Origin of the sequence: Rouxiella aceris, from assembly GCF_012933545.1 — a bacterium.
Classification (GTDB): Bacteria; Pseudomonadota; Gammaproteobacteria; order Enterobacterales; family Enterobacteriaceae; genus Rouxiella; species Rouxiella aceris.
Genome location: NZ_JAADJU010000011.1, coordinates 1 through 57,671, shown reverse-complemented (window position 1 = coordinate 57,671; position 57,671 = coordinate 1). Strand labels below are relative to the sequence as shown.

The following is a 57,671-nucleotide window of genomic DNA, read 5'->3' as shown; positions in this document are numbered from 1 at the left end:
AATTGAACAGCAGGCTGATAAAATGCCGAGTGGTGGTCTGCAATCGTAACAGATGACGCTGAATATCCTCTTCGCCATTAGCCAGTTTACGCTCTAGCACCATACAGATGTTTTGCCCGGCATCAAACTGCGTGAGGGCAAAATTCCCTTTCAGTCGATGGATCCTGCTTTTTAGCTCTGTCCAATCCTCGTCGGCAAAGGCTTTTTCAATCAATGCCATATCCTGGGTACTGCTGTTTTGCAGTTCGCCGAGCAGGGTGGCGATAACCGTTGTCTGACCGGCTGACAAGGCCATCACTTCACTGAGATCGAGTTTCCTGTTTTGCAAAAATTGCTGTAAACAGTGCTGCAGATCTGCCTGGGTAATGGGTTTGGTCAAATGGCTGTCCATCCCGGCGTGTAAACATTTCGACTCTTCATCAGAGAAGGCATTGGCAGTACAGCCAACGATCAACTGATGACGGGGCGTTTCTCCTTCCAGGCGGCGCAGTTCGGCTGCGAACGCGTAGCCGGTCATACCGGGCATCTGGCAATCGGTCAGGATCATATCCACCTGCGGTGCGGGGGTCTCTTGCAGACGGGCCAGGGCCTGCGTGGCATTATCAAAGGTGGTGACTTCATGCCCCAAGGCGGAAAGCTGCATTTTCATCACGATCAGATTGGCGGGTAAATCGTCTATCACCCACAGCCGATAGCCTGTTTCGCCTGGCACGTCCGGGATTGCCTGCGGAACTTTATCTGCCGCCACCCGTTTTACCTGTAAAGTGACGCTAAAGGTCGAGCCACTGTCTGGGCGGGAGCGAATATCAAGCTGGCCGCCCATCAGTGTAACCAACTGCTGACAAATAGCCAGACCCAGTCCGGTACTGTCGGGCGCAATGGCGGACGCTTGCTGGTAGGGTTGGATAATTTCAGACAGTTGATCGGCTGCAATACCCACGCCGCTGTCACTGACCTCAATGCGCAAGCGATCGTTGTCCTGGCCGAGGGGGGTTACTTGCGCCGTTAGCGCAATATGGCCTTCCTCGGTATATTTCACCGCGTTACTCAGCAGATTATTCAGGATCTGCACCATCTTCCCTTCATCCAGCAGGTAATAGTTGCCGTAGCAAGATTCGACATCGGTATCCAGCCGCAGCCCTTTGCGCTCTGCCAGTATGCCATAGCTTTCTGCCGCTTTTTCCAGCAGTGCATAGAGTGAGACCGGTGCCGGTTTCAGGGGCATTTCACCGGCTTCAATTTTGGAAAGATCGAGAATATTGCCAATGATTTGCAATAAACCGCGTGAAGCACGATAAGCCACGGCAAGCGGGGACTGCGGGTTATCAATCCGCTGATTTTCCATTTCCAGTACGCCCATAATCACATTCATTGGCGAGCGAATTTCGTGGCTCATGCGCGCCAGAAATTCGCTTTTTTCATGGCTGAAGGCATTGGCCTCGCTAAGGGCCTGCGCCAACTGTTCTTCAAGACGAATGCGTTCACTAATATCATACCAGCCAATCACCAGCCCCTGCGGTACCATATGGGTGTTGCTATAGGGGGTGATCCAGCCGACCACGCTATGCGGGCTATCTTGCAGTGAATACTGGCCGTCGAAAAACTGCGGTGCCGTACCGGTCAGCGCCTGCACCAATCCGGGAGTATCCAGCGACCGCGAGGCAAAATAGCGCTGATTAAGATGCTCAACCGGGTGGCCTATAACCTGCTGCGGACTGACCATCAGACTCTGGCATAACGCCTGGTTGACGTGGCTAATCGTCCCGGCGGCATTACAGACCAGTACCGGGGTTGGCAAACTTTGCAGTAAAGTTTCCCAGAATTTGACCGTATCGCGCAGGCGGTGCTCTGCCTGACGACGGCGCAGGATCTGGCTAATCAGAAAACTGATCAAAAATAGGGAAACAATCCCGACAATTACCGCCGCAGTGTCAAAGTTGCGATGGCTTTCAACCAGTTGCGGTACGGTATTCATCAGCGTATTCACCGACACGTTGCGGCTGATAATCGCTTGTATCGTCACCGTCGGCAATTGGGCAATAGCCTGGTTTAGCGTTGCCAACTGTGCGGCCTGGTCAGCATGCAGCCGTAGGCGGGCATGGGTCACCAGATGATCAATCTCATGTACCGTGAACTGTCCGGGGAAAATATTTTCACTTAATACTTCGGCGGCGCGTTGCTGACACACCACACCGTCTACTGCTCCCGCTCTCAGCAGAGTGATCGCGTCCCCCAACGAGGCACTGGGGGTAAGCACAATATGCGGGTAACGTTGCTGTAAGGCATGCACCGCGCTGGTATTCACCACCACCAGTCGTTTGAAATTCAAATTATTCTGACTGCTGTCGGGACCCGAACGCCGATTCTGTAGAGTGAGGATACGCCATTGCGTGGTAAACAGCGGTTGGGTTTCCAGCACAAGAGGGGTCAATAATGGGTCGCTGTCCTGTACGAAAATAGCGTCCACGCGATGATCTGCCAGACTGGCCGCCTTGTCGGCGCTGTCTCGGGTGGGGACCGCCTGCAGAGAGAGGCCGCTGGCGGAAGGCATTGTCAGTAGCTGGTTTTGCAGCAGGGTGATCAACGCCGTCTCGGTATCGTCATTTTGTATCGAGTTATTGATGCCATCAAAGCTGACGCTGATGTTATCTATGCCGACTCGCAGCATGGCAGCCTGCACGCTTGGCGCACAACCCAACAACGTCAATACCAGCAGCAGGGCGCGGCGCATTACAGTCCGGTCTTCAGTAAATATTCAAACAGTTCGGCATCCGTCGTCAGCCCCAGCTTGGCCATGGCACTTTTCTTTTGACCGCTGATGGTTTGCTTGGAACGATGCAGCATTTGTGCAATCTGATTGACGGTTTGTCCCTGCTTCATCAGCCGTAGCACTTCGGTCTCTTTGGGGCTGATCTGCCAGGTTGACGAGAACGATCCGACGGGCACTGGTTTTTCAGTTTGCCCTTTGCCTTTGCTGGTCAGACTCTGGTTTTGCGCCAGCGATTTCAGACAGGCATGCAATTCCGTGCTGAGACTTTGTTTGTTGATCACGGCCGTTACTCCGGATTTCAGCATCACATTGGCGATCCCCTGATTGGAGAGCACGGTGATAACCACAATCGGCAGCGCGGGGTAGGTGCGACGTAAATACTGGATCAGATGCAAGCCATCGGACTGCTGCGTACCCGGCATGGTAAAATCGGTTAACAGCAGGTCTGGTTGCTCGAGTTTAAGCGCGGCAATCAATTCATCCACATTACTGACCATACTTATAATGCTGAACTCCTTGGCGAACTGAGTCTCCAGCAATGTCTTCAGCCCCAGCAGATAGACCGGATGATCGTCGGCAATCAGAACTTTTTTCATTTTATCGATCCTGTCAGCAAAGGTTGAGTTGATCCTGATAAACAATCAATAACCCATTTAAGTATAAGTTGGCCGTATTGTCATGGTCGCTAAACAAGGCAATTTGCCCGTCGCAAAAAGTCACCCCGGTTAAAATAAGTCTCACCGGATGGGTGTAGGGGCTGGCGGTGGTTTGCTGCTCACCGTTGAACCAGGGGAGAAAAAACTCGCGATCTTCAGCATGCATGCGGCCTAACAGTAACGCCGGTGTGGCAACAAAGCGCTCCGGTAAATTAAGCAGTTTGTCGATGGGGTCACGCCAGATGACTTTTTGCTGGTTAATATTAATTTGAAACTGAAAATGACTTTGGCCGGGTGTAACCGCCTGGGCCAGACGGTATTGCTGCTCACTGTGCTTTTTGGCAAATAAAACATCGGTGACTCGGCTGCGTACCAGCATGCCGAAAATAAATAGTGCCAACAGATAAAGCTGCGAAGCGGTAATGCCGCTGTTACCCGGATAAATGGCGATAGAGTAGGGGCCACGATTATAAAGGGTGGCAATGCTGACAATCAGCGCCTGGGTTACATACAGCAGCGAAAGCTGCCGTTCTTTTATAAATAATGAAGAAAGTAATGTTAAGCCAAACAATAAATATAATAAGAAATCCATTACCGGCAGATCGGTGAGATAAATGCCGTCTTGTAAAAACAGCGCCGCGCTAAGGGCGATAATGGCGGCAATCTGTAAATAATGGTTCCAGCCTGTACGGTTATTGATTGACTGTTGAATAAGTTGGTTAACGACAAAAAGCGGCGTTATGGCCAGACAGCCGGTGGCATTGGAAATACTCCAGCTAAGAAAATGTGATAAAACAGCCGGATAGCCCAGCATATGCAGAGAATAAAAGGTGGTCATGCCCCCCAGCGCACTGGCCGCCAGCACAATAATGATAAACCCGCCCATGGCCAGCATATTGCTGAACTGCGCGCTGCTGTTTCTCACGCTTTGCCAAATATAGGCGCTCAGACAGAGGATCACCAGATCGTTCAAGGCGAAGACCAAGGCAATATCCAGCGGACGTTGATGGAGAAGACTGGCCAATATATGCAGCATACCGGCACTGAGGACCCAAATTGGCCATTGTAACAGAGGGGTCGAGCAGAGGATGCCCAAGGTCAGCCCGGCGGGTAACCAGATGGTTGACGAGAGGCTGCCGTTATCACGCGTTTCCAGACAAAGAAAGGCCAGGGATAAGTAGCTTATTGAAAACAAAAACCATTTTAGTGGGAACGTCCATTTGGGCATCAGATTATCTCTATAATAACGTGGAGATCGATCAGCGATGATTAGCGAAGGTTATAGCTACAGTATACAAAGTTCTTTCACGGATGCGTAACTGCCAAATATTCGTCAAGATGGTCGCTGCTGATTGTTAAGCTTGAGCGCAAGCACCCTTGCCCGGGAATTTATAACGCTGGGCAAGGGGGAACAGCAGACTCAAATGCATGGTGATGGCCGCCATTATCGATAGAGCGATTTGGTAAACAGCGTAATGCTGGTGATAAGACCGCTAAAAACTGTGGTCAATTTAAAGGGCTTTTTGGCCTGCTCAGTTAGGCTGACGATTTCCTCTGCCGGGACTGGATCATTGTCTGTGGCCAACAGTGAGAGATCGAGTATCGCTCCGTGGCGAGGGATGGTGCGCAGCATGGCTTTTGGCAATTGATTGTCAGACAACAAATTGCGAAATTTATGAATCAGCTGATGGTAGTTATTATCACTGACCATGCCACCTTGTTCATACCAGACGACATTAATGATATCGTTTTTTTGTGTAATACCATTTAATAAACAAATTACTAAACGTTTATGTTTTTCGGTGACTTCAAAAGTCTTATTGTTAATGCTCATTTGATTACCTTTACAATTTATCAGGGCACAGTTGGCAAAGGGATCATTAAGCAATACAGACGGCGTCATGGTTTTTGGATTCACGTTATCACCCTATTGAATATAATTGAGTATTCGTTTAAATAAAATAAGCGAAGGTAATAAATGGTGCGCCAGCCTTATATATTATTTAAATAAGGATTTTAAGATAACCTTCGGTTGTTGGACGAGGCGTATTAAATATCAACGTAACATTAATTTCAATTACTTCATTATAAATAAGAGGCTTTCCGTACTCGTCCTAATCATTTATGGCGGAATAATAAACTAATTTGAATTTAAAGGCCGCGTGATGACGAAAAATAGTGATAATAATCAGTGTGTTTTTTATACAGTAGCAACCAGAAGTGAGGAGGGGGGATCAACCGCCGGCAGATTGATCGGCCACTGCCGGCTAAAGTCGTATCCGCGAGCTCAGACATTAATCTGCTGACGGAGTCTGAGGTTATCCTTAATCGGGCATCAGGTCGTTGAAGTCCTGTTCATACAACGCCTTGCATTCAGCCATAAATTCCGGATAGCCAAGCTCTGAGGTTTGTACGTCACGCCCGAGTCGCCGCTCAAGATCGGCATAAAACCATTCAAATTCACCGTGCAAAATACCGGTAAAGCCAGTGAGAATGATGCACTGCTGCTGCGTTAATTTGCTCACGATAGCGCCTGTAGCCAAGAAGAAAGTGCGATCATTTTGCACTGCCGGAGGCAGCAACCACAACCTTTGTTGCAGATTTTTGGCCGTCTGACGGTTGCCGACGCTTTAGAAGCGTCTCGATATAGCAAAGTGTGCGCAAGGCATAACTGTGAGATTGATCACATTTAAACTATTTGTTATTACTATCTCACGCTATTAAAAAAGATGAATTACCCCTTCTTCTGCGCAGAAGTTATCTTGTCGCGGATGATCAGGTGGCGAATGATTTATTTCATTTATTTTAGACAGTTAGCTGATGGTCTTCTTTATCGCCCGGGCTGATCGCCAGGCATGGCGGGGGATACTGAACAGCGGGTTTATGATGCGGGAGTCCAAAGCTTAACAAGCAGGATTGATCCCGCCTCTTTTATAGTGATCTGATGAGGTTTGTATGCTGAAGTTAGTCATTTTTTCCAGTCTGGCCGTACTGCTGGCCAATTTGGTGATTGACCTGCCTTACGTGCTGGAGTCAAGCGGGTACTAACCACTGTTGCCCGCATTGACAGTAGGCGCTCAGAACAGCAGTTCCCAGGCGATAATGACAAAGATCGCCAGCAGGGAAACGGCGACTTCAATATCCTGGATGCAGATTTTATTGTCGGTGATGATCATAGCAATCCCTCCATTTGTTAGACAAATATTGCGACGATCCTCGATAAAAAGCTGTGACTGCGCTTACGATTTAACAAGATTTTCACTAAAAACGCGGCATCTTTAAGCAATCGCCGCGTAAGTGTTAAAAAAATAAGTCTTGCATAAAATTTTGCTACATGCGTTAATGCACTCCTGGTTTGAAGTACAGACCTTATGAAAGCAATTTTAGTAAAGTAGTTCACTGTATTAGCGCTATCGTCATTAGATACCTCTTCACCGCGAATTTCCTTCTTTAGTGCCCCATAAGTATGACAACTAGAAAAACAGAACTCCCTCGCCTTATGGCGGCTTAAATTTAAAGGAAATAAAAATGTCTAATAAAATGACTGGTTTGGTAAAATGGTTTGACGCTGGTAAAGGTTTTGGTTTTATCTCTCCTGCTGACGGCAGCAAAGACGTGTTCGTTCACTTCTCTGCCATCCAGAGCAGCGATTTCAAAACTCTTGATGAAGGTCAGAACGTCGAATTCTCTATCGAGAATGGCGCTAAAGGCCCATCAGCAGTTAACGTTGTTGCACTGTAATTAGTGAAACAGCGAGGCATACTTACAATAGCGATGAAGGTGTAAACCTGAGCAGTTAAGTAAGCCCAAACAAAAAACCCGCCTCTGTGCGGGTTTTTGCATTTCTGGAAAAGCAAAAACCAGGACGTCATTTTTTTGTAATGATTGCGTCATGTTGATGTGGGAGCCCGGCTCATAGAGTGGTCTGACGATGCAAGAGCATCGGCAACCTCCCTCATCATTAAGGACAAATCATGAAAATTTCATTGAAAAGAAGCATTATTATCTCCTCTGTCTCTGCGCTGCTGTTAGCCGGTGTCGCTACCCCTGCCTTGGCCGCTCCGGTCAAAAATATTGTACTGGTCCATGGTGCTTTTGTCGGCGGTGCCGGCTGGCGTCCGGTGTATGACATTTTGGTAAAAGATGGCTATCAGGTGACTTTGGTTCAGGAACCGCTGACCTCTTTTAATGATGATGTTATCGCCACCCGCCGTGTACTCGATCAGCAAACCGGGGCGGCTATCCTGGTGGGCCACAGCTATGGCGGTGCAATTATTAGCGAAGCCGGTAATGATGCTCACGTTGCCGGTCTGGTTTATATCGCCGCTCACGCCTTGGATGCGGGTGAAACCGAAGCCAGCAACGGCAAAAAATTTCCTAATACCGCCCACCCCTTTGCCCGCTCGGCCGATGGTTATCTGACGATTAAACCCGAAAACTTCGCCAGCGATTTTGCTGCCGACCTGTCGCCAAAAGAAGCGGAATTTGAAGCTCATGCCCAAATGCCTACCAATGCCAGCGTTTTTACCGCCAATATTCCCGACCCGGCGTGGAAGGTGAAACCTAGTTGGTATATGGTGGCTGAAGCGGACAAAATTATTAATCCCGACCTGGAACGTATGTATGCGGCACGTGCTCACAGTCATAAGGTCGAGATCCCGGGGGCCAGCCATTCGGTTTACGAATCACATCCTGAAGAGGTCGCAGCACTGATTGAGCAGGCTGCTGAGCACGCCTTGCGCTAATGACCATCGCAGGTGAGGAGCGGGCGTAGTTGCGCCCGTTATCTTTATTTATGCGAAAAAGGAGATCAACGTGAGAATTCTGGTCATTGAAGATGAATCCAAAGCGGGAGAGTACCTGCGTAGCGGTTTGACCGAGGCGGGTTATGTTGTCGATGTCGCCAGCAATGGTGCCGATGGCGTGCATTTGGCCGAAGAGTTTGTTTATGATCTTATCCTGCTTGATGTGATGATGCCTGAAATGGATGGCTGGGAAGTGATGAAAAGGCTCGATAAGCAGGTGAAAACGCCGGTACTGTTTCTGACGGCCAAAGGCACCCTGGAAGAGCGTCTCAAGGGACTGGAATTAGGTGCCGATGACTATCTGGTCAAGCCATTTTCTTTTGCTGAACTGCTGGCACGCATTCGCGTGGCGCTGCGCCGTGGAGCACAGGTCAAGCAGGAAGAGATCCTTGAGCTGGCCGATCTGCAAATTGATATTCCCAAACGGCGGGTGATACGCGCCGGAAATCGCATTAGCTTGACCAACAAGGAATTTAATCTGCTGCAGCTGTTTATGTTGCACCCAGGGCAGGTACTCTCCCGCTCGGTGATCGCCTCGCGAGTCTGGGATATGAATTTTGACAGCGATACCAATGTAGTAGACGTCGCCGTTCGCCGACTTCGCCAGAAAATTGACGATCCTTTCGCCAACAAGCTGATCCACACCGTACATGGTGTTGGTTACCGCTGCGAAGATGAATAATGAAATTCGCCCCTTTCCCCGGTCTTTTACCACTGCCGCGTCCTTTATCACTCACCACGCGTCTGTCGCTGATTTTTGCGCTGCTGTCATTTATGGTGATTACCCTCGGGGGATTTACACTCTACCGCACGCTGGAAACCCAACTGAGCATCCGCGATGACGGTGCGTTGCTGACTCGTGTTGAGCAAATCAGAACGCTGCTGCGCGACGAAGATGTGATTAACCTTATCCATGATAAACCCGAGCTGTTTGCCAATATGCTCGGTAATCATGAAGCGCTGTTGGTGCTGCGTTTTCACGGTCAGTCGCCACTGATTGAGGTGAATCCCGGCAATTCGCCGGTGCCGGATATTACCCCGGTACCGGCAGATCAGGATCTGACGCTGGCGGCGGTGCAGCATCGCGATGCGCGCGACGATACGCCGTTTATCTTCGTTTCTGCGGCGGCAAAAACGTCTAATCCGCCCCATGAGCTGGAAATAATCAGTGGGCGACTGATGACCGAACGCACGCGAATTCTCGAAGTTTATCGCGCGCAAATAATTTTGCTGGCCTTGGCGGCAGCGTTATTCACCGCGCTTTTCGCCTATCTGATCGCCCGCAAGGGATTGGATCCGCTACAGCGGCTGGCCGGGCAAACGGCAGCCATTGGTATTCAAAACCTGTCGGTGCGGATCACGCGTGATCAGGCACCGCCCGAGTTGTTAACGCTGATCGATGCGTTTAATCAGATGCTTGATCGGTTGGAAATCAGTTTTACCCAACTTAGCCAAGTCTCCGCTGATATGGCCCATGATTTACGCACGCCGATTGGTATTTTGCTTGGGCAGACCGAGGTGGCACTGAGTCAGCGTCGTCAGGTCGATTATTATGAGCAATTACTGGGGTCAAATTTTGAAGAGTTGCAGCGCTTGTCTAATATGACCGACAATATGCTGTTTTTGGCTCGCGCCGAACATGCCAATCATGCCATTGAACGTCGTAGCCTGGATCTGGCCGAGGAGTTTCAGCGCATTGCGGAATATTTTGAAGGCCCTGCCGATGAGCGAACGCTGCGGTTAACCGTGCAGGGCGCTGGCACTCTCAGCGCTGATGCCAATTTACTGCGTCGCGCATTGGCCAATTTGCTGGCGAATGCCATACGTTACGCCGATGAGGGCAGCGAAATTTTACTTCTCGCCGAACAGCAAGCCGATGGTGTTAATATCAGCGTGATAAATCATGGGCCGACTATCGATAGGGCGCATCTTGCTCGTCTGTTTGATCGTTTCTATCGCGCTGACCCTTCGCGTAATAACGCTCATCATGCCAGCGGGTTGGGGCTGTCGATTGTTCGCAGCATCATGAATTTGCATCAGGGACAGTGGCAAGTCAGCAGCGTCGAGGGGGTAACCCGTTTCACGCTGTTTTTTCCTGCTGAATAACCGGGTAATAATCAAACAAGGACCCGCATGACGGAGAACCAAACCTACTGCGATCAAACGATGGATGAACTTGACTTGCGCGATGCGCATTTTCATCGCTGCCGTTTTATCCGCTGCGATTTTACCGGTGTCGATCTCTCGGAGACGCAGTTTACAGATTGCAGTTTTTACGATGACAGCCAGCAACAGGGGTGCTGTTTCCAACGGGCAACCCTGCGTGAGAGCCGCTTTTTACGCTGCGATCTCACCATGGCGGATTTTAAGCATATTGAAGCCATGGGCTGTGAAATACGCGAGTGCAAAGCCTCCGGGGCAGATTTTCGCGGTGCCAGCTTTATGAATATGATCACCAGCCGCAGCTATTTTTGCCGTGCTTATCTGAGCAAAAATAATTTCAGCTACGCCAATTTTCAAAATGTCGTGCTGGAGAAGTGTGAACTTGCGGAGAACCGCTGGACCGGTGCCAGCCTGTTGGGGGCCAATTTCAGTGGTTCCGATCTCTCCGGCGGCGAGTTTCAGCAAATCGACTGGCGGACCTGCAATGTGACCCATTGCGATCTGACCAATGCCGAGCTGGGTGATCTGAATATTCGCCAGGTCGATCTGCTGGGCGTGAAAATTGATGTCTGGCAGCAGGCGCAATTATTGCAGCGTATCGGCCTGATCGTGGTTGGTGCGGTGTAAATTCGGGCTGCTTGCTTCCCCGGGGAGGCAATAAACGCTTTGTCGTTATCGCCAAATCTGTGACTATTCACCCTGACTTATTACTATTGTTACTTAGGGAAAAGATGACGCTTAACGCCACCTTGGGTTTATCCATACCTTCCGCTGCCTTTTTGCGCGCAGGGAGTTTTTTGCTGATATTGCTGCTGGCGGGTTGTAGCAGCCAATTGGCCACGCAGGGAGGAACACCTTCCAGACAAGCTGCCGATATTGCCAGTCTGCTGCCGGCCAGTGTGGCGGATAAGCCTGGTTGGGCAAAAGATATCAACACGGCGTTTCGCGTACAAAAAATTGATCCTTCGCTGGAAAATATCTGTTCGGTGCTGGCAGTTACTGAGCAGGAGTCGAATTTTAATGTCAATGCGCCGGTGCCCGGACTGGGCAAAATTGCCTGGAAAGAGATAGATCGCCGCGCCGGTGAGATGCATGTTCCGCTTTTTCTGGTGCATACGGCCTTTAAAATCAACTCGCCTGATGGCAAAAGCTACAGTGAACGCCTGGATAAGGTCCGCAGCGAAAAAGAGCTAAGCGCTATCTTTGATGATTTTATCGGTATGGTGCCGATGGGACAAAAACTGTTTGGCAATCTTAACCCGGTGCATACCGGTGGGCCGATGCAGGTTAGTATCGCGTTTGCGCAATCTCGGGCCAGCGGTTACCCCTATTCCATTGATGGGACGATACGGCGGGAAGTGTTCAGCCGTCGTGGCGGCATGTATTTCGGCATTGCCCATTTGCTGGGCTATCCCACCCATTACAGCGCGATGCTCTATCGTTTTGCCGATTATAATGCCGGTTTTTACGCCAGTCGCAATGCCGCTTTTCAACATGCGGTCAGTCAGCTTAGCGGCGTGACGCTGGCGCTGGATGGTGATGTGGTCAGTTACAGCAATACTGTGAGTAACACTGAAATGGCCGTGCGCAAACTTGGCAAGCGGCTGGCGCTGAGTCAGGCCGATATCGCCCGCGATTTGCAGCTTGGGGAAACGCTGGATTTTGAAACTACCGCCACCTGGCAGCTGGTTTTTGCGCTGGCAGATAAAACCGCAGGCAAACGGGTAGCACGAGAAATGTTACCGGGCATTGCGCTTAACAGCCCAAAAATCACCCGGAAACTGACCACTGCCTGGTTTGCCCAACGGGTGGACGAACGCAGGCAGCGCTGCATGGCTAAAGCCGCAGGGTAATTACGCTATGGTCGGGAGCAGTGATGACACACAGTCGAGTACGTCATGACGGAATTTCTTCGCTGCTTCTTCCATCTCGGCGGCGTTGAGTGCTTCTTTTTCACGCGCTACCGTGGCTTTAACGCCCTGAGTGAAGCTGTTTTCAAATTGGGCGTTCATCGTATTACCGACGTTGCCAAATAAAAGGCGCATTGCCGATACCTGCACCAGCAGTTCACGGTTAACACGTTCGAGTTGATCAACTCTTTTGGATAAATTTTCGTCGCTCATTACAGCCTCCTGTTTAAAACAGGCAAACCCTACCCCAATTTCACATAATAAGAAATGAGTCCTCGCTTTTTCCCGTCGTTTGTCTGAAAAATAACGCTTATTATTGGGGATACCCGTGCGTGAAATGAAGACCACCGCCCAAATACGCCCTGGCCGGTTACCCTTTGTATTTTGAGATCATGATGAAGATTATAAAAATTCTAAATAATAATGCGGTCATTGCTGTTGATGAGGGGTTGCATGAACAGGTCATGATGGGGCGCGGGTTGGCATTTCAGAAAAAGGTTGGTGAGCAGATTGACCTCGCTCAGGTTGAAAAGATTTTTTCTTTGCAGGGCAACGCACTGAATGCCCGCTTAAGTGAACTGCTGGCCGAAATTCCGCTGGAAGTGTTAACCACCACGGAAAAAATCATCGAGCTTGCCCAGTCACGTCTGGGGGATGTGCTCAGTGATAATTTGTTTATCCCGCTCAGTGACCATTGTCACTTTGCCGTAACGCGCTTCCAGCAGGGGATCACCTTGCCCAATGCCTTACTTTGGGACATTAAAAGGCTTTATCCCCGCGAGTATGCGGTGAGTCTGGAGGCGCTGGATATTATTGAACAACGTCTCGGGGTACGCTTGCCGGAAGACGAGGCTGGTTATATTGCCCAGCACCTGGTGAAAGGTCAGCTTAAAGGCGAAATGTCGGAAGTGGTGCAGGTGACCGGGGTGATGCAGGAGATCCTGCAGATTGTCAAATACCAGCTCAGGCTGGATTATCGTGAGGATACCCTGAGTTATCATCGTTTTACCACTCATCTTAAATTCTTTGCCCAGCGCATGCTCAGCCGGGATTTGGTACACAGTGAAGATGAGTCACTGCATGATGAGGTGAAAAATCTTTACCCTCAGGCCTGGCAATGTGTGCTCAAAGTGGAGCAGCATATTCAGCAGCAACATGCTTATGCACTGAGCAAAGAAGAAAAAATGTTTCTCGCCATCCATATTGAGCGGGTGCGCAAAGAAACGCGTCACCCATAGCGGTGCCTGCCAGACGATATCCGCGATCCTGTTCACAGAATCGGACTCGCGATAGCGAACAGGCTTGAGTAAAGCCAGCTCGCAGAGCATGCTGCTTTACGTGCATTAGGATTGTTACTGTAAAGCAGGCAAAACCTAAACCCATTTCTTGTTATCGCCCCTCAGGCCGATGACAGGAAAAGGGTTTAGGTTTTTTTTTGGTCTGAATTCAAAGTGGTGCAGGCAACTGCGCAACATGCCGAGACAGGGAAAAAGGGAAATGTTATGCAATACAATGAATTGTCAGTAGAAATTCTGGACAAGGTCGGCGGGGCGAGTAATGTCGTCAGTCTGGTTCATTGTGCCACCCGCTTGCGATTCAAGCTCCACGATCGCAGCAAAGCGCAGACGGCAGCATTAAAAAATACCGCAGGCATCATTATGGTGGTGGAAAGCGGTGGGCAGTATCAGGTGGTGATCGGTAACGATGTCAGCCAGGTTTATCAACTTATAATGCCGCTACTGGAAGCCAGCGGTGGCGCTGTGACGGCAGATGCACCACAAGCCAAAGAAGGCCTGTTTGCGCGCTTTATTGATACCATTTCCGGTATTTTTACCCCTTTTATCAGCTTGCTGATTGCCGGTGGCATCCTTAAAGGGCTGCTCTCGCTGGCGCAGGCTATGGGTTGGCTAACGGCACACAATGGCACCTATCAAATCCTGTTCGCCACCAGCGATGCCATGTTCTACTTTCTACCCATTTTTCTTGGCTACACCGCCTGTAAAAAATTCAAGGGTAATCCCTTTATCGGTATGGCCATTGGCGGCGCCTTGACCCATCCGATGATGGTGGCGGCATTTAGCGCCTCGCAGCTTGCCAGCGCGCAGCCGCTGCATTTTCTTGGCTTGCCGGTGATTATGATTAACTACAGCTCCTCGGTGATCCCGATCGTTTTTGCCTGCTGGTTATCTTCGCGCCTTGAAGGGCTGATCCATTTGCGCCTGCCTGCGGCGGTGCGCAATTTTATCACGCCGCTGATCTGTGTGGCGGTGGTGGTGCCGGTAACCTTTTTGCTGATTGGACCGGTGGCTACCTGGCTAAGCCAGATGCTGGCCAGTGGCTACGAGCTGCTATATAGCATCAACTCGACCCTTGCCGGGATGTTTGTCGGTGCCTTGTGGCAGGTTTGTGTGATCTTCGGCATTCACTGGGGCATGGTGCCGGTGATGATTAATAATTTCAGTGTCAGCGGTCAAGATACCCTGTTACCGCTGTTGATCCCGGCAGTGTTTGGCCAGGTAGGGGCGACACTCGGTATTTTCTTGCGCAGCAACAATGCGCAGGTGAAAGGCAGCTCCGCCTCGGCGCTGGCAGCGGGGGTTTGCGGTATTACCGAGCCGGCAGTCTATGGCCTCACCTTACCCAACCGCCGTGCGTTTATCTTTGGTTGCATTGGTGGTGCGCTCGGCGCGGGCGTTGTTGGCTATTTCCATACCACTGCCTACTCCTTTGGTTTTGCCAGCATTTTTACTCTGACACAGTTGATCCCGGTCTCCGGGTTTGATTTTAGCGTGGTGGCGGCGGTGATAGGCATGGTTGTCTCGCTGTCGGTAGCCTGTGCTTTGACCTGTCTTTTTGGTCGGGTGAATGCCGTTCAGTCCGCTATTGCGGTGGAAACTAAGCCGGTAGACAGCGAGGTGGCGAGCGGCAAGGTTGCTCAACAGGGGTTTATCGGCAGCCCGATGAACGGCAAGCTGATGCCGCTGGCACAAATCAACGACCCTATTTTTGCCGGTGGGCTGTTGGGCAAGGGTGTGGTGATCACACCGACCGGTGGCCGGGTGGTGGCACCAATCGATGGTCACGTCGCCTCGCTGTTTCAAACCCATCATGCCATTGGGTTGCTGTCGCCGCAGGGCGCCGAGCTGTTGATCCACGTCGGGATTGATACCGTCAAACTCGATGGCCAGCATTTTACCCCGCACGTCAGCGAAGGTGATGAAGTGGTGCGCGGGCAGTTGTTGCTGGAATTCGACGCCGAGGCGATCCTCGCTGCGGGTTACAGTCTCGACACCCCTGTTTTGATCACCAACAGCGATGATTTTAGTGATGTCATTATTTCTGACGTCTGTGACACCGAAGAAAACACCCTTTTACTGACTTTGGTCCGTTAATACAGGAGAGAGACAATGAGCCAACAATTTCCCGATGATTTTTTATGGGGCGGCGCGGTTGCTGCCAATCAGGTTGAAGGTGCCTATCTGACCGACGGCAAGGGACTTTCAACCTCCGATATTCAGCCCCATGGGATTTTTGGCGGCGTGGTTGAACGCCACCCCGGCGACTCGGGTATTAAAGATGTAGCGATTGATTTTTATCATCGCTTCCCGGAAGACATCAAACTCTTTGCGGAAATGGGATTTCGCTGCCTGCGGACTTCTATTGCCTGGACCAGGATCTTCCCGCAGGGGGATGAGTCAGAGCCTAACGAAGCAGGGCTGGCATTTTATGACCGACTGTTTGACGAGATGGCCAATTACGGCATTACGCCGCTTATCACCCTGTCACACTATGAAATGCCCTATGGCCTGGTAAAAAATTACGGCGGCTGGGGCAATCGTCAAACCATTGCCTTTTTTGAACGTTATGCGCGTACGGTGTTTCAGCGCTATCAGCATAAAGTAAAATACTGGCTGACCTTTAACGAAATCAATATGTCACTGCATGCGCCTCTCACCGGTGTTGGTCTGCCGGAGGGCAGCAGCAAGCAGGCGGTATATCAGGCGATCCATCATCAGTTGGTTGCCAGCGCCAAAGCGGTAAAAGCCTGTCATGAGATTATTCCCGACGCGAAAATCGGCAATATGCTGCTGGGCGGCTTGCTCTATCCGCTTAGCAGCAAACCGCAGGATGTGATGGAAACCCTGCAGCAAAACCGCGAGTGGCTATTCTTTGGTGACGTTCAGGTCCGTGGCCATTATCCGGCCTATATGCAGCGCTTCTTTGCCGACCGTGGCATTGCGATTGATATCACTGCCGAAGATCGTGCCGCGCTGCAATCCACCGTCGATTTTATCTCCTTTAGCTACTATATGACCGGTTGTGTCACCACCGATGAGGCGCTAAACCAGAAGGCTCGTGGCAATATTCTTGATATGGTGCCCAATCCTCATCTCGAAAGCTCCGACTGGGGTTGGCAGATCGATCCACAGGGGATCCGTATTCTGATGAACGAGCTGTATGATCGTTATCAAAAGCCGCTATTTATTGTTGAAAATGGCTTGGGTGCTGTTGATAAACCTGAGGCTGACGGCAGCATTAACGATGATTACCGTATTACCTATTTAAACGACCATCTGGTGCAGGTGCGTGAAGCTATCGCTGACGGTGTCGAAGTGCTGGGTTATACCAGTTGGGGACCGATCGATCTGGTCAGTGCTTCCAAAGCCGAGTTCTCCAAGCGCTACGGTTTTATCTATGTCGACCGTGACGATCAGGGCAATGGCTCGCTGGAGCGTCGTCGCAAGAAGAGTTTCTTCTGGTATCGCGAGGTGATTGCTAGTAATGGGGCGTCGCTGAAAGGTTAATTTTTCACGGTCAGGCCCTGCGGTGATTCGACGCCTTCTCGCAAAATCGCACGCCGCAGGGTTTTCTGTATCACTAGACACTGCTGCACCGGCATTCAGCCTTTGCACCAACAAGTCGCTAATCGCATGGTTTTGCAAGGCGACTTTTTTTTATTTCGCCTCTTTTCCCTGATAATTCAACAGGCAATCCTTATGGGCAACACTATGGCGTGTATCCTGCATAGTCTTGATAATTGAGATAGCAACTTCATTTATTGAGACTTGATATGAGTATTTTGATCACTACTGCCAATATTTTACGCCTGATGAGCCAACTTGAACGCGGCGTGACGGTGAAAGATCTTACCGAGCATCTGGCAATGCCAAAAAGTACCGCCGCCAGGGTGTTAAAGCAGCTCAAGGATAGCGGTTTTGTTGATAAAAATCGCCAGTCACAGCAGTACGAACCGGGTCTGATGTTTCTCGATGCCTCTTATCTGGTGCGACGTCACTCGTCGTTAATCGATGTAACAGAAAAAGCGTTGCGGGAACTGTGTCAGCAAACTGGCCATACCGGCTATGTCTCTATTATGGATAAAAACGATGTGCTGGCGCTGCGGGTGATCCCTGGCTCCCATCCGTTGCAGGTGGTCACTCATCCGGGAAAACGCTCATCGGTATGGGGAACCTCCACCGGTCGTGCCATTTTGTCGCGTATGACCGACGCGCAAATTGCCGCGCAACTGCGTGAGACGCTGGAGGATCCGGCTTTTGGCAGTACGCTGGATTTTGCGCAGTTGATGCAGCGGATCAATCAGGTACGCGATCGCCACTGGTCCGCAGCCATTAATGAGCTGGTCAGCGGTGTTGCCTCGGTAAGCTGCTCGGTGAAAGATCCAGGCAATGGCGAGTGTCTGGCATTTTGTTTATCTTTTCCTGCCGCCATGGCGGATGACGCGGAGATTGACCGTCTGTCGACGCTGGTCTGTAGCGCCGCCAAAAAAATTGCGCAAATTGTCGGTGATCGCTACTGGTCCTGCTAAAAGCCATTCCTTTTTATCATCAACCGCAAGGGGGGAATTGCCGCCATGATATTTATAGCGAGGCAGGAAAGGCGGCGATTATCGATGCGGTATTAGCCGTCGGTCTGGCGATTGGCAGGCTGCTGCATCCGTAAGTAAAGGGCCGCCATCGGCCCTTTGCCCTCAGGGGATCACTGACGTTTTTGCAGATGGGCCAGCGAACCATAGAGCTTCAGCAAGTGCTGATACTCTTGCGCATCAAAGAACTCACAGTCATTGCGGGTGAACTCTTTGGCCACTTCTACCGCAAATTTGCAGGTAGCGGCAATATCCACTTCATGACTGGCACCAGTACCACAACCGGGCACTACGCTTTCACTGCAAATCGCCACGCCGACCACCGGCATCGCCGTGGCAATAGAAGGCTGCATAATGCTGTTGAGATGAAATACCCCGTTGCCATAAGGCGTAATATCCTGAGTGGTGATGGGAAAGGTCACCGCCGGGCGACCGCTGGTCATTTCCATAATGCGCAGTAAATCTTCTGACACCCGCAGGATATACCCCTCCTTTACCGTGGGTGAAATGGCATAGCCTTTATGATTGAGCAGACGGTTGCCTTTGGTGGTGTCAATAGACAGCACTGCATCCATATTGGGGTCGATCTCATAGTGGTTGATATCTTCGGTGGTGACCGGCGAATCCATAAAGTCGACCGGTTCATGGGGCCGGGTTGGCGCATCCGGACAGATATGGGTGGTGACGATCACATCTCCTGGCAGAGTGTCTCCTTGCGTTTGCATATGGGCCAGTTTTAGTGCTGCCGCCACCGCGGCAATAGCGCCGTCGGCATCAGACACCAGGCCAATGCGCGCAGGACGAGCGCCAATACCGCCCAGACGACCAATAATGCCCAGACTTCTGGTCGCGCCGCCGCGATGTTTACCCGCGCTGCCGGGAATTAAAATTTTCACAAAATCGGTCTGTCCCTTTTCGCCGCGGATCACCGTTACCGTAACTTCCACCTGCGGATAACCACGGAACATCTCCACCAGGGTTTGACCGCTGGCATAGGCACTGTCGAGAGCCTCAAATACCTGTAAAGTTTGCGCTAAACTCATAATGACATCCTGAAATAAAGTGACAACCGGCAGGCCGGTCAAAAATCCTCTCCACGGCGGTTTATTTTCCTTTGCCGGAGAGCACAGAGCTAAAGAAGCCAAACAGGGCATCGCCCGCGATCACGCCAGCGGCAAAGACTTCCATCTTGTTACGGGCTTTTTCTCCCCCGACTTTAAGAATGATATTGCGCAGCACCAGCCCGAGCATTACCGCCCAACCCGCCAACGGACTGGCGATCAACAGACCGGTAGCCAGCAGTACCCCCATCTGCCGCTGCGGTCCTCCCAACCACTGAATAACTGCACCGGGGATCGCCCAGATCATCAGCGATTTGGCAACGTCAAATGACACGCCGGCATTAATGGTGGCGACATACACTCGGGCTACCGGCGGTATCAGACCTTTTTCGAAATAACCCATATGAATAAAGAACACCACCGGAATGGCGATAACAAAGCCGATCATTGCGGCAAACAGCTGTTGACGGCGGCCTTCGATTTCAAATGCCAGATCCCGTCCATTTTTACGCAAGATATAGCCGGCTTTCAGGTCATAGCCCATATCGGCAAAGGCCGGACCGGTAGCAGCGGCAAAACCGCACAGCAGCGCCAGCACCATCGGCGGGAAGCCAATCATCATGCCGATAATCAGCGTGATCAGCGCCACGGCAAACGCCGGGAACCAGCCGGAGTGCATAGCCGCCAGTCCGACGATCATTTCATGAATAAAAGCAGCGAAGGCGGCGTAAGCCACAAAGGCAATCAGCATGGCGATCGACAACTGACCCACCAGACCGCCGCCAAGAGCAATTAGCGCGGCGATAAGGATGTAACCGGCAGAGCCCTGTTTCAGTGCGCCGAGAATACGCTTACGGTCAAAATCGGCAGAACCTTCATAGATCTCTGGGCTGCTGGCGGCGGCTTGTGTCGGTTTTTTATCGCGGATCAGCACCATCACCTGGATCAAGGCCACCAGACCGGCACCGATCATAATGCCGTGCGGGATATAGAGCTTACTGATGTCGACGCCAAACAGCGGCTGCGTATAACCGCGCAGCAGGAAGCCGAGGCCAAGCATAAACAGCGCCCACATATTGCCAATAAATGCGGTGCCAAAGGCGGACATGGGCAGCTTATACCAGCCGCCCACAGCGCCTAACAAAATACCGGCACCAAGCACCTGTGCCTGTTTGCCGCCTTCATCGCCGGCCTTGATTGACTCTGCTGCTGCTACGCCGGGTGGCCAGGTACCTTTCGCCGGGAAAATCTTGGTGTTGAACAGTCGATACAGCAAATAACCGTCAAGCAGCATGGCCAGTGCCGAACCAATAAACATCGGCAGGATCAGGTCCGGGCGACCAAATACGTAGGGAATGCCGATCGGCAGCAGCAGGCTGTTGGCTGCCCCGAAGGTGGCTGAGGAGATGGCGCTTTGTGCCAGATTTTGCAAATGGATCGAACGAAAACGGGCGCAGATTTGCATCGGCACGCGGGCGAGGATCATCGCCACCATCGCACCAATAATCGAGGTGTTAGGCGTAACGCCGAGAGTGGTGATCAACTGCACGCCGATCACCGAACCCAAAATGCTTAACGCCACTAAAAACAATAAGGTTCCCGGTTGGAAGCTTGACGGATGGATCTGCGACTTTCCGCTGTCTGTTGCTGCTCCTGCAATATCTTGCCTATCAATGGACATGGACACCCCTGAAGGAAATAGTCAATTTGCTGTTTAATCGCCGCCTGATCGTCACCGCAGCAACCAGGCAAAGGGCGATGCGGCAAGGGCAGATACTGGCAAGGCTGAATCAATCAACCCCCGGCGAGTGGCGTATTTATTGCGTTGTTTTTTTGTCTCATAAAATGAGACATGTGTTTCACCAAATGAGATATTGCATACTTTGTGCCACAGCGGGCCACGATGTCGTTTCTCTATGAAAATTAAGATAAATAAATCATGGTTGGAGGTATTTCGACCCAGCGTGGCGTTGCTAAAGGGGATTTTTTTGCCGTCTTGCACCAGCGATGCACAAGAAGGCACCAGCGTGTATCAGCCACGTTGTTTTTGGCCAGGCAGCAGAAAAAAATGCGCAGCTGGCGTTAAATCATTCGCTTTTTTTGATGCTCGATGCTTACACTGCAGGCCGTTATTTGCGCAAAATACTGTCGTTAGCGAGGAACTTATTAATGAACAACACGTCTTTTCCGCGCCTGGGTGTCATCACCATTGGGCAGTCGCCGCGTGCGGATTTGACCGCCGATCTGCCGGTTATGCTCGGTGAGCGGGTAACCATTATTGAGCGGGGGATCCTCGATGCATTTACGCTGGAGGAGGTAAATCGCCGCTATCCGGTAGGCGAACAACGTCCTTTTCTGGTTTCCAGAATGCGCAATGGCGATCAGGTAGAAATTGCCGAACAGGATGCCGAACCCTTGCTTGATGCCTGTATCAACACCATGGCTGAGCAGGATAACGTCGATGTTATTCTGGTGCTGTGCACCGGCGATTTGCCGCAATATCCGCATTTGCGCTGTCAGGTACTGTCACCCAAACATATTGTTCGCCATTTTTTTGCCGGTATTAATCCGCCGGGCAAACTGATTGTTATGAGTCCTTCAGCCGGGCAAATAGCCAATACTCGTGAGCGCTGGGCGCAAGCGGGGCGTGAGATTGACTCCCTGTCTGCTTCACCGTATCAGGATCAGGCGGCGCTGGTTGCTGCGGGTAAACAGGCGGTTTCGCTGGCTGGCTCGCTGATATATCTCGATTGTATGGGGTACACTCTCGCTCATCGGCAGGCGATTGCCGAGGCTTCCGGCAAGCGGGTAATTGCCGCGCGTCAGGTGGTATTCAGTGCGGCACGCCTGCTGCTGGGTAGCTAGAATAGCTTTGACCGCCCCTCGGTTGTGTCGAGTTAAGCCCGGGGCTTGCGGCTGTAGGGAATGGCTGTCGGGTTAATCTGATTTAACCACTGTTTGGCAAATTCGGACATGGGTTGTGGTCGGCCAAACAGATAACCTTGCAAGTAGTCGAGCTTAAAAGCACGCAGATATTCTGCCTGTTTTCTGGTTTCTATCCCCTCGGCGACAATATTCAGATTCAGGCGTTTAGCCAGGTCGATGACATTATCCACTATATGCGCCGATAGGGCGTCAGTGCCTATTTTGGCAATAAAACTTTGGTCAATTTTCAAGGCATCAATTTCAAACTGCTGCACATAGCTCAGGCTTGAGTGACCGGTGCCAAAGTCATCTATTGCCAGCAAGACCCCCAGCTTGTGCAACTCACGGAACAGCCGGGTGGTGATCTCGTTAGGGCAGATCAGTTCGCGCTCGGTCAATTCAAGCACCAACAGCACCGGATGATCGAAAAAAGCGGCCAAAAAGGCCTTACAGTCTTCCAGTAGGCCCATATCGGTACAGTGGCTGGCGCTGATATTAAAACTAAAATGGAAGCCGATTGGCAGTTGGCTGGCCCGGGGAGCAAAGTAGTTACTGACCTGTTTCATCATCATTTGCGTCATTGGCACAATCAGCCCACTCTGCTCGGCCAGCGGGATAAACTGATCCGGCGGGATCATGCCGACTTTCGGATGTTGCCAACGCATCAGGGCTTCTGCACCAATCACCGCATAATTATCCCCTTCAACCAAAGGTTGCAGATAGGGGATAAATTGATGGTTGAGCAGCGCTGATTTCATTTGCGCCAGCGGGGAACCCATACGGCCGAGCAACAGCCAGGTGGTTATGCCCGCCAACACCCCCAGAAAAGGGAAGATAATCACGCTGACCAGTGAATACTCGAGAATAAAGCGCCAATGAGCATGAGGGGCGATAAAGGTACTGATTTGATAAGCATAGGGGGTATTAATGCTGTCGACTTTCAGACCGGGGACGGTGATCTCTCCTTCGCTGACCTCTCCTTGATCGTCCAGCCAGCTGCTGCCGATTTTCAGGTAAAGTCGCGTATGGGTACCCAGTAGATCGAGGATATTTTGCAGAAAATAGCTGTCAATGCCTACTACGACGCTTTTATCGCCTTTAAATAGCCGATAGGCAATCAATGCATGGCCGGGCGTTACCGGATTTCCGGGCATTAAATCCAGCTGGCCCTGGCTATAGTCACTCAGATCCAGGCTGGCATTGCGCGCGCCAAACAGTGAGGTGCAATAGATATTGTCACCTTTGGCGAGATTGACGGTACGGACATTCGGTACCACGGCCACCTGCTGGCGGAGTTTTTGCACCAATGCATCGTCACACTCATCGCCTACATAAGCGAGAACACTGCTGGCGGCGCGTTTGCCGTTATCGAGCGTCAGATTAACCTGTCGCTGCGCCAGCATCAGGCGCTGACGCGCTTCATGGTTAAATCCTTCGGCAGTTTGCCAGGAAATGGCATAAAAGCCGACAATCAGGACCAGCAGGCATACGATCAAAGAGATAAAAAACCTGAAAAAAGGTTGATGAAAGCGTGAATAATTTACCGGCATGCCTGTCCGCCTGAAATCTGACTAAGAAAGTAAATATAAAATACCCTGAGGAAAATCGCTTAGCTATCGCGACCAGCAAAAGGAGTTCCGCCTGGGGGCATGACCCGTCACGGACAAGGCTAAAACAGGTAGCCTGAAACCTCAGAATAACGATCTAAATAATAGCGTAGTTTTTAGCCGAAGAGGGCAAAATAAGCAATACATGCTGGTAACTATTAGCGGAGCAAGAATTGCTAAAGTTCATTTCAGCAAAAGGGTATTATCAATGACATCCCCTTACAGAGCTAACACCGTTTTTAACGAGTGCCGGAGATAAGCGCCGGGAAGGGGAGAAAACCCATATCCTGCTCAATGAAGCAGGTTTTTTTTTGCCTGTTGTTGGCAAGACCAAGGCGAGGGAGATAATGCCAGGCGCGGTGGGTAAAAAAAGACAAAAAAAAGCCCGCTGGGAAGCGGGCAAATAACAGGGGTATTACAGGGTTTCTACACAACAAGGTTCTACAGATTTACACAGGGACATCACACAATCTCTCGATGGACATAAGATACCAAACCCAATGTATGGTTTTGTCATCCGCTGGTAAGTTTTAGAATCGATATGTAAACCCTTGCACTTCATTGTCATACCCGTTCAGTATTGGTTTCACGCCCTGCACTTAACTACAGGGAACAATTTTGATGGCCAGCCCGCCGCGCGATGTTTCACGGTATTTGGCATTCATATCCTTGCCGGTCTCGTACATGGTATCAATCACCTGATCGAGACCCACCTGCGGTTTACAGGTACGGCGCAGCGCCATGCGCGAGGCATTGACCGCTTTTACCGATGAAATGGCATTACGTTCAATGCACGGCACCTGCACTTGTCCGGCCACCGGGTCACAGGTCAGCCCGAGATGATGTTCCATGGCGATCTCGGCAGCGATAAATACCTGAGTGGTACTGCCGCCCAACAGCTCGGTTAGTCCCGCCGCCGCCATCGAACAGGCGACACCGACTTCGCCCTGACAGCCTACTTCGGCACCAGAGATCGAGGCATTCATTTTAAATAAACTGCCAACGGCACTGGCGGCCAACAAAAAACGTGCACAGGCATCGGCACTGAGCGGACGGATAAACTGATCGTAATAGGTCATCACCGCCGGAATAATGCCGCATGCGCCATTGGTTGGCGCAGTGACCACCCGGCCGCCAGCGGCATTTTCTTCATTCACCGCCATGGCATACAGATTGATCCAATCCACCACTTCCATCGGATCGACGCTGTTTTTACTTTGCGAGACCAGCAGGTTGCGCAAGGCAGCGGCGCGACGTCTGACTTTCATCGGACCTGGCAGCATGCCCTCGGTATGGATCCCCCGTTCGATGCCCTGGCTCATCACCTGCCAGACGGCCGCCAGATGTGCATCGATGGCCGATTTTTCATTGAGGGCCAGTTCATTGCGCATCATCACTCCGGAGAGGGACAGACCTGACTGATCGCAATGGCGCTGCAGATCTGCCGCCGAGGCAAAGGCATAAGGCACGTTAACTGGCTGACGATCATGGTGATCAAACTGCGCCTCGGTAACGATAAATCCGCCCCCGATGGAGTAGTACGTCTGGCTAAACAGCAATTTCTCGGCAGCATAGGCACTGACGGTCATGCCATTTTCATGGCGCGGTAAATTGTCGTTATGAAAACGCAGACTGTCTGGCAGGGCAAAATCGACCACTTTACCGGCAATGGCCAGCGGTAACCGGCCTTGCTGTTGTACCTGGGCGATAAAAGGCGCAATGCCGTCAATATCCACGCTATCTGGCATATTACCTGCCAGCCCCATAATGATGGCGATATCAGTATGGTGCCCTTTGCCGGTCAGTGACAGCGAGCCGTAGACGTCGACCTGTAGCCGCGTAGTCTCGGTGAACATGCCATTGCTGACCAGCTCATCAATAAATGCCTTGCCGGCTTTCATTGGCCCCACCGTGTGGGAACTGGAAGGGCCGATGCCGATTTTAAAAATGTCGAAAATACTAATCATCATTACTTTCCTGATTATTCGGTGTTGCCAATAGGCTGGCGTTATTCACCAAATAGTTTGTACACAATCCCGGAGATGGCGATCAGGCCCATGATGACCACAAAAACGTTACTAAGCTGTCCGCTGTACTTTTTCATTGCCGGCACTTTACGGATGGCATACATCGGCATCAGGAACAGCAGCATGGCAATAATCGGACCACCCAGTGTTTCAATCATGCCCAGAATACTTGGGTTGAGCGTGGCTACAAGCCAGGTGCTCAGCAGCATAAATAGCGCCGTGATGCGGTTCATTTGCTTGAGTTCGATGCTTTTGCCGCGGCTACGCAGAGATTTGATCACGATGCCGTTAAAGCCTTCTCGCGCGCCGAGGTAGTGACCAAGGAAAGATTTGGTAATGGCAATAAAAGCAATCACCGGGGCGATATAGGCAATCAGCGGCGTTTCGAAATGGTTGGCCAGATAGGACAGAATGGAGATGTTTTGCCGTTTGGCTTCCATCAGGTCAGCAGGGGATAGGCTTAACGCGCAGCTGAACACAAAGAACATCACAGTAAGGACCATCATCAAGGTACTGAAGGTGAGGATTTTGGCGCATTTTCTCTCGGCAGTTTCACCGTATTCCTGGCGTTTGGCGACGGCAAAAGAAGAAATAATCGGTGAATGATTAAACGAAAAAACCATCACCGGGATCACCAGCCACAGAGTCATCCACATACCGTTCCCGGCACCGCTGGTAGACAGAGAGGCATGTTCAAATATCGAGGTATTCCAGTGGGGAATAAGATAAAGCGCCAGGGCGATCAGGATACATACAAAGGGATAAACCAGAATGCTCATCGCCTTGACAATAAGGTGTTCGCCAAAGTGAACCAGCAGCATCAGGCCGAGGATTAATACCAGTGATAATAGTATCCTTGGCGGCGCAGTCAGATGCATTTGGTGGGTGATGAAACTTTCGACAGTATTGGTAATAGCCACGCTATAGACCAGTAATATGGGGTAAATAGCAAAAAAATAGAGCAGGGTGATAAGTTTTCCTGCTGTGATACCAAAATGTTCTTCTACTACCTCGGTGATATCCTGACCGGCATTTTTGCCCGAGAGCACAAAGCGGGTTAAGCCACGGTGGGCGAGGAAGGTCATGGGGAATGCCAGGATGGCCATGATAATCAACGGGATTAATCCGCCGATTCCGGCATTGATTGGCAAAAACAACACGCCCGCACCAATCGCCGTGCCGTAGAGTCCCAGCATCCACATGGTATCTGATTTACGCCAGTCACTGGCTGCAGGCGTATCTTTGGCGGTAAGAATATCGATTTGCGAATTACTCATAAAACCTCGGGTGAACGAATTTAAGTCATCTCATAACGAGAGACCAAGCCACAATATAAAAGCTGCCAATTAAGAAAATGCGACAGATTTTGGATGGCGTGGACTATACTCATTGGAAGCAGTTGTATCCGTGATTTAGATCACCTCTAGATTATTATGCGGATTTTTACCGGCAAGTGGCGATAAATGCACTGTTTAACCTGATTAAGTAAGGGTAGTCTAATTAATAGCCAACGCCGTGCCGAGAATATAGATGAAAATAGATTAACTCGATCCTTATTTTCCTTAAATTAAGCGATTTTTACTCTTAATGTTTACCGAGATAATAATAAAGACCGGTAACATATTCGGGAGAATCGAGGATATCGGCGAGGCCACTGAATGGCGCAGCGAGAGTCGGAATATGGCGATAAATACGTTGAATAACGGCCAGCAATTAAGCGCCGCGAGACAGATATAACTACCCCCAGCACAGTCAGGAACAGCGTCTGGGGGCGGTCGGATGACAATGGGAGAACTTGCGAGCTTATCTAAACAGGTCGTTATTACCGAACAGTTTATTGTTGTTGCTGGTCTGGATGCTGGTCAGGCAATGCGTCGACGCCTGATGACTGGCATCTTCAGGTGCGGTGATCAAATTCTGTGCATCAGTGTTGTTATTGAAGGCGGCATGTTCAGCACAAGCCTGATGGGCGGTATTACCCAATGGCATCTCTGCGGCCTGCAGGCCGATGCTGATGCCTGACAACAGCAGGGTGGTGATAAAAACGATAGGGCGGGTCATTATAATGTGTCCGAAAATCTTTATATAAAACAAACATTTTTCGCCAGGTTAACAGCGAACAGTCTGGTAGTGGTTGCCCCGCTGATCCTGGTGGCGAGAACGCCAGGTATCGGGTGGCAGGAGTGCGGCAGTAGACTGCGGACCATAGAAAACGGGAGCCGTGGCTCCCGTTGGTTATTCAATAAAGGTTCAGAATAACTGCCTACACATGTTGCAGCGTATTGTGCGCCTGCTGTTCTTTATTCGGTAGGCGAATCGTGGCAGAAATCGAAAGTGAGATAATTAATAGCACGGTAATGAGGCTAAAGGTCACCACAAAGCCACCAAACAATGAGGCAATCAGCGAACCCAAGATACTGCCAATACCAAAGCCCAGATAAATCACCCCGTAGTTTTTGGTCAAATTGTTCAGACCAAAGAAATCGCTGACCAGTGAAGGATAAACCGTAATGGTACCGCCAAAGCTGAAGGCGACGCAGGCCAGTGAGCCAAAGAACATGGCTTCATTCATATGGGTAAACAGCAGAATGCTCATGCCGACCAGCGAGATAACCTGAGCGATGGAAACCACGCGGATACGGGCCATTTTATCGGACAGCACGCCCAGCACCAGTCGACCACTGAGGTTGGCAATTGCAATCACTGTCACCGCGTTGGCCGCAGTCAGCGCACTCAGATGTACCATGCCTTGGCCAATGTCTTTGGCCACACCGATAACATACAAGCCACTCATACAGGCAGTCAGGAACATCAGCGCCAGCATCCAGTATTGTGGCATACGCATGGCTTCTGCCAGACTGAAATCGCGCGGTTGTTCACGATGGTTGTTAACGGTTTTGACTTCCTGTTTCGGTGCGTCTTTCATCATCAGGCCGCCAACGATAATCATCGCCATGGCTAACAGTCCCCAGATAATAAAAGTATGTTCCAGCGTGCTGATACTGAGCAGATAACCACAGATAAACTTAAAGCCGAGACTACCAAGGCCATATGCGCCAATGGCACAGGCGGACACTACGCCTTTACGTTCCGGGAACCATTTTACGCAGTTTGACAGCGACATCAGGTAACCGGCACCATCCGCCAGACCGACCAGCACCCCGGCACTCAGGTAGAGCATAAACAGGTTATTGGCGTGGGCCGTCAGGAAGAAGCCGACCGCCATCAGCACACCGGCGGCGATAGTGACGTTACGCACCCCAAAGCGTTCCTGTAGTTTGCCCGCGACAGAAGAGGCGACGGCCAGACCCAGGCTTAACAAACCAAAGGAGAACGCCACGCGGCTGATTGGCTGATCCAGCTTGGTAGACAGTTGCCCGTTAAACAAGCTCCAGGTGTAAACCGAACCCAGGGCAAATTGGGTGATGATGGTGCCGATCAAGGTCAACCAGCGTGTGCGGTTTAGATTGGACACCGCGTTGGTACGCATGGCACCTGCATTAATAAGGCCTGATTTATCACTCATAGTAAATCTCCCGAGCGAGATGGATTCATGTGGATTGACGTTATGATAAGTCTTAACCCGCAGAGTGAATCGAATCCGGCATGAAATGCACGAGCGCAGGAATGAAGTGCATTTATACGGGTATGAACGGCCTTAATTTGCCTTTAAAGGCACGAAAAACGGGGTGAAGAGCCGGTTTTTGGCGGTCTGGAGGGTGGGTTTTTATTGATCCATATCACAAGTGCTGCAAGTAGTTTTTCGTGGCGGTGCCAGTGACCTGGTTTTGTGCAGTCAACGCCGTGTTGCGGCATTGACTGCGAGAGAGAGGACGGCGTATATAGCACGCCCTCAATAAGCAGTATCGACGGGTTTATAGGCTGGGGACGCTCAGTTTGTCGTAACCTTTACGTCGATAGTTCAGCACCGACAATCCCCAAAACAGAATAAATACCGCCACGGTGCCATAGCCCACCAGGCCCATATTTTCATTCAGGCTGGCGACCCCTTGCCAAAAGCTGCCCGGCAAATCCATTTTATCGGCGATCAACCCCAGGCCTTCCAGTCCACCAATAAACAGCGCCACAAAAACGCTGGTGGCCGTGATAGTCATATTGTAATACAGCTTACGTACCGGTTTATTAAATGCCCAACCGTAGGCCCCGACCATCACAAAGTTATCCAGCGAGTCAACCAGTGCCATGCCGCTGGCAAACAGTACCGGGAAGATCATAATGCTCCATACTGACATCCCCGATGCTGCACCGGCAGCGGAAATGCCCAACAGGCCGATTTCGGTAGCGGTATCAAAGCCAAGGCCAAACAGAAAGCCCACCAGATACATCTGCCAGCTGTGATTGACCAGGTTAAAGGAAAAACGAAACAGACGGGTCATGATCCCGCCGGCGGTGTGTTCCAGCGGCGATGATTCGTCGTTGTGTTCCGCGTGACCTTGTTTCACCTGCTGAAAACGGCAATAGACATCGCGCAGGATCAAGGTATTAAGCAGCGCCATCAGCAGCAAAAACAGCGAAGAAATCAGCGTGCCCAATGTGCTGCCATATTGATGCAGCCAACTCATCTTGTCGCCAAAGACCAGTGAGGTCGCGGCAATGGCGGCGCAAGCCAACAATACGATGCTGGAGTGACCCAGCGAGAAGAAAGCGCCGACCATCAGCGGTTTTTTACCCTGCTGCATTAACTTGCGGGTGACGTTATCAATGGCGGCAATATGGTCGGCATCCACGGCGTGGCGCAGGCCGTAGCCGTAGGCCAGCAGGGCCGCAGCGACCAGTCCCGGATGATGACGGAATATCGCCAGTGCCCATATCCAGCTCAGCAGATTGACGCCAACCAGCGATAACAACAGCCAGAAGGCACGACGATGAGTATTGAATAATGCGATTTTAATCATGATGGGATCCAGTTTCTGGGGATGAGTCAACGGAACGCCGGGCGCAGGCAATCAGCGCCTGTCCCAGCGCCAGCCCGCCGTCTCCGGCGGGAAATTGCTGCGGCGTAAATACCGTCAGGGGTGATAAGTAATGATGTAGACGTTCGCGTAACAACGCGTTATGCATGACGCCGCCGCCAAGTGCTACCTGGTGGATCTGCTGGTGACGCGCGTGATAATGCACCATGTCTGCCAGCCCTTGCGCCAGCGCATCGTGAAATGCCCAGGCGCGTTCGCAGTCGGGAGCCTGCCAGTCCAGCCATTGCTGCCAAAAAACGCGCATATTCAGCTTACTGCCCGAGGTTCCGGCGATTAACGGCAGGGTCACCGGATGAACTTTTTGGCGGGCACGCTGGGCTAGCGCCTCGAGCCGACAGGCCGCCTGGCCTTCCCAACTGGTCGTTTGTGTGGCACAGCCGAGTGCGCAGGCAACGGCGTCAAACAGCCGTCCGCACGACGAAGCCAGCGGGGCATTTATCCCGCCACGTATGGCATTGGCCAGCGGTTGCCAGTTTTGTGTCTGCAGTATTGCGGCTTCCGGACGTTGCTGCCAGTCGGGACAAAAAGCCTGCCACTGGGCCAGCAGATTGCGCCACGGCTGCGTTGCCGCCAAATCGCCACCCGGCAGTGCCACGGCAGGCAGACCACCGAGATGGCGGCAGTCACGATAATCTGCCAGTAAACATTCGCCACCCCACAGGGCGCCATCGGGGCCGTAGCCGATACCATCGAGCACCAGGCCGATAACCGGCCCCTGGTCTTTCGGCCACTGATGTTCTGCCAGTACCGCCGCCAGATGGGCATGATGATGCAATACATCGATCACCGGCAGACCGCTGTCGGCGGCCCACTGGTGAGTGTAATAACCCGGGTGGGCGTCGCGCACTACCGCTTCCGGTTGGCAGTCAAATAGCGTCAGGCAGTGTTGCAGGTTTTGCTGCCACTGTTGCTGCACGTCCAGGCCATGCAGCGAGCCAAAATGCTGACTGACCATAGCGCTGTGCTGATCAAGCAGGCAAAAGGTGTTTTTTAGATCGCCGCCAAGCGCCAGCAGCGACATCCGTTGGTTAAAGCCGGGCGGCAGTGGCAAGACGTCGGGTACATAACCTCGGGCACGGCGCAGGGTTTCCGTACCGCGAGCAGTGAGTCGCAATAGCGAGTCATCCACCCGTTGCACGATATCGCGGTTATGCAGTAGCCAAAGATCGGCGATAGTCGCCAACTGGCTCAAAGCGTGTTGATTGGCCAGCGCCGGGGCGTGGTTGGCGGCATTGCCGGAGGTCATCACCAGTGGCCGCTGTATGGCGTCCAATAACAGATGCTGCAGCGGATTGGCGGGCAGCATCAGCCCGATCTCGTCAAGATGCGGGGCGATCAGCGGACTAAGAGGCGACTTGTCGGATTGCGGCACCAGGACAATCGGTGCCTGCGCGGAACTCAGCAGTGCGGTCAGGTTGGCGATATCCTGATAGCGGGTGTACTGGCTGAGATCACTGCTGGCAGGCAGCATCACCGCCAGCGGTTTGTCCGGGCGGTTTTTTCGCTGACGCAGGCGCGCGACGGCTTCGCTGTTGCTGGCGTCGCACACCAGATGAAAGCCGCCAATACTTTTCAGCGCCACAATTTTGCCATCGCCCAGCGCGGTGACCGCCTGTTGCAGGGCGGCGTCGCCCACTGCCTGCGGTTGACCGTCTTGCAGACAGCTAAACAGCTCGGGGCCGCAGTGCGGGCAGCAGACCGGCTGCGCATGAAAGCGCCGGTCAACGGGGGACTGATACTCTTTTTCACATGCCGGACAGAGCGCAAAGGCCGACATGGCGGTGTTTTTTCTGTCATAAGGCAGACGTTGCAGCAGACTGTAACGGGGTCCGCAGTGTGTACAATTAATAAAGGGAGAACGAGCGTGGCGATCCTGTGGGTTGCGCATTTCCGCCAGACAGTGCGGGCAGGTGGCGGCATCGGGGACAACCCGCGTGCTGATTTCCCCCTGCTGACTGTTGATAATCGCAAAGCCCTGCGGTTTTTCCAGCCATGAAAACTCGCGCTGGGTGATAGCCTCAATTTGCGCCAGCGGAGGACATTCCTGCCTGATCGCGTCAATCAACGCCTGGACAGCCACCGGCTTCAGCAGTTTGATTTCTACGCCGCTACCGTCGTTAAGTACATTACCACTCAGTTGCATGCGTTTGGCCAGTTGCCACACTAACGGGCGGAATCCTACGCCTTGCACTTTGCCGCTGATATGCAGTAACAGTCCTGCCAACATCGTTCTCTCCTGCTCCCTTTGTGCTGTAGGGTGCGTCCCCTACAGCACATCGGGTTATTGCTGCGTAATGGCCAAGGTACTTAGAGTGAAACCACCGGGATATTCAGTGGCATGACGTCTTCATTGGCACGACGCAGACGTGCTTTCATGTCGCTATAGGCTTTTTGCGCGTAATTTTCGGCTTCTGCCTGATTGGCAATCGGCTCGACTTTTACCGCACAATACTTGGTTTCTGGCGTTTTGGAGATCGGGTCGAGATTTTCCTGCGTCAGTTCATTACAGGCACCAATCCACCACTGGTAAGTCATATAGACTGCACCGAGATTGATACGCTCGTTCAAATTGGCGCGGGTGATCACTTTGCCACGACGTGAGCTGACCCACACCAGTTGCTGATCGCGAATACCCAGCGTTTTGGCATCTTCCGGATTGATTTGCACAAAGCCGGGTTCATCGGCCAGCGTCTGCAACGCGGCACAGTTACCGGTCATGGAGCGACAGCTGTAGTGGCCGACTTCACGCACGGTACATAGCACCAGCGGGTAAGAGGCATCAGGGATCTCTGCCGGTGCGCGCCATGGTGCGGCAAACAGGAGACCCTTGGTGCTTGGCGTGGTGAACTTATTATCCTGGTACAGGTACGGGGTACCCGGATGATCCAGCGTCGGGCATGGCCACTGAACATGGCCGAGGGCACCCATTTTTTCGTAGGTTGCGCCAAAGAACAGTGGGCAAAGTTCGCGAACCTCATCCCAGATCTCTTCATTGCTGTTGTAATGCATCGGGTAGCCTAACTCAGTGGCCAGCAGGCTGATGATTTCCCAGTCGCGTTTGACGTTATATTGTGGCTCGATGGCTTTCTCAAAGCGTTGGAAACCACGGTCAGCACAGGAGAAGACGCCGCCGTGCTCGCCCCAGGAGGTAGAAGGCAGGATCACGTCCGCCTGTTCTGCCGTTTTGGTCATAAAGATGTCCTGGACGACAATAAATTCCAGTTCTTTAAAGGCGGCACGAACCAGGCCGAGATCGGCTTCGGTTTGCAGCGGATCTTCACCCATAATGTAGTAGGCTTTGACTTTACCTTCATGCACCAGATGTGGGACTTCGGTGATGCGATAACCGACGTCCGGGTCCATGGTGCTGGCGTCAATGCCCCAGGCATTGGCGAATTTTTCGCGAACTTTAGGATCGGTAACGGACTGATAACCCGGGAATTCGTTAGGGATAACGCCCATATCACAGGCACCCTGCACGTTATTCTGGCCACGAACCGGACCGACACCGACATTTGGACGACCCAGGTTGCCGGTCAGCAATGCCAGGCTGGAGAGGCCTTTGACCACGTCCACTGCCTGACCAAACTGGGTAACCCCCATGCCCCACATAATGGTGGCGCTTGGCGCGGCGGCATAAGTGCGCATTGCCTGGCGGATCTGCTGAGCGCTGACGCCGGTCATGGCTGCGACTTTTTCTGGTGCGTAGTCGGCTACCTGTGCGCGGTACTCTTCAAAGCCTTCGGTATACTTGGCAACATAATCCTGATCGTAAAGATTCTCTTCAATCAGCACATAACCAAAGGCGTTGACCAGTGCCATATTGCAGCCGTTTTTGATCTGCAAATGTTGGTCGGCGATCAGTGCAGTTTCAATACGACGCGGGTCACAGACGATAATTTTAGCGCCATTTTCTTTGGCCTTGATCACGCGACGGGCGACGATGGGGTGGGAGTCGGCGCAGTTATAGCCAATCACCAGCAGACATTTTGAATTTTCAATGTCACTGATCGAGTTACTCATCGCGCCATTGCCGAGGGTGGTCTGCAAACCGGCCACTGATGGACCATGGCAGACGCGAGCACAACAGTCGACGCTGTTGGTGCCGATCACCGCACGGGCAAATTTCTGCATCACAAAGTTGGTTTCGTTACCGGTACCACGGGATGAACCCGTGTGCATAATGGCGCGCGGGCCATGTTTTTCCTTGATCTCTTTCAGGCGGCTGGCGGTATAGCTGATCGCCTCTTCCCAGCTAACGGCTTCAAAACGACCGCCTCTTTCGCGACGGATCAACGGCTGAGTCAGACGCGGAGTCAGCAGCTTGGTATCGTTGAGGAAGTCCCAGCCATAATAACCTTTCAGGCAGAGTTCGCCCTGGTTGGTCACGCCATTGGCCCCTTCGGCACGGATAATCTTGCCGTTATCAACCACCAGGTTTAATTTGCAACCCGCGCCGCAATATGGACAAACTGTAGTAACTTTTTTCATGGTTATTTCCTTAAATCGGGCGTTAGAAAAGCAGAGGTGAGGTGTTGTCGAGTGCGGCGCGACGGCGTTTTTCGGCACTCATTTCCTGCAACATTTCACGGTCAACGCAATGCAGAGCGTTGGTCGGGCACACTTCCATACAGGCCGGACCGTTTTCACGCTCAGAACAGAGGTCGCATTTGTGTGCTTCTGCTTTTTCGGACGTTGTTTTCAACATGGCGCCGTTTTGACGGAACACCGGCTTGGTCACCACTTCCATGGCACCGTAAGGGCAGGCGACAACACAGGTTTTGCAACCGATGCAGCGTTCTTGCAGCACCTGAACGCGGTCGTCAAGGCGGCTGATGGCACCGTTGGGACAGACATTGGCGCAGGGAGCATCCTCACATTGGCGACACAGCACCGGCGTCGTCAGATTCATGCCGCGGATCACATGCAGGCGTGGGACGAAATTTGCCGCGGTAAAAGTGGCGATTTCCTGTGATTCGGCGTGTGCCATCACGCAGGCGATTTCGCAGGTTCGGCAGCCAATGCACTTTTTCGGATCGGCAATGATGAACTTATTCATCACAAACTCCTGTTGGTTGAATATTAGGTAGATAAGGGGCGATGCAGCGGGCGATATCATCAGCGGCCAGCAGGGCGTAGAGCTGGTGGATTGCCTGCTCTACCGCTTCGCTCATTGGGTAATAGAACGCCACCACTTCGGGTTGAATACCGATAAAGGTGATCTCATCGATATCGTCTTCCAGCTGCTGCATCAAAAAAGTCAGCGGCATCGAGTGGGTGGTGACAAAGAACATCTCGGCGATATCTTTTTCGTCGACGATGCGCAGTTCACCCGGTGCCAGGCCCATATCGGTGGCATCAACAATCACCAGCCGACGCGGACGATGTTCGCGAATGGCATAAATATCGTTTTCGGGGGAGACGCCGCCGTCAATCACCGTCCAGTGCGCCAGTGGCTGCTGTAGACAGATTTCTGCCAGACGCGGACCCGCGCCGTCATCACCCATCAGACAATTGCCAACGCAGAGCAGCACCTGATCGGCCTGCGGACGGTTACCAGTCATCGTGTCTCCTCACCAGCAGATAAATCGCCGGTTCATTTTCCATGCGCTGCAATAGGGCGATCAGTTCCCGGCTCCATTGCTGCTGCTGTTCGGTCATCTGCGGCAAGCTGTGGTGCAGCGCCACCGCCAGTAAATGGGTGTGGGTACCGTCGATATTGATCTCGCCAAAGCGCTTGACCCCTTCCAGCTTGCGGCGCGCCTCGCCATCGATCGGCAACTGCGCTATCCAGGCGTCATACTCGGCGACCTTGCAGGTGATCTGCGGTTTCAGACAGTCAATCACCCCAAGGTGGTGGCCAATTGCCAGGCTGTAATAAATCACTTCCTGAGCTTTGGGCGGGGTATTTTCCCGGTCCTTTTTTTCCTGAATAAATTTGCTGCCCAGCGCATAAAACACCACGTTTCCCCCGGCAAAGCGCTGTGAAGCGGGATGCTGTTGATGCTGGGCAAAACGTTGGGTATTCACAGGGTGATCTCCCCGCTCAGGGCCTGGCGATAGATCACCTGCAGATTGCCGATAATCTCGTTAAGACGCGGATCGCCCTGTTCCAGCAGATGGGCAGCAACACGCTGTTCGGCATCGACCGGGGACTGATTGGCGATCAGGTTCATATAGCTGTCGGCGATCTGGCGACCGTAGCGATAACCGGCCATACGGCGGGCTTCGCGGTCGAGCAACACGCGCAGCGGCTGAGGAAATTCCGGGTGCAGCAGCGGTGCGGCCGGAGAATGGGTCTGATCGTATTGCTGGCCTTTGATTTTCTGGTCCAGCAGACCCAGCGCCATGGCAAAACCGTAAATGGTCGCCGCCGGTGTTGGCGGACAGCCCGGAATATAGACATCCACCGGCACTATGGTGTCGGTACCGCCCCAGACGCAGTAGAGATCGTGGAAAATGCCGCCGCTGTTGCCGCAGGCACCGTAAGAAATACAGATTTTAGGGTCCGGGGACGACTCCCAGGCGCGCAGTGCCGGGACGCGCATCGCACGGGTTACCGCACCGGTAAACAGCAGGATATCGGCATGGCGCGGTGAAGGTACCACTTTGATACCAAAGCGTTCGGCATCAAACAGCGGTGAAATAGCAGCGAAAATCTCGATTTCACAGCCGTTGCAACCGCCGCAGTCCACGCGATAGACATAGGCTGAACGGCGAATATCTTTCAGCAGCGTGCTTTTTAGTTTGGCGATACTTTCGTCAAGGGTGATGGGAACGGGCAGGCCGTTTTCATCGCGTGGGCCAATCAGCGTCTGGCTCATGAATTTACCTCCTGGGACAGATGGCGACCTACGTCTATCTGATCGGCGTAGACCCGCTGTGCCTGTTGTTTACAGGCCGGACAAGTTTCGAACCGGTCGCGCATGGCTTCAATCTGCTGCGCGCTCAAGCCGTTATTCTCTTCCAGCAGTGCCATGGCGTAGTCGATCTCTTTCTGTGGCGCATAGGGTTTGGCGCACTTGCGGCAGTGACAGATGCTAAAGTCCGCGCGCTCAAACAGATCTTCTTTGCGCCATACCGCCAACTCGAAGTCCTGCGACAGTCGAATGGCGGCCGTTGGGCAGACTTCCTCACAGCGGGCGCAGAAAATGCAACGCCCAAGAAACAGTGACCAACTGATTTGTCCGCTCTCGACATCGGTCGTCATGCTTAGCGCATTGGAGGGACAGGCGTTGGCGCAGGCGCCGCAGGCGATGCATTGCTGCGCATCGTACTGTGGCTTGCCGCGAAAGTTTGGCGCGAGATCCAGCGGTGCTGCGGGATAGGCCACCGTCGCCGGGCCTTGCTTCAAGACTTTCTTGATCAGTTTCAACATGCTTTTGCTCCGCTTATAGCCCGCAATATTCACGCGACAGACGCGGGAAATTGCGGGCTATACAGCCTTACTGTTTTAAAATTTGATCGGTGAATTTTTCCGCTCAATGCCGTAGCGCTCGATCTCTTTGTAAGACACCACTGTCGATTTACGCTTTCTGACATCGACAATGGTCATGCGGTCGGTGCAGGAGTAGCAGGGATCGAGGCTGCCGATAATCAGCGGTGCGTCAGAGACGGTATTGCCGCGCAGCATGTAACGCAGCGTTGGCCAGTTGGCATAGGTGGCCGCCCGGCAGCGCCAGCGGAATAATTTCTGGTTATCGCCGGTCATGCTCCAGTGAATATCATCGCCGCGCGGCGCTTCGGCAAAGCCGAGGGCAAAACGGTGCGGGATATAGTTGAAGCCTTCGACGGACAGCGGGCCGCCCGGCAGGGATTGCAGACCAAATTCAATCATATTCAGCGAGTTAAAGACTTCGTGAATGCGTACTTTCAGGCGTGAGAACACGTCATTGCCGCTTTCGCTGCACAGCTCAAAAGGCAGCTTGGCGTAACCGGCGTAAGGGTGATCCTGACGCATATCGCGGCGATGACCGCTGCCGCGCACCATCGGACCGACGTTACTGAAGTCGCGGGCGACCTGCGGATCGAGCTGGCCGATACCACGGCTGCGTTGCTCGGTATTGGCGGTGTTGAGCAGAATATCCACCAGGTCCGTGAGGTCACGACGCATCTCACCGGCCAGACGGATGGTTTGCAGCATATCTTCTTTCAGAATGTCGCGACGAATGCCGCCAATCAGGTTCATGCCGTAGGTTTTGCGCGCGCCGGTAAGGATCTCTGCCATTTTCATCGACAGTTCACGTACGCGGAAAAACTGCATAAAACCGGAGTCAAAGCCGACAAAGTGGCAGGCCAGACCGAGGTTCAGCAGGTGGCTGTGCAGACGTTCCACTTCCAGCAAAATGGAGCGGATCATCTGTGCCCGTTCCGGCACCACAATGCCCATGGCATTTTCTACCGATGAGGTGTAGGCGACGCTGTGGGTAAAGCCGCAGATACCACAGACGCGGTCGGACAAAAAGGTGACTTCGTTGTAGCCCATACGGGTTTCCGCCAGTTTTTCCATGCCACGATGCACGTAAAACAGACGGTAATCGGCGTCAATAATATCTTCGCCGTCGACAAACAGACGGAAGTGACCCGGTTCATCGGAGGTGATGTGCAGCGGACCTATGGGTACTACGGTGCTATCAACGCCTGCTTCGCTAAGAAACGGATAGGTTTCGCGATCGGTGGTCGGGGCCGGGCGCTGGCGGTAGTCCATCGAGTCTTTACGCAGTGGATAGAGATCGTCTGGCCAGTCGTCGGGCAGCACCAGACGGCGTTCGTCAGGCAGGCCAACCGGACGCAGACCATACATATCACGGACTTCGCGTTCACCCCAGACGGCGGCCGGTACTCGTGGCGTCACGGAAGGGAACTCCAGTGAGATCGGATCCACTTCGGTGCGGATGGTGATCCAGCATTTCTCGCCCTGTTCCATCGACAGCACATAATAGAGTGCGTAATTGCCGCACAGCGTGCGTTCATCGTTACCAAAGAGTACGGATAACCAGCCTCCCTGTTGGTAATAAAGATACTCGACCACCTCCGGCAGTGCGTTGAGTTTCACGGTCACGGTAATTTGCGTATCGGTCTGCCAACTGGTATCCAGCACGGCAGAAGGGAATGCCTGACTGAGTGCCAACAGATACTGCTGGCCGACCGGATTACTTTTCAGGTTACTCATTGCTACAGCCTCTTCCCGCTTGGCGGGATAATCATTAATGTCGGAAATCAGCCTGCTACCAGCCAGGAAACCAGTGCCAGAAATGCCAGCCCAAAGCCTGCCCAGGTCGTCTGCGAGGTTTTCAAGAAGCGTAAACGCGCTACGCTGTTTTCAACCATGGCTACCAGGAAAACGGCCACTGCCAGTTTGAGCAGGGCGATCACAGTGGCGATCGCCAGGCCTTCGGCGCTGAAGGTGGTCAGTTGACCCAGCGGAATAAACACCCCGAGAAACAGTTGCAGGACCACCAGTTGTTTCAGGCTGATCCCCAGTTTCAGTACGCCCAAACCGGCACCGGAGTATTCGGTCAAAGGACCTTCCTGTAGCTCTTGTTCGGCTTCGGCCATATCGAAAGGCAATTTGCCCATTTCGATATAGGTGGCGAAACCGCAGGCCAGCAGGGCCAGGCCCAAAGGTAACGGCGAAGCAAGGGACGTCCAGTGGGTTACCTGAGTGGCAATAGCCCCCAGCTGTGTCGAACCGGCGGTGAGGGCGGCAATCCATAAGCCCAGTAACAGAATCGGCTCGACCAACACCCCGAGCACCGCTTCACGGCTGGCCCCGATGCCGGTAAAGGCGCTACCGGTGTCCAATCCGGCAATCACAAACACAAAGCGCACCACGGCAAACAGATAGATCACGGTGATCAGATCGCCGAGTGCACCAAAAGGCGAAGCGAGGGTGACTATCGGCAGCGCGGTGGCGATCACCAGCAGAGCGCCGGTGAGCAGATAAGGCATGCTGCGAAATACCGGGCCGGCACCGTCAGGCGCCAGACTCTGGCGCTTAAGCAGCTTGGCGATATCGCGATATTCCTGCAGTACACCCGGTCCGCGTCTGCTGTGCATTCTGGCGCGCAATACCCGGCTAAAGCCGGCAAACAGCGGGGCCAGTGCCAGCAGCACCAGCGCCTGGATCAGCGCCAGCGGCCACAGCGGCGAAATCAAAAGATCAAAAGAAGTCATGATGTAAATCCTCAGGCGATGGCCACAACCAGCAAAATAGCCAATTCAACAATGGCCAGACGTCGACAAAAGGCCGCCAGACAATCACGATGGATAAGGCTTACCAGCCCGTCAGGCATAAAGATTTTCCGCAGCCGATAAATCGGTGCAAACATCACCCGCAGTGGCTGAGCAAAACCGCTGGCGGTCACCGCCATCTCACTGGAATAGCCATAACCGCAGGACCAGGCCTCGCCGCGTGTGCGATTGGGCAGCCGTCCGGCACGCAGACAGACACTGATCAACAACGGCAGCAGCGGCAGGGAAAGCAGCAACAGTGCCATCAGCGGTGGTGATACCCAGGTTTTGCTACCGGCACCTGGATAGAGGCTGGCCTGGGCGGCAATGTCCATTTGCGGAGCATTAAGAAAGGCCGCACAGATACGCGCCAGCACAGGCAGTAACCACGGAGAGGCAATACCCGACAGCAGACAAAGCAGCGCCAGCATGGCAGTGCTAAAGGTCATCAGGCGTGGTGCGCGGGTGGCCTGTTCCGCCAACGGGCTGCGTGCTTTGCCAAGGAAGCTGACACCAAATACTTTGGCTACACACATCACCGCCAGTGCGCCGGTGATCGCCAGTCCTACCGCCAGCAATGGACCCAGCAGACGGGTAATAAACAGCCCCTGGCCGCTGAGGTTAAACAGCGACTGATAGATAAACCATTCACTGACAAAACCGTTAAGCGGTGGTAATGCCGACATCGACATCAAGGCAATAAGCATTGCCACGGCGGTGCAAGGCATGATCCGGGCCAGCCCCCCCATTTTTTCGATATCTTTAATACCGAGCTGCTGTTCGATTTCGCCTGCGCCGAGGAACAGCGCACTTTTAAACAGCCCGTGATTGAACAGATGAAACAGACCGCCCATCAGCGCCAGCATGGCCAGGGTGGGCTGGTGCAGCGCAGATCCGACCATGGCACCACCGATGCCGAGCAGGATAATGCCGATGTTTTCCAGCGAGTGGTAAGCCAGCAAGCGCTTGATATCGTGTTCCATCAGCGCATAGAGGCCGCCGACAAAGGCAGTGAGCACCGCCAGCAGCAACACCACAATGCCCCACCACAGCGGCGGCACACCCAGCAGATCCAGGCCGATTTTGACGATGCCCAGCACGCCCAGTTTCATCAGGCCGCTGGAGAACAATGCGCTGATATGCGCCGGTGCCGAGCTATGCGCCTGCGGCACCCAACCGTGCAAGGGGATCACCCCGGCAAGCATGGCAAACCCGAGAAACGCCAGTACAAAAACGCCGGAAGCCAGCAGCGGCGACAGGACGCTGGCGCGCGCAACGCTAAAATGGGTGCTGCCCGTTGCGTGATAGAGCAGGGCGAAAGCGATCACCAACAGCAGCGTGCCTGCACGACCAAAAAGAAACTGATTTAAACCGGCGCGGCGACTTTTCTGACAGCCGGGCTGGATAATCATGAAATAGGCACAGAGCGCCGCGACTTCGAGAGCGAGCAGCAGGGCAATGCTGTTATCGGCGAGCACAACCAGCGTCATGGCTGCCAGAAAGAAGGCGCTTAACAGCGCGATCTGGCGACGATTTTTGACCGTTGCAGACTGTAGCCAGGCCAGCGAATAAATACTGCCGAACAATGCGGGCAGGGAGATGGCCACTAACAGCAGAGCATTGAGTTGACTCAGCTCAACGGGATAGTTGATACCCGGCAGTCTTGCCGACAACAACGCGCCGCCCAGCAATACGCTCAATGCCGCGCAAAAGGTGGCCGCCGAGGCAATCAGGCCGCCGAGCGCGCTTAGCCAGGAGGAGACTTTGCCGAAACTTGCCAGCAATGCGCTGAGGATACCGCTGATGACATAAGCGGCGAGCGCCAGCGTCAATAGCGGTAACGGGTCCAGCATCAAAGGCATAATCATCGATTGGATTCCTTGTGGGCGTCAGCGGGAGCATTGAAAGGCGAACTGGCCGCAAGCACCGTCATGGCACTGAGTCGTTTTTGTTGCGTGGCATACTGCGCCACCTCGGCAGTCACCAATTTGATGGCATTGGTTGGGCAGGTGCGGACGCAGGCCGGGCCTTCTTCACTTAGCGCACAGAGATCGCATTTCACCGCCACGGCTCTGACCCCGGGCACACAGTCAAGGAAGGCACTGATCGGACGCGGTGGATAAGGCGCCGGTAAGGCTTTTGACGTGTTGCAGTCCCGTGGGATAGCGATCGGATGGCTGCCGGCAAAAGTGATAGCGCCAAACGGACAGGCGATACCACAGAGTTTGCAACTGACGCACAGACTCTCGTTAAGGAAAATGGCGTCATCTTTATGGCTGATGGCATTAACCGGGCAAACTTTGGCGCAGGGCGCATCCTCACACTGGTGACAGGTCATTGGCGCAGTGCCCGATCCATCCCGTACCACGGTCAGCCTGGGGGCAGATTGCAGTCCCAGCACCTGATGCTCGGCGGAGCAACTGGCCATGCAGGTATTACAACCAATGCATTGTTTGGGATCGGCAATAATATATTGGTTTATTCGTTCGTGGCGTCTCATCCGGACTCCTCAATGTTTCGACATAATTGTCGAAACGGGCACTAAAAATGACATTTCGACACTCAAGGCCATGAATGATGTTTATTAATTTTTCTGGAAATTAAATTGACACATTTTGTTATAACTAGACTCAGATGCTATTGAGCAATTTCTTCAACGCTGGAGTGATAGGCTGTTTACTTTGCAACGCATCAAATATGCACTGATAAATAGGTTGGATCTTATTTAGGTAATGTTGAAAAATTTCTTGCTGATTATTAATGTCGATCTGTTCGTCAATTTTGTTATTTTCGTCAAGCGTGGCATGGGCAAACGTCAGGAACTGCTCGTCCTCAGATGCGTCGTTGAGATTGATGCGATAAGCAATGTTTTGATTATAAAATCCGTTATCCAGATGGATGCATACCGTAAAATGATTAAAGAGTTTAAAGCGGATATCGTTGTCTATGCTGCATGTAAACTGATGATTTATCTTCTTATTTGATAGCGTTACTGCGCGTATCAAGGTGCTGTGGTAGCTGTGCCATTGATTTTCAAGACGGCATTTTTTATCTGCAATGTATTCAGATTGTGCGACAAGGTCGTTAAGTGTACTCATGTTTTCCATCCGTAATTAGCCTCACCAGTCGGTGCATTTTACCTTTCCGCAAACAGGGGAAGATTGCGTGAATCCTTCCAGATAGCATAAAGCGTGCCAGAGAAATAATATCCCTCGCAAGGGAGGGGTTTTATGTTTGCGATCAATAAATATATTTGTTTTGAGATTAAGATATCTGTCGGGAATATGTCGAAGTTGTGACGATTCGACATTTCTGTCGATATGTTGACGAAGCGGTAAATTCAATATCCTCTATAAATTTTCATTGATTTATAAACTGGCATTTAATTTGCTATATAGACCCTTCGGATGTCGAAATATAAATTACTCTGCTTTTATATATCAGGTGAATAAAATGCATGAAATAACCCTGTGCCAAAATGCGCTTGAAATCATGCTGCAACAGGCGGCAAAGCATCCGGTGAAAAAAATCACTGCGGTGTGGATTGAGCTGGGGGCGTTCTCTTGCGTTGAACCCGAGGCACTGCATTTCTGTTTTGACATGGTCTGTCGGCAGACCCTGGCGGAGGGATGTCAGCTTCACCTGATTGAGCAGGATGCCCATAGCTGGTGTCACGATTGTCAGAAAAATATTCAGTTAATGAGTCCCAGCGTACTGCTGTGTCCGCAATGTGGTGGCCGTAATCTGCGTATTGACGCCGATAATGGCATGACCATCAAACGGTTGGAAATCGAATGATATTCCCTTCCCCTCTCGCTGCATGGCCTGCCGGGCAGCAGTATGAAGACGAGATGGAAGGCTGAAATGAGGAATAACTATGTGTAATACCTGTGGCTGTGCCAGTGGCGAAACCCGAATTGAAGGTGATGAGCATCATCATGACCACCATCATCATGACCACCATCACCCCCATCATGACCATCCTCATCTAACGCCGGGACATTTTCATTTTATCAACGACTCGGCGTCTCACGCTGGCTTACCCTTTAAACCGACGGTTGATGCCGCGGGATCTTTGCATTACGGCAAAGGGGAAGCGGGAGGACACGCGCCTGGGCTGACACAGCGTAAAATGCTGGAGATCGAGATCGACGTGCTGGATAAAAATAACCATCTGGCCGAGCATAATCGCCAACATTTCAGCGAGTTGAACATTCTGGCGTTAAATCTGGTCTCCAGCCCTGGTTCAGGTAAAACCACCTTGTTGACTCATACTCTGACGCTGCTGGCCCCTGAAGTGACCTGTGCGGTTATCGAGGGCGATCAACAAACTGCCCGTGATGCAGAACGTATCCGTGCTACCGGCGTACCGGCGATCCAGGTCAATACCGGCAAAGGCTGTCATCTAGATGCGCAAATGATCCACGATGCCACGCATCGTCTGTCCCCAGCCGCGCGTAGTCTGCTGTTTATTGAAAACGTCGGCAATCTGGTCTGCCCGGCAAGCTTTGATCTCGGCGAGCGCCATAAGGTTGCGGTATTGTCCGTCACCGAAGGTGATGACAAGCCGCTGAAATACCCGCATATGTTCGCTGCCGCCAGTCTGATGATCCTCAACAAGATTGACCTGCTGCCCTATGTCGATTTCAACGTCGACACTTGTATCGACAATGTTCGACAGATCAATCCTGATATCACCGTGCTGGCGCTGTCGGCCACCACCGGAGAAGGGATGACGCAGTGGCTTGACTGGTTACGCGCCCAACTGGGCGAGGATGTAGTATGTGCATAGGCATCCCGGGGCAAATTGTCGCCCTGCACGACGACGCGCAGGACTGCGCCTGGGCGGAAGTCAGCGGTATGCGCCGTGAGGTAAACATCATGCTGGTGCTCGGTGACCAACCCTACGCTTCATTGCTGGGCAAGTGGATCCTGATCCACGTTGGTTTTGCCATGAGCCTGCTGGATGAAGCCGAAGCGCTGGATACTCTGGCCGCTCTGGCAGCAATGGGTGAAGTGGAAGACGATGTCGGCCTGTTTCTCAAGGGTGAGGGGCATGATGCAATACGTTGATGAATATCGCTCGCCACAAATGGTGACTGGGCTGCTTAAAAAGATCGAGCAGCGGGTAGCCGAATTGCCTTTTACTGCGCAACGTCCGATGCAGATTATGGAAGTGTGCGGCGGCCATACTCACGCCATCTTCAAATTTGGTCTTGATAAATTGTTGCCGCCAGAGCTGGAGTTTATTCACGGGCCGGGATGCCCGGTCTGCGTTCTGCCGATGGGGCGTATTGACGCCTGCTGTGAAATTGCCGCGCATCCCGAGGTGATCTTTTGCACCTTTGGCGATGCGGTCAGAGTTCCGGGCAAGCATGGCTCCTTGCTACAGGCGCGAGCACAGGGTGCCGATGTTCGCGTGGTCTATTCACCGCTCGATGCCCTGAAATTGGCCAGGGCCAATCCAACGCGCGAGGTGGTGTTTTTTGGCCTGGGTTTTGAAACCACCATGCCGGTTACCGCAGTGACCCTGCAACAGGCTCGCCGTGAAAAAATCAAAAACTTCACCCTGTTTTGTCAGCATATCAGCCTGATCCCCACCTTACAGAGTTTGCTGCAACAGCCTGACGTGCGGATCGATGCCTTTTTGGCACCCGGTCACGTCAGCATGATTATCGGCACCGAGCCTTACGGCTTTATCAGCGAGCGCTTTGGCCGCCCTTTGGTGGTCAGCGGTTTTGAACCCCTGGATATGCTGCAAAGCGTGTTGATGCTGGTGGAACAATTTTGCCAGGGGCGCTGTGAAACAGAAAATCAATACCGTCGGGTGGTGCCTGCGCAAGGTAACCCGCTGGCACAACAAGCTATCGCCGAAGTATTTAAATTCGGTGGTGACAGTGAATGGCGTGGCCTGGGGGTAATTGCAGATTCTGGTATTACCCTTACCGATGCCTATCTGGACTATGATGCTGAACGGCGTTTTCAGCCGCAAAAACAGCAGGTCAGCGACGACCCGCGCGCGCGCTGCGGCGAAGTGTTAACCGGTCGCTGTAAACCCCATCAGTGCCCGTTATTCGGCAGCCATTGTCATCCACAAAATGCCTTTGGTGCGCTGATGGTCTCCTCGGAAGGGGCTTGCGCCGCTTGGTATCAATATCGCCGACAAGAAGTATCGCTGGAACCGCTCGCGCCTGCTGACCACAGCGTTACGGCTGGCCCGTCTTACCCTAATCAAATTCACAGGACCGCTTTATGAACTCAGCCAATCGAGTTGTTACAATGGCGCATGGCAGCGGTGGACGCGCAATGCAGCAGTTGATCGAGGAGATGTTCCTTACCGCGTTCAGTAACTCTTTTTTAAATCAGCGCGAAGATCAGGCGCGTATGTCGCTGAGCGAACTGGCCCTGCAAGGCGATCGCCTGGCCTTTACCACCGACAGCTATGTTATCGACCCGATCTTCTTTCCCGGCGGCGATATAGGCAAGCTGGCGGTATGTGGCACGGCCAACGATCTGGCGGTCAGCGGAGCGACACCGGCGTTTATGTCCTGCGGGTTTATTCTTGAAGAGGGATTTTCCCTCGACACCCTGCAAATCCTGGTGGACTCAATGGCCAACACCGCCAGACAATATGGCATTCAGATTGTCACTGGCGATACTAAAGTAGTGCCGCGCGGCGCTGCCGATAAAATCTTTATCAATACTTCCGGCATTGGCGTGATCCCGCAGGCTGTCGAATGGTCGGCAAAAAACATTGCAGTGGGTGATAAGATTATTGTCAGTGGTACACTGGGCGATCACGGCGCGGCGATCCTCAATTTGCGCGAAAAGCTGGATATGCAATTGGATGTCAGCAGCGATTGCGCAGTGCTTAGTGATTTGATTGCGCCTTTGCGCCCGCTCGCCGGTGTGCACGCGCTGCGCGATGCTACTCGCGGTGGCGTTAACGCTATACTGCATGAGTATGCGGCGGCCAGCGGATTAGGCATTGAAATTGACGAAAGCAGTCTGCCGGTGAAAAGCGCGGTGCGTGGTATTTGCGAACTGTTGGGTCTGGAGCCGCTAAATTTTGCCAATGAAGGCAAACTGGTGATTGTGACTTCGGCAGACAGTGCACCACATGTGCTCGAACGTTTGCATCAGCATCCATTGGGTGTCGATGCCGCCTGTATTGGTGAGGTAGTGAGTACAGCGAAAATTCTTCTGCGCGGCAGTTATGGCATTACCCGTCTGCTGGATTTGCCTTATGCCGAGCCTTTACCCCGTATTTGTTGATCAGACGTGGCTAAATCACCGGGAAGAAAGCGCTAGACTTTACCTGGTGTCCCGTTCAGGGTCGTAGTGATATCGCGGCCCCAAAATAATAATTTTTCGTCGATCTCTGGGCCACATGCTTCACACTCTTGCCAATTGAGTAACTGACAATGTCGACAACGATTTTGAATACCGCGAAGACGGATAACCTCTTCGAGCTTGCCCGTGACCTGCTGAGCCAAAAAAACCTGGCAAGCCTGTTAGAAAAAATTAACGAAATTACGGTCCTGTCGGGTGCGGCAAAAGACTTTATTCTCAGTGTATTCGAACCTGAGACGCAGTCTTTTCGTTCCTATATCTTCCGTGCAGATACTGCTGCGGCTTTGTTGCCACGGGAAACCCCGGTGCGAGCAGCGCAAGGGCCTTTGCAGCAGTTGATCAAGGAGGGTAAATCCCAATATTGGCAAAGTGAGGCCTATCGCAGCCGCTATCCTGACGATCTCCTGCCGCAGCTTTGCCCGGATTTTGGCGACTATTGCCTTTTCCCGCTGGAAACCTCATTGGGTCTGGTGGGGGCCTGTGAGTTTACTCGCACCCAGGGGCGGCTGTTTAATGAAGAGCAGAAGCAGTGGCTACAGCGTCTGATGACCTGGGTGGCCTTGTGTCTGGAACAGCTCAACTGGCAGCAGCAGGTTCTGCAAGAGCAGCGGCAGTTGCGTCATGAACGCGACGATTTTCGTGTATTGGTAGATGTAACAAATGCGGTGCTGTCAGAGCGCGATCTCGATGATGTGATCCTCGAGATGACGCAGGCCATTCAGTGCTATTTTCCCATCACCACCCTCAGCATAGTGCTGGGGCAGAGCGGTGAAGATCAACTCAAGGTCTACTCTACCTGTTTTATTCCCGATGCTCCTTCGGTACGAAATTTTTATCAGTTGTCGCGTGACAATTCGCTGGAAGACAGCGTACTGCGCAGCGGTGAGGTGGTCCATCGTCCCTTGCATTCCAGCGATCGAATGACCCAGGACGAGCGGGCGCTTTTTGAACGTTATCTGGCGCAGTCCCAGACGCTGTCGATCATCCCATTGCGCTTTGGGCAGAAGACCCTTGGCGTTCTCAAACTGGTTGAGCTGGATAGCCAGCAACAAAATTTGCCGTTGTTGCAGCAGATTGCCGAACGTATCGCTATTGCCGTCAATAATGCCCAGGCTTATCAGGAAATTACCGCGTTAAAAGAGAAGCTGGTACATGAAAATATGTACCTGATAGAGCAAAGCCATGACAGCCATCCCGATTTCAGCGAAATTGTCGGTCGCAGCGCGGCGATGTCGGCGGTGCTGAAACAGGTTGAAGTGGTAGCCAAAAGTGACTGTTCGGTACTGATCCTCGGCGAAACTGGTACCGGAAAAGAGCTGATTGCCCGTGCGATCCATAATCTTAGCGAGCGTCGTAGCCAGCGCATGGTGAAGATGAACTGCGCTGCCATGCCGGCCGGTTTGCTGGAAAGCGATCTCTTTGGCCATGAAAAGGGGGCGTTTACCGGGGCAACCTCGCAGCGCGCCGGACGCTTTGAAATGGCGGACAAAGGCACTCTGTTTCTGGACGAGGTGGGCGAGATCCCGCTGGAGCTGCAGCCGAAGCTGCTGCGCATTTTGCAGGAGCGGGAGTTTGAGCGAGTAGGTGGCAATAAGGTGATCGTCTCCGATGTGCGCCTGATTGCGGCTACCAACCGTGATTTGCTGCAAATGGTGGCTGACAAGCAGTTCCGCAGTGACCTGTATTATCGGCTGAACGTTTTTCCTATTGTTATTCCCCCGTTGCGCGAGCGGCCGGAAGATATTCCGCAGTTGGTGAAGTTTCTGACCTTTAAAATTGCCCGCCGTATGAAGCGCACTATCGACAGCATTCCTGCCGAGACATTGCGTTTACTGAGTCTGATGCCGTGGCCGGGCAATGTGCGTGAGCTGGAAAACGTGATTGAGCGAGCGGTGTTATTAACCCAGGGGAATGTGCTCAATTTACAGTTTGATGAGTTGCGCTTTAGCGCCGCTGCACTTGCCGAACCTGCGCGCGGCACGGCGGTAGCGGGCGATGAGGAGTCCGACTATCAGCGTACCCTCCGTGTACTTAAAGAAACTAACGGTGTAGTTTCCGGCCCGAAAGGTGCGGCGCAGCGTTTGGGGATTAAACGTACTACTTTGATTTCGAGGATGAAGAAGTGGGGGATTAGTACTAAGGCGGGGGAATAAGGTTTTTGGCTTAAATGGCAATTTTCTTTTTTTAAAGTCAATGGGCTCTGAGGAGCTGTTTCGGTTTTATAATAGCGGTGGCCACTTAACCCGCTGTGCCGAACCGAGTTAAGGAGCGCTGGCCCGCTCCTTAACAATCCTGGGCCTTTTGGTGTCGTTGATTCGTCTGCTGCCTATTACCGACTATGTTTCAGTCACTCCCAGTGTGGCACGAGCCGCGCTGCTCCGCAGTCCCCTTGCTCGGTCGGGAGCCAAAAACGTCTCCCTCCGCTTCGCGCGGCGCCGTCTCTGAATGTGCCAGTCAGCTATGTAAACCGTGCCGGTTTGGCTTAAATGGCAATTTTTGGTTTTAAAGGCCATTGGCTTTAGAGAAGCTGTTTTGGTTTGGGCTTAAATGGCAATTTATGGTTTTAAAAGGCAATTGGCTATGAGGAGTTGTTTCGGTTTTATAATAGCGGTGGTCACCTAACCCGCTGTGCCGAACCGAGTTAAGGAGCGCTGGCCCGCTCCTTAACAATCCTGGGCCTTTTGGTGTTGTTGATTCGTCTGCTGCCTATTACCGGCTATGTTTCAGTCACTCCGTGTGTGGCACGAGCCGCGCTGCTGCGCAGTCCCCTTGCTCGGTCGGGAGCCAAAAACGTCTCCCTCCGCTTCGCGCGGCGCCGTCTCTGAATGTGCCAGCAAACTATGTAAACCATACGGTTTCAGAACCTACTGTTTTGTTTTTTTTGTTTTTCGCTGTTGACCTTTGATGTTGCCGGTTTTGCCGTAAATGTTTCCTGGCCGATTCAAAACCTACGCTGAGCGACGTGGAGCGAGACGCTTTTGGCTCGCGACCGAGTGAAGGGACCGCGAAGCGGCGTGGTTTAGGCCACACACCGGGGTCACTGGAAAGAACTACAACCGAGGGCACGACACTGTTCAATTTGGACAAGGCGCAGGATTCCAAAGGAGGCGCGCCTTCGCCTCCTTTGGGCGGTCTGGGCCGCCGCCCAGTGAGCGCAGCGAATGCCCTTGATGTTGACGTTGACCTTGAAGTTAAAAGCAAATTTGCAATTAAAACCGAAACCCTTTGCTCGGAGTAAATTGACTTTTAAGCTATAAAGGCGCTCTGGGCCGCCGCCCAGTGAGCATAGTTAATTGCCTTTTAAGTAATAAATTGCCTTCTAAGCCCCATTTTAAAACAACGCCTCCTGACCATAAGTCTAAAAAATATTTTTTAAATCCACTATACTGTGTGTAATACTCATTTTTTTAAGATTAACCACAATATTATGGATTTAACACTCACTAAACCCGGCGAAGTTGTTAAGCTACTTTGCGAGCGGTTACGCAAGGAACGATTGTCTCAGCAGATGACCCAGAATGAAGTGGCTGGCCGCGCGGGCATTGGCGTAAACACGTTGTCGAATCTCGAGTCGGGACGTAACGTTGGATTTGAGACCGTGGTACGAGTCGCTATGGTACTTGGACGTGTTAAAGAACTTGAACAGCTTTTTCAACCCAGAGTGGATACGCTGGATGATATCTTGCGTTATGAAGAGAGTGTTAAACGTAGACGTATAAAAAAGAAGGCGTCGAATGCCTAATCAAATCAATGTCTATTATGACGGCTGGGGAGAGCACTGGCTGTGGGGAACATTGGTTTCCTCAACGGCAATCACCGGCCGCCCGGTGATTATGTTTGAATACAGCGATGAAGCAATACGCAAAGGACTGGAATTATGCTCATACACCTTGCCATTGCGCGGGACTAAGTTACGAAAAGACTTTCCCTTGCATCAATTAGGGTTGCCTGGGCCCGTTTATGATTCGTTGCCGGATGGATGGGGCATGTTGCTGATGGATCGATTATTTCGCCGCCGAGGTCTCAATGTGGCACGAATCGGTCCTCTGGAACGCTTAACCTACATCGGGAGCAATGCGATGGGAGCAATGTCATTTCAGCCAGCACAACCCGATGCAGCGTTTCCTGAAGAAGATATTCCTCTCGACCAGTTAGCCTCAGAAATTCATGAGGTGCTTGATGGCGACGGCGGCGAGTTTTTGCAACGGCTACTGCAAATGGGGGGATCACCCCAGGGGGCCAGACCCAAAGCTTTACTGTGTCGAGATCCGCAATCAGGAACATTTACAACCAAGACTGTGTTAGGTGCGGAAAACTGGTTGGTAAAATTTCCAGGTAAACAGGAGCATCCGGAAGTTTGTGCTATTGAGGCGATCTATATGCAATGCCTGCGGGCATGTGGCATCCACACCCCGGATACTCAATATTTTAGTCTGCCTAACGGGCAGGCGGCATTTGCCACAAAACGTTTTGATCGCCAAGGGGGGATGAAGGTGCCAATGCAAAGCCTTGCAGCTTTCACTGGTGCAGATTATCAGTCTCCGGGAGCGCTCGACTACACTAATTTTCTGCGGGCTACACAGCTGTGTACCAATGATATGCGGGAAAAATCACGGGCATTTGAGCGTGTCGTCTTTAATGTCATTTTCAATAATCGCGACGATCACCCCAAAAACTTCGCTTATATCATGTCTTCATCTGGTCAATGGAAACTTGCACCAGCCTATGACGTAACTTACTGCGAGGGGCCGGGCGGCTACCACCAGATGGATGTCAGGGGGGAAGCCCTCGAGATTGGCCGTCGGCATATCCTTTCTCTTGGCATGGAAGAAGCCGAACTTACTGTCCCGCAGATTGATCGTATTATTGATAAAACCTGTGAGGTTGCAGCACATTTTTCATCAATGTCGAAAGAAATGCTTCCAGACCAAATTACGCGAGAAACGCAACGAGTTATCCAGGCGCGAATTAACAGCAATAGTAAGCTTCTGCTCAATGATGGGAAATATTAGTTTGGGCTTAAATGGCAATTTTCTTTTTTAAAGTCAATGGGTTATGGGGAGCTGTATCGGGTTGGGCTTAAATGGCAATTTGTGGTTTAAAGTCAATTAACTCCGAGGAGCTGTATCGGTTTTAGCTTAAATGGCAATTTATGGTTTTAAAATCAATTGGCTATGAGGAGCTGTTTCGGTTTTATCATTGCGGTGGCAGCTTAACCCGCTGTGCCGAACCGAGTTAAGGAGCGCTGGCCCGCTCCTTAACAATCCTGGGCCTTTTGGTGTTGCTGATGCGTCTGCTGCCTATTACCGGCTATGTTTCAGTGACTCCGAGCGTGGCACGAGCCGCGCTGCTGCGCAGTCCCCTTGCTCGGTCGGGAGCCAAAAGCGTCTCCCTCCGCTTCGCGCGGCGCCGTCTCTGAATGTGCCAACTAGCTATGTACGTCGTACCGGTTTGGCTTAAAGTCAATTAACTCCGAGGAGCTGTTTCGGTTTTATAATTGCAGTGGCAGCTTAACCGACTGTGCCGAACCGAGTTAAGGAGCGCTGGCCCGCTCCTTAACAATCCTTGGCCTTTTGGTGTTGTTGATTTGTCTGCTGCCTATTACCGGCTATGTTTCAGTTACCCCCAGTGTGGCACGAGCCGCGCTGCTACGCAGTCCCCTTGCTCGGTCGGGAGCCAAAAACGTCTCCCTCCGCTTCGCGCGGCGCCGTCTCTGAATGTGCCAGCCAACTATGCACACCGTGCCGTTTCAGCGGCAAAATTGTCTTTTTATCTTTTTATCTTTTTATCTTTTTATCTTTTTATCTTTTTATCTTTTTATCTTTTTATCTTTCGCAGTTGACCTTTAATGTTGCCGGTTTTTCAGTAAATGCTTCCTGGCCGATTCAAAACCTACGCTGAGCGACGTGGAGCGAGACGCTTTTGGCTCGCGACCGAGTGAAGGGACCGCGCAGCGGCGTGGTTTAGGCCACACACCGATGTCACTGGAAAGAACTACAACCGAGGGCACGACACTTATCAATTTGGACAAGGCGCAGGATTCCAAAGGAGGCGCGCCTTCGCCTCCTTTGGGCGGTCTGGGCCGCCGCCCAGTGAGCGCAGCGAATGCAGTTGACCTTGACCTTGACCTTGACTTTGAAGTTAACCTTGATCTTGACCTAGACCTTGAAGTTAAATCCAAAAATTGACTTTTAAGCCCCAACTACCCGACTGCCAAAAAATTACTGAAGGTTACGCTTACTTACCATCAAATCCGCTAACTGAGGCAAATTGTGAAATGGACATTATCGAAAACTTTTCGCTCATAATATCCTATTAAATAATATTAATTTGATTTAAGTGAGTGATTTGTAACCCGTTGCTCGCAGACTGCATTTTTTTTGTTCTGCCAGCCCTGGAGCAGGTTATGACTATTTCTTCGTCGCCTACTTTCTATAATATTGCCAAGTGATAGGATGTGGCTCACATTTCTTAGTTGGGATTTTTCAATGTCCAGGCTCGTCGCTTTCATTGCGGTATTACTGACTTTTACTTCTTGCTCGGCTTATGCAGTAACAACCTATAAATGTGTGTTAACACATAGTATCCAGGGGACTGATGGCAACGATTCTGCCCAGGTGGTTAATAAGGATGCCAGGGTCTATGATGCGGGTAACACCTTCAGCTTTTCTCCTGACGGCAGCAAAATGGTGACCAGCCCCGAACTGACCGATATTATTGGCCAGAATGATCAGCCAATGAAGGCGGGAACCGCAGATAACTTAATGTATATTCATGTAAAAAACAGCTTTGTGATCGCCACGGAAACCGAAGGCTACATCTATGGTGACTGTGTAGAAGTCGTAGGTAAGTAACATTTCTAACGCAGCCTCAACCCTGTTATACACGGGATTGAGGCCGGTTCCTCCGCTGTAATATCCGCTGGTCAATCCCTGTTTTCTCCCGGAAACGTATTGTGTAAAAATATTCATAAATAGAAACACTACTCTGGGTTCATTAGCACTGTTCTGATAGTCCCCTTGGCGCTTTAGCGCTATCCTTTCGCACTTTCTGCACCCCCGCATTTTTTGCATAAGCACAGACGTCTGACAAGAAAGGTAATCCCCCGGTAATGGCCCTACTTAACGAAGAAATCCGCGACCATACGGCTGAGTCAATAATTTTTATCCGTCGTGCGGTGATCGCATTTGTTATCGTAGTGCTGCTGTTTGGTGTATTGGGTTATAACCTCTACCGTCTGCAGGTTGGCATGCACGACTTCTATCAGACGCGGTCCAATCAGAACGACATCAAAATGTTGCCCATCGCCCCGAGCCGTGGCCTGATCATGGATCGTAATGGCGTGGTATTGGCGCAAAATATTACGCTCTACCAGATCCAGTTGATCCCCGGCAAAGTGCCAGATCTCAAAGCGACCTTAAAGGCCTTGACGCCGATTGTCGATCTGACGCCGGACGATCTGGCGAACTTCCAGGATGCGATGTACCACGGCAAAAAATTTGCCGAAATCCCGCTCAAAGAGGCGCTGACCGACGAAGAGGTAGCCCGCTTCGCGGTTAATCAGTTTGACTTCCCTGGTGTCTCGATCAGCAGCTATCAGCAGCGCCAGTACCCCTATGGTGCCGAGCTGGCGCATGTGGTGGGCTATGTCTCCAAGATTAACGATCGTGACCAAAAAGAGCTGGAAGACGCTGGACTGATGGAGAATTACGCGGCAGATCACGATATCGGCAAGCAGGGGATAGAGAAATATTACGAAAAAGCCTTGCATGGCCGTACCGGCTATCAGGAAGTGGAAGTCGATAACCATGGTCACGTTGTCCGTCTGTTAACTGAGACCCCGCCCCAGGCTGGTCAAAATATCAAGCTGACGCTGGATCTCGGCTTGCAGCAATATATTGAAAAAGTGCTTAAGGGCCAGCGTGCGGCAGTGGTGGTGGTCGATCCCCGTGACGGCGCGGTGCGCGCGATGGTTTCCAGTCCCAGTTATGATCCTAACCCCTTTGTAAATGGTATTTCCGGCAAGGCCTACAGCACCTTGCTGAAAAATCCCGATTTGCCTTTGATTAACCGCGTGACTCAGGGCCTCTATCCCCCTGCGTCGACCATTAAGCCCTATATGTCGATCTCGGCACTTTTTGCCGGGGTGATCACTCCGCAGACCACCTTCTTTGGTGCACCAACCTGGGTGCTCCCCGGCACCGAGCGCCACTATCGCGACTGGATGAAGACCGGTCATGGCTATCTGAATGTCACCAAAGCCATTGAGGAATCGGCAGATACCTTTTTCTATCAGGTCGCCTATGAAATGGGCATCGACCGTATTCACGAATGGATGAGTAAATTTGGTTACGGCAAGTCGTCGGGTATCGATCTCGATGAGCAGTATTACGGTAATCTGCCGAGTCGTGAATGGAAAATGAAAGTTCATAAAAAAGAATGGTATCAAGGGGATACCGTCTCGGTAGGCATTGGTCAGGGATATTGGATCGCCACGCCAATTCAGATGGTCAAGGCGCTAACTATTCTGATTAACAACGGTAAAATCATGACCCCGCATCTGCTGGATGCCATGCAACTGGGTAATGTTGTCACCCCTTATAAAATGCCGGACGGCGGGCAGATTGCCGATCCGCATTCTGCCTATTGGAGCATCGTCAAAAATGCGATGTTTGGCATGGCCAATGCGCCCAACGGTACCGGCTACAAACTGTTCCACACCGCACCTTATAAAATTGCGGCAAAATCCGGCACCTCACAGGTGTTCAGCCTACGTGAAAACCAGAGCTATAACGCCAAAATGACGCCGGTTCGTCTGCGTGACCATATTTTCTACACCGCCTTTGCGCCTTTTGATCATCCGACGGTGGCGATGGCATTGATCCTTGAAAACGGTGGTGGTGACGGGCTGGTAGCCGGACCGGCTGCTCGCGCCATCCTCGATCATATTTTTGTCAAAGATGATGCCTCTGACTGCCAGGATGATAAAAATAAAAGCAGCCCCGCCTGTCAGTTATCGCAGTTGACGCCGGGCGGCGAAGGTTATAGTGAGCAGTAAGTTTGTTGAGTTTAAATGGCAATTTTTGGCTTTAAAGTCAATTAACTCCGAGGAGCTGTTTCGGTTTTAATTGCAAATTTGCTTTTAACTTCAAGGTCAAGATCAAGGTCAAGGTCAAGGTCAACTGCATTCGCTGCGCTCACTGGGCGGCGGCCCAGACCGCCCAAAGGAGGCGAAGGCGCGCCTCCTTTGGAATCCTGCGCCTTGTCCAAATTGAACAGTGTC

Annotated in this window: 51 protein-coding genes (1 of these 51 running past the window's edge); 22 read left to right on the top strand and 29 right to left on the bottom strand. The window is 52.1% G+C overall.

Annotated elements, in window-relative coordinates:
- From GW590_RS18970 to GW590_RS18950, 5 genes are all read right to left on the bottom strand, one after another.
- A protein-coding gene (locus GW590_RS18970; RefSeq protein WP_169404645.1) for an ATP-binding protein crosses the window boundary here: on the bottom strand, window positions 1–2,731 show its 5' portion. The gene continues 32 nt to the left of window position 1, outside the view; 2,731 of the gene's 2,763 nt are visible here — the first part of the coding sequence; its start codon is at window positions 2,729–2,731; its stop codon lies beyond the left edge, outside the window.
- Window positions 2,731–3,366 carry a response regulator gene (locus GW590_RS18965; RefSeq protein ID WP_169404644.1) on the bottom strand — a complete coding sequence of 212 codons (636 nt, stop codon included), beginning with the start codon at window positions 3,364–3,366 and terminating at the stop codon, window positions 2,731–2,733. The genes GW590_RS18970 and GW590_RS18965 overlap by 1 nt, the downstream gene beginning before the upstream one ends.
- Before the next feature lie 13 nt (window positions 3,367–3,379).
- Window positions 3,380–4,654, bottom strand: a complete 1,275-nt coding sequence (locus GW590_RS18960) for an MASE1 domain-containing protein (protein WP_169404643.1) — start codon at window positions 4,652–4,654, stop codon at window positions 3,380–3,382.
- Window positions 4,655–4,870: 216 nt separating this feature from the next.
- Window positions 4,871–5,344 carry a winged helix-turn-helix domain-containing protein gene (locus GW590_RS18955; RefSeq protein ID WP_328803086.1) on the bottom strand — a complete coding sequence of 158 codons (474 nt, stop codon included), beginning with the start codon at window positions 5,342–5,344 and terminating at the stop codon, window positions 4,871–4,873.
- A gap of 406 nt (window positions 5,345–5,750) precedes the next feature.
- Window positions 5,751–5,951 (bottom strand): DUF7736 domain-containing protein, encoded by a 201-nt coding sequence (locus tag GW590_RS18950; RefSeq protein ID WP_169404642.1) that lies wholly within the window; start codon window positions 5,949–5,951, stop codon window positions 5,751–5,753.
- Window positions 5,952–6,954: 1,003 nt separating this feature from the next.
- Here GW590_RS18950 and cspE point away from each other — a divergent pair.
- The 6 genes from cspE (at window position 6,955) to GW590_RS18920 (ending at window position 12,247) form a co-directional block, all read left to right on the top strand.
- On the top strand, window positions 6,955–7,167 hold the full coding sequence (gene cspE, locus GW590_RS18945; RefSeq protein ID WP_169404641.1) for a transcription antiterminator/RNA stability regulator CspE: 213 nt from the start codon (window positions 6,955–6,957) through the stop codon (window positions 7,165–7,167).
- Window positions 7,168–7,400: 233 nt separating this feature from the next.
- Window positions 7,401–8,171, top strand: coding sequence for an alpha/beta hydrolase (locus tag GW590_RS18940; protein WP_169404640.1), 771 nt, complete (start codon window positions 7,401–7,403; stop codon window positions 8,169–8,171).
- A 70-nt stretch (window positions 8,172–8,241) separates the two neighbouring features.
- The gene (locus tag GW590_RS18935) at window positions 8,242–8,913 is read left to right on the top strand and encodes a heavy metal response regulator transcription factor (RefSeq protein WP_169404639.1); all 672 of its coding nucleotides are present in this window, start codon (window positions 8,242–8,244) and stop codon (window positions 8,911–8,913) included.
- A complete protein-coding gene (locus GW590_RS18930; RefSeq protein WP_169404638.1) occupies window positions 8,913–10,337 on the top strand; it encodes a heavy metal sensor histidine kinase in 1,425 nt (474 codons plus the stop codon). Before GW590_RS18935 ends, GW590_RS18930 begins: the two co-directional genes overlap by 1 nt.
- A 27-nt stretch (window positions 10,338–10,364) precedes the next feature.
- Window positions 10,365–11,021: a Qnr family pentapeptide repeat protein gene (locus GW590_RS18925; protein WP_169404637.1), complete on the top strand. Its 657-nt coding sequence runs from the start codon at window positions 10,365–10,367 to the stop codon at window positions 11,019–11,021.
- Window positions 11,022–11,125: 104 nt separating this feature from the next.
- Complete coding sequence (locus GW590_RS18920; protein WP_169404636.1) at window positions 11,126–12,247, top strand: DUF1615 domain-containing protein; 1,122 nt, start codon at window positions 11,126–11,128, stop codon at window positions 12,245–12,247.
- Here the strand turns inward: GW590_RS18920 and GW590_RS18915 are convergent, their stop codons facing one another.
- A complete protein-coding gene (locus GW590_RS18915) occupies window positions 12,248–12,517 on the bottom strand; it encodes a hypothetical protein (protein WP_235955991.1) in 270 nt (89 codons plus the stop codon).
- A gap of 182 nt (window positions 12,518–12,699) precedes the next feature.
- On the opposite strand from GW590_RS18915, the gene licT reads away from it, so the two are divergent.
- The 4 genes from licT (at window position 12,700) to GW590_RS18895 (ending at window position 18,131) form a co-directional block, all read left to right on the top strand.
- Window positions 12,700–13,542, top strand: a complete 843-nt coding sequence (licT, locus tag GW590_RS18910; protein WP_169404786.1) for a BglG family transcription antiterminator LicT — start codon at window positions 12,700–12,702, stop codon at window positions 13,540–13,542.
- A gap of 264 nt (window positions 13,543–13,806) precedes the next feature.
- Window positions 13,807–15,696: a PTS beta-glucoside transporter subunit IIABC gene (bglF, locus tag GW590_RS18905; protein WP_169404635.1), complete on the top strand. Its 1,890-nt coding sequence runs from the start codon at window positions 13,807–13,809 to the stop codon at window positions 15,694–15,696.
- Window positions 15,697–15,711: 15 nt separating this feature from the next.
- Window positions 15,712–17,109 (top strand): glycoside hydrolase family 1 protein, encoded by a 1,398-nt coding sequence (locus GW590_RS18900; RefSeq protein WP_169404634.1) that lies wholly within the window; start codon window positions 15,712–15,714, stop codon window positions 17,107–17,109.
- 266 nt (window positions 17,110–17,375) lie between these two features.
- On the top strand, window positions 17,376–18,131 hold the full coding sequence (locus tag GW590_RS18895) for an IclR family transcriptional regulator (RefSeq protein ID WP_169404633.1): 756 nt from the start codon (window positions 17,376–17,378) through the stop codon (window positions 18,129–18,131).
- Window positions 18,132–18,301: 170 nt separating this feature from the next.
- Here GW590_RS18895 and GW590_RS18890 read toward each other — a convergent pair whose 3' ends face one another.
- The 3 genes from GW590_RS18890 to GW590_RS18880 all read right to left on the bottom strand — a co-directional run bounded on the left by GW590_RS18890 (window position 18,302) and on the right by GW590_RS18880 (window position 21,251).
- Entirely contained in the window at window positions 18,302–19,231 is a 930-nt protein-coding gene (locus GW590_RS18890; RefSeq protein ID WP_169404632.1) for a DUF1177 domain-containing protein, read from the bottom strand.
- A gap of 61 nt (window positions 19,232–19,292) precedes the next feature.
- Window positions 19,293–20,930 carry an OPT/YSL family transporter gene (locus GW590_RS18885; protein ID WP_169404631.1) on the bottom strand — a complete coding sequence of 546 codons (1,638 nt, stop codon included), beginning with the start codon at window positions 20,928–20,930 and terminating at the stop codon, window positions 19,293–19,295.
- 51 nt (window positions 20,931–20,981) lie between these two features.
- Window positions 20,982–21,251 (bottom strand): hypothetical protein, encoded by a 270-nt coding sequence (locus GW590_RS18880; protein WP_169404630.1) that lies wholly within the window; start codon window positions 21,249–21,251, stop codon window positions 20,982–20,984.
- 167 nt (window positions 21,252–21,418) lie between these two features.
- Here GW590_RS18880 and GW590_RS18875 point away from each other — a divergent pair, with 167 nt between their 5' ends.
- Window positions 21,419–22,114 (top strand): AroM family protein, encoded by a 696-nt coding sequence (locus tag GW590_RS18875; protein WP_169404629.1) that lies wholly within the window; start codon window positions 21,419–21,421, stop codon window positions 22,112–22,114.
- A 32-nt stretch (window positions 22,115–22,146) separates the two neighbouring features.
- Here the strand turns inward: GW590_RS18875 and GW590_RS18870 are convergent, their stop codons facing one another.
- From GW590_RS18870 to GW590_RS18785, 19 genes are all read right to left on the bottom strand, one after another.
- Entirely contained in the window at window positions 22,147–23,724 is a 1,578-nt protein-coding gene (locus GW590_RS18870; RefSeq protein WP_169404628.1) for an EAL domain-containing protein, read from the bottom strand.
- A 656-nt stretch (window positions 23,725–24,380) separates the two neighbouring features.
- Window positions 24,381–25,748 (bottom strand): L-serine ammonia-lyase, encoded by a 1,368-nt coding sequence (locus GW590_RS18865; RefSeq protein ID WP_169404785.1) that lies wholly within the window; start codon window positions 25,746–25,748, stop codon window positions 24,381–24,383.
- Between the two features lie 41 nt (window positions 25,749–25,789).
- The gene (locus GW590_RS18860; RefSeq protein WP_169404627.1) at window positions 25,790–27,085 is read right to left on the bottom strand and encodes an HAAAP family serine/threonine permease; all 1,296 of its coding nucleotides are present in this window, start codon (window positions 27,083–27,085) and stop codon (window positions 25,790–25,792) included.
- A gap of 307 nt (window positions 27,086–27,392) precedes the next feature.
- Complete coding sequence (locus GW590_RS24480; protein WP_268952818.1) at window positions 27,393–27,521, bottom strand: hypothetical protein; 129 nt, start codon at window positions 27,519–27,521, stop codon at window positions 27,393–27,395.
- A 90-nt stretch (window positions 27,522–27,611) separates the two neighbouring features.
- Window positions 27,612–27,869 (bottom strand): hypothetical protein, encoded by a 258-nt coding sequence (locus GW590_RS18855; protein ID WP_169404626.1) that lies wholly within the window; start codon window positions 27,867–27,869, stop codon window positions 27,612–27,614.
- Between the two features lie 202 nt (window positions 27,870–28,071).
- The gene (locus tag GW590_RS18850; RefSeq protein ID WP_408014950.1) at window positions 28,072–29,334 is read right to left on the bottom strand and encodes an L-lactate MFS transporter; all 1,263 of its coding nucleotides are present in this window, start codon (window positions 29,332–29,334) and stop codon (window positions 28,072–28,074) included.
- A gap of 349 nt (window positions 29,335–29,683) precedes the next feature.
- On the bottom strand, window positions 29,684–30,724 hold the full coding sequence (locus tag GW590_RS18845; protein ID WP_169404625.1) for a HoxN/HupN/NixA family nickel/cobalt transporter: 1,041 nt from the start codon (window positions 30,722–30,724) through the stop codon (window positions 29,684–29,686).
- Complete coding sequence (gene hypF, locus GW590_RS18840) at window positions 30,717–33,029, bottom strand: carbamoyltransferase HypF (RefSeq protein ID WP_169404624.1); 2,313 nt, start codon at window positions 33,027–33,029, stop codon at window positions 30,717–30,719. The genes GW590_RS18845 and hypF overlap by 8 nt, the downstream gene beginning before the upstream one ends.
- Before the next feature lie 80 nt (window positions 33,030–33,109).
- On the bottom strand, window positions 33,110–35,293 hold the full coding sequence (fdhF, locus tag GW590_RS18835) for a formate dehydrogenase subunit alpha (protein ID WP_169404623.1): 2,184 nt from the start codon (window positions 35,291–35,293) through the stop codon (window positions 33,110–33,112).
- A 22-nt stretch (window positions 35,294–35,315) separates the two neighbouring features.
- A complete protein-coding gene (hydN, locus tag GW590_RS18830) occupies window positions 35,316–35,861 on the bottom strand; it encodes an electron transport protein HydN (protein ID WP_169404622.1) in 546 nt (181 codons plus the stop codon).
- Window positions 35,854–36,366 carry a hydrogenase maturation peptidase HycI gene (gene hycI / locus GW590_RS18825; protein WP_169404621.1) on the bottom strand — a complete coding sequence of 171 codons (513 nt, stop codon included), beginning with the start codon at window positions 36,364–36,366 and terminating at the stop codon, window positions 35,854–35,856. Before hycI ends, hydN begins: the two co-directional genes overlap by 8 nt.
- Complete coding sequence (locus tag GW590_RS18820) at window positions 36,356–36,766, bottom strand: formate hydrogenlyase maturation HycH family protein (protein WP_169404783.1); 411 nt, start codon at window positions 36,764–36,766, stop codon at window positions 36,356–36,358. The genes hycI and GW590_RS18820 overlap by 11 nt, the downstream gene beginning before the upstream one ends.
- Window positions 36,767–36,828: 62 nt before the next feature.
- Window positions 36,829–37,626 carry an NADH-quinone oxidoreductase subunit B family protein gene (locus GW590_RS18815; protein WP_169404620.1) on the bottom strand — a complete coding sequence of 266 codons (798 nt, stop codon included), beginning with the start codon at window positions 37,624–37,626 and terminating at the stop codon, window positions 36,829–36,831.
- Entirely contained in the window at window positions 37,623–38,180 is a 558-nt protein-coding gene (locus tag GW590_RS18810) for a formate hydrogenlyase complex iron-sulfur subunit (RefSeq protein WP_169404619.1), read from the bottom strand. The genes GW590_RS18815 and GW590_RS18810 overlap by 4 nt, the downstream gene beginning before the upstream one ends.
- 75 nt (window positions 38,181–38,255) lie before the next feature.
- On the bottom strand, window positions 38,256–39,974 hold the full coding sequence (locus GW590_RS18805; RefSeq protein WP_169404618.1) for a hydrogenase large subunit: 1,719 nt from the start codon (window positions 39,972–39,974) through the stop codon (window positions 38,256–38,258).
- 47 nt (window positions 39,975–40,021) lie between these two features.
- Window positions 40,022–40,978 carry a respiratory chain complex I subunit 1 family protein gene (locus GW590_RS18800; RefSeq protein WP_169404617.1) on the bottom strand — a complete coding sequence of 319 codons (957 nt, stop codon included), beginning with the start codon at window positions 40,976–40,978 and terminating at the stop codon, window positions 40,022–40,024.
- 11 nt (window positions 40,979–40,989) lie between these two features.
- Entirely contained in the window at window positions 40,990–42,903 is a 1,914-nt protein-coding gene (locus tag GW590_RS18795) for a proton-conducting transporter transmembrane domain-containing protein (protein ID WP_169404616.1), read from the bottom strand.
- A complete protein-coding gene (locus GW590_RS18790; protein WP_169404782.1) occupies window positions 42,900–43,517 on the bottom strand; it encodes a 4Fe-4S dicluster domain-containing protein in 618 nt (205 codons plus the stop codon). The genes GW590_RS18795 and GW590_RS18790 overlap by 4 nt, the downstream gene beginning before the upstream one ends.
- A 148-nt stretch (window positions 43,518–43,665) precedes the next feature.
- Window positions 43,666–44,133, bottom strand: coding sequence for a formate hydrogenlyase regulator HycA (locus GW590_RS18785; protein ID WP_169404615.1), 468 nt, complete (start codon window positions 44,131–44,133; stop codon window positions 43,666–43,668).
- Between the two features lie 355 nt (window positions 44,134–44,488).
- Between GW590_RS18785 and hypA the strand changes: the two genes are divergently transcribed.
- The 11 genes from hypA to mrdA all read left to right on the top strand — a co-directional run bounded on the left by hypA (window position 44,489) and on the right by mrdA (window position 57,446).
- Window positions 44,489–44,833 carry a hydrogenase maturation nickel metallochaperone HypA gene (hypA, locus tag GW590_RS18780; protein ID WP_169404614.1) on the top strand — a complete coding sequence of 115 codons (345 nt, stop codon included), beginning with the start codon at window positions 44,489–44,491 and terminating at the stop codon, window positions 44,831–44,833.
- 79 nt (window positions 44,834–44,912) lie between these two features.
- Complete coding sequence (gene hypB, locus GW590_RS18775) at window positions 44,913–45,827, top strand: hydrogenase nickel incorporation protein HypB (RefSeq protein ID WP_169404613.1); 915 nt, start codon at window positions 44,913–44,915, stop codon at window positions 45,825–45,827.
- Window positions 45,818–46,108 carry a HypC/HybG/HupF family hydrogenase formation chaperone gene (hypC, locus tag GW590_RS18770; protein WP_169404612.1) on the top strand — a complete coding sequence of 97 codons (291 nt, stop codon included), beginning with the start codon at window positions 45,818–45,820 and terminating at the stop codon, window positions 46,106–46,108. Before hypB ends, hypC begins: the two co-directional genes overlap by 10 nt.
- Window positions 46,095–47,291, top strand: a complete 1,197-nt coding sequence (hypD, locus tag GW590_RS18765; protein ID WP_169404781.1) for a hydrogenase formation protein HypD — start codon at window positions 46,095–46,097, stop codon at window positions 47,289–47,291. Before hypC ends, hypD begins: the two co-directional genes overlap by 14 nt.
- Window positions 47,288–48,310, top strand: a complete 1,023-nt coding sequence (gene hypE, locus GW590_RS18760; protein ID WP_169404611.1) for a hydrogenase expression/formation protein HypE — start codon at window positions 47,288–47,290, stop codon at window positions 48,308–48,310. Before hypD ends, hypE begins: the two co-directional genes overlap by 4 nt.
- Window positions 48,311–48,459: 149 nt before the next feature.
- A complete protein-coding gene (gene flhA, locus GW590_RS18755) occupies window positions 48,460–50,541 on the top strand; it encodes a formate hydrogenlyase transcriptional activator FlhA (protein ID WP_169404610.1) in 2,082 nt (693 codons plus the stop codon).
- Between the two features lie 1,274 nt (window positions 50,542–51,815).
- A complete protein-coding gene (locus tag GW590_RS18750) occupies window positions 51,816–52,130 on the top strand; it encodes a helix-turn-helix domain-containing protein (RefSeq protein ID WP_211186838.1) in 315 nt (104 codons plus the stop codon).
- The gene (locus GW590_RS18745; protein ID WP_169404609.1) at window positions 52,123–53,400 is read left to right on the top strand and encodes a type II toxin-antitoxin system HipA family toxin; all 1,278 of its coding nucleotides are present in this window, start codon (window positions 52,123–52,125) and stop codon (window positions 53,398–53,400) included. The genes GW590_RS18750 and GW590_RS18745 overlap by 8 nt, the downstream gene beginning before the upstream one ends.
- Window positions 53,401–54,366: 966 nt before the next feature.
- Window positions 54,367–54,576: a hypothetical protein gene (locus GW590_RS18740; protein WP_169404608.1), complete on the top strand. Its 210-nt coding sequence runs from the start codon at window positions 54,367–54,369 to the stop codon at window positions 54,574–54,576.
- Between the two features lie 300 nt (window positions 54,577–54,876).
- The gene (locus GW590_RS18735) at window positions 54,877–55,242 is read left to right on the top strand and encodes a hypothetical protein (RefSeq protein WP_169404607.1); all 366 of its coding nucleotides are present in this window, start codon (window positions 54,877–54,879) and stop codon (window positions 55,240–55,242) included.
- Window positions 55,243–55,499: 257 nt separating this feature from the next.
- Window positions 55,500–57,446, top strand: a complete 1,947-nt coding sequence (mrdA, locus tag GW590_RS18730; RefSeq protein WP_169404606.1) for a penicillin-binding protein 2 — start codon at window positions 55,500–55,502, stop codon at window positions 57,444–57,446.
- A gap of 41 nt (window positions 57,447–57,487) precedes the next feature.
- On the opposite strand, the gene GW590_RS24225 is transcribed toward mrdA, so the two are convergent.
- On the bottom strand, window positions 57,488–57,671 hold a 184-nt coding region (locus tag GW590_RS24225; RefSeq protein WP_211186837.1), incomplete at its 5' end, for a hypothetical protein.

Excerpts from the sequence above, each read along its gene's own strand:
- GW590_RS18890 (WP_169404632.1), bottom strand. The coding sequence starts at position 19,231 with ATGAGTTTAGCGCAAACTTTACAGGTATTTGAGGCTCTCGACAGTGCC.
- hypB (WP_169404613.1), top strand. The coding sequence starts at position 44,913 with ATGTGTAATACCTGTGGCTGTGCCAGTGGCGAAACCCGAATTGAAGGT.
- GW590_RS18855 (WP_169404626.1), bottom strand. The coding sequence starts at position 27,869 with ATGACCCGCCCTATCGTTTTTATCACCACCCTGCTGTTGTCAGGCATC.
- GW590_RS18920 (WP_169404636.1), top strand. The coding sequence starts at position 11,126 with ATGACGCTTAACGCCACCTTGGGTTTATCCATACCTTCCGCTGCCTTT.
- GW590_RS18740 (WP_169404608.1), top strand. The coding sequence starts at position 54,367 with ATGTCACTGGAAAGAACTACAACCGAGGGCACGACACTTATCAATTTG.
- hypA (WP_169404614.1), top strand. The coding sequence starts at position 44,489 with ATGCATGAAATAACCCTGTGCCAAAATGCGCTTGAAATCATGCTGCAA.
- GW590_RS18815 (WP_169404620.1), bottom strand. The coding sequence starts at position 37,626 with ATGAGCCAGACGCTGATTGGCCCACGCGATGAAAACGGCCTGCCCGTT.
- GW590_RS18845 (WP_169404625.1), bottom strand. The coding sequence starts at position 30,724 with ATGATTAAAATCGCATTATTCAATACTCATCGTCGTGCCTTCTGGCTG.
- hypF (WP_169404624.1), bottom strand. The coding sequence starts at position 33,029 with ATGTTGGCAGGACTGTTACTGCATATCAGCGGCAAAGTGCAAGGCGTA.
- hydN (WP_169404622.1), bottom strand. The coding sequence starts at position 35,861 with ATGAATAAGTTCATCATTGCCGATCCGAAAAAGTGCATTGGCTGCCGA.
- hypE (WP_169404611.1), top strand. The coding sequence starts at position 47,288 with ATGAACTCAGCCAATCGAGTTGTTACAATGGCGCATGGCAGCGGTGGA.
- cspE (WP_169404641.1), top strand. The coding sequence starts at position 6,955 with ATGTCTAATAAAATGACTGGTTTGGTAAAATGGTTTGACGCTGGTAAA.
- GW590_RS18750 (WP_211186838.1), top strand. The coding sequence starts at position 51,816 with ATGGATTTAACACTCACTAAACCCGGCGAAGTTGTTAAGCTACTTTGC.
- GW590_RS18940 (WP_169404640.1), top strand. The coding sequence starts at position 7,401 with ATGAAAATTTCATTGAAAAGAAGCATTATTATCTCCTCTGTCTCTGCG.
- GW590_RS18895 (WP_169404633.1), top strand. The coding sequence starts at position 17,376 with ATGAGTATTTTGATCACTACTGCCAATATTTTACGCCTGATGAGCCAA.
- hypC (WP_169404612.1), top strand. The coding sequence starts at position 45,818 with ATGTGCATAGGCATCCCGGGGCAAATTGTCGCCCTGCACGACGACGCG.
- GW590_RS18810 (WP_169404619.1), bottom strand. The coding sequence starts at position 38,180 with ATGTTGAAACTGATCAAGAAAGTCTTGAAGCAAGGCCCGGCGACGGTG.
- GW590_RS18805 (WP_169404618.1), bottom strand. The coding sequence starts at position 39,974 with ATGAGTAACCTGAAAAGTAATCCGGTCGGCCAGCAGTATCTGTTGGCA.
- GW590_RS18870 (WP_169404628.1), bottom strand. The coding sequence starts at position 23,724 with ATGCCGGTAAATTATTCACGCTTTCATCAACCTTTTTTCAGGTTTTTT.
- GW590_RS18960 (WP_169404643.1), bottom strand. The coding sequence starts at position 4,654 with ATGCCCAAATGGACGTTCCCACTAAAATGGTTTTTGTTTTCAATAAGC.
- GW590_RS18915 (WP_235955991.1), bottom strand. The coding sequence starts at position 12,517 with ATGAGCGACGAAAATTTATCCAAAAGAGTTGATCAACTCGAACGTGTT.
- flhA (WP_169404610.1), top strand. The coding sequence starts at position 48,460 with ATGTCGACAACGATTTTGAATACCGCGAAGACGGATAACCTCTTCGAG.
- GW590_RS18885 (WP_169404631.1), bottom strand. The coding sequence starts at position 20,930 with ATGTCCATTGATAGGCAAGATATTGCAGGAGCAGCAACAGACAGCGGA.
- GW590_RS18735 (WP_169404607.1), top strand. The coding sequence starts at position 54,877 with ATGTCCAGGCTCGTCGCTTTCATTGCGGTATTACTGACTTTTACTTCT.
- GW590_RS18850 (WP_408014950.1), bottom strand. The coding sequence starts at position 29,334 with ATGAGTGATAAATCAGGCCTTATTAATGCAGGTGCCATGCGTACCAAC.
- GW590_RS18745 (WP_169404609.1), top strand. The coding sequence starts at position 52,123 with ATGCCTAATCAAATCAATGTCTATTATGACGGCTGGGGAGAGCACTGG.
- fdhF (WP_169404623.1), bottom strand. The coding sequence starts at position 35,293 with ATGAAAAAAGTTACTACAGTTTGTCCATATTGCGGCGCGGGTTGCAAA.
- GW590_RS18925 (WP_169404637.1), top strand. The coding sequence starts at position 10,365 with ATGACGGAGAACCAAACCTACTGCGATCAAACGATGGATGAACTTGAC.
- GW590_RS18860 (WP_169404627.1), bottom strand. The coding sequence starts at position 27,085 with ATGAGTAATTCGCAAATCGATATTCTTACCGCCAAAGATACGCCTGCA.
- GW590_RS18965 (WP_169404644.1), bottom strand. The coding sequence starts at position 3,366 with ATGAAAAAAGTTCTGATTGCCGACGATCATCCGGTCTATCTGCTGGGG.
- GW590_RS18865 (WP_169404785.1), bottom strand. The coding sequence starts at position 25,748 with ATGATTAGTATTTTCGACATTTTTAAAATCGGCATCGGCCCTTCCAGT.
- mrdA (WP_169404606.1), top strand. The coding sequence starts at position 55,500 with ATGGCCCTACTTAACGAAGAAATCCGCGACCATACGGCTGAGTCAATA.
- GW590_RS18900 (WP_169404634.1), top strand. The coding sequence starts at position 15,712 with ATGAGCCAACAATTTCCCGATGATTTTTTATGGGGCGGCGCGGTTGCT.
- GW590_RS18785 (WP_169404615.1), bottom strand. The coding sequence starts at position 44,133 with ATGAGTACACTTAACGACCTTGTCGCACAATCTGAATACATTGCAGAT.
- GW590_RS18930 (WP_169404638.1), top strand. The coding sequence starts at position 8,913 with ATGAAATTCGCCCCTTTCCCCGGTCTTTTACCACTGCCGCGTCCTTTA.
- bglF (WP_169404635.1), top strand. The coding sequence starts at position 13,807 with ATGCAATACAATGAATTGTCAGTAGAAATTCTGGACAAGGTCGGCGGG.
- hycI (WP_169404621.1), bottom strand. The coding sequence starts at position 36,366 with ATGACTGGTAACCGTCCGCAGGCCGATCAGGTGCTGCTCTGCGTTGGC.
- GW590_RS18875 (WP_169404629.1), top strand. The coding sequence starts at position 21,419 with ATGAACAACACGTCTTTTCCGCGCCTGGGTGTCATCACCATTGGGCAG.
- licT (WP_169404786.1), top strand. The coding sequence starts at position 12,700 with ATGAAGATTATAAAAATTCTAAATAATAATGCGGTCATTGCTGTTGAT.
- GW590_RS18800 (WP_169404617.1), bottom strand. The coding sequence starts at position 40,978 with ATGACTTCTTTTGATCTTTTGATTTCGCCGCTGTGGCCGCTGGCGCTG.
- hypD (WP_169404781.1), top strand. The coding sequence starts at position 46,095 with ATGCAATACGTTGATGAATATCGCTCGCCACAAATGGTGACTGGGCTG.
- GW590_RS18795 (WP_169404616.1), bottom strand. The coding sequence starts at position 42,903 with ATGATTATGCCTTTGATGCTGGACCCGTTACCGCTATTGACGCTGGCG.